The organism is Helicobacter pylori (assembly GCF_014496965.1).
Classification (GTDB): Bacteria; Campylobacterota; Campylobacteria; order Campylobacterales; family Helicobacteraceae; genus Helicobacter; species Helicobacter pylori_CZ.
Map to the genome: position 1 here is coordinate 1 of NZ_JACTCR010000007.1, position 56,627 is coordinate 56,627.

At 39.5% G+C, this 56,627-nt stretch carries 57 protein-coding genes, 1 tRNA gene and 1 pseudogene (1 of these 59 running past the window's edge); 25 read left to right on the forward strand and 34 right to left on the reverse strand.

Annotated features, from left to right (window positions below; all coding sequences use genetic code 11):
- Positions 1-122: 122 nt before the first annotated feature.
- The 6 genes from H7O61_RS03730 to H7O61_RS03755 all read right to left on the reverse strand — a co-directional run bounded on the left by H7O61_RS03730 (position 123) and on the right by H7O61_RS03755 (position 6,033).
- Positions 123-2,519: a TonB-dependent receptor family protein gene (locus tag H7O61_RS03730; RefSeq protein WP_187875228.1), complete on the reverse strand. Its 2,397-nt coding sequence runs from the start codon at positions 2,517-2,519 to the stop codon at positions 123-125.
- 194 nt (positions 2,520-2,713) lie between these two features.
- Positions 2,714-3,073 (reverse strand): holo-ACP synthase, encoded by a 360-nt coding sequence (acpS, locus tag H7O61_RS03735; RefSeq protein ID WP_187875185.1) that lies wholly within the window; start codon positions 3,071-3,073, stop codon positions 2,714-2,716.
- 6 nt (positions 3,074-3,079) lie between these two features.
- Positions 3,080-3,631: a flagellar basal body-associated protein FliL gene (gene fliL / locus H7O61_RS03740; protein WP_000797032.1), complete on the reverse strand. Its 552-nt coding sequence runs from the start codon at positions 3,629-3,631 to the stop codon at positions 3,080-3,082.
- 8 nt (positions 3,632-3,639) lie between these two features.
- The gene (rsmD, locus tag H7O61_RS03745; protein ID WP_187875186.1) at positions 3,640-4,242 is read right to left on the reverse strand and encodes a 16S rRNA (guanine(966)-N(2))-methyltransferase RsmD; all 603 of its coding nucleotides are present in this window, start codon (positions 4,240-4,242) and stop codon (positions 3,640-3,642) included.
- A complete protein-coding gene (locus tag H7O61_RS03750; RefSeq protein ID WP_187875187.1) occupies positions 4,221-4,547 on the reverse strand; it encodes a dihydroneopterin aldolase in 327 nt (108 codons plus the stop codon). Before H7O61_RS03750 ends, rsmD begins: the two co-directional genes overlap by 22 nt.
- A 460-nt stretch (positions 4,548-5,007) precedes the next feature.
- Complete coding sequence (locus H7O61_RS03755; protein ID WP_187875229.1) at positions 5,008-6,033, reverse strand: class I SAM-dependent methyltransferase; 1,026 nt, start codon at positions 6,031-6,033, stop codon at positions 5,008-5,010.
- A 108-nt stretch (positions 6,034-6,141) separates the two neighbouring features.
- Between H7O61_RS03755 and H7O61_RS03760 the strand changes: the two genes are divergently transcribed.
- The 7 genes from H7O61_RS03760 (at position 6,142) to egtV (ending at position 11,963) form a co-directional block, all read left to right on the forward strand.
- A complete protein-coding gene (locus H7O61_RS03760) occupies positions 6,142-6,759 on the forward strand; it encodes an MBL fold metallo-hydrolase (protein ID WP_000404685.1) in 618 nt (205 codons plus the stop codon).
- Complete coding sequence (locus H7O61_RS03765; RefSeq protein ID WP_187875188.1) at positions 6,760-7,512, forward strand: HesA/MoeB/ThiF family protein; 753 nt, start codon at positions 6,760-6,762, stop codon at positions 7,510-7,512.
- A 30-nt stretch (positions 7,513-7,542) separates the two neighbouring features.
- Positions 7,543-8,316, forward strand: a complete 774-nt coding sequence (motA, locus tag H7O61_RS03770) for a flagellar motor stator protein MotA (protein WP_000366185.1) — start codon at positions 7,543-7,545, stop codon at positions 8,314-8,316.
- Positions 8,317-8,318: 2 nt separating this feature from the next.
- Positions 8,319-9,092 carry a flagellar motor protein MotB gene (motB, locus tag H7O61_RS03775; protein WP_079339018.1) on the forward strand — a complete coding sequence of 258 codons (774 nt, stop codon included), beginning with the start codon at positions 8,319-8,321 and terminating at the stop codon, positions 9,090-9,092.
- 5 nt (positions 9,093-9,097) lie between these two features.
- Positions 9,098-9,535, forward strand: a complete 438-nt coding sequence (locus H7O61_RS03780; RefSeq protein ID WP_000802458.1) for a hypothetical protein — start codon at positions 9,098-9,100, stop codon at positions 9,533-9,535.
- A gap of 113 nt (positions 9,536-9,648) precedes the next feature.
- On the forward strand, positions 9,649-11,319 hold the full coding sequence (gene egtU, locus H7O61_RS03785; RefSeq protein WP_187875189.1) for an ergothioneine transport permease/ergothioneine binding protein EgtU: 1,671 nt from the start codon (positions 9,649-9,651) through the stop codon (positions 11,317-11,319).
- A gap of 2 nt (positions 11,320-11,321) precedes the next feature.
- Complete coding sequence (gene egtV / locus H7O61_RS03790) at positions 11,322-11,963, forward strand: ergothioneine transport ATP-binding protein EgtV (protein ID WP_187875190.1); 642 nt, start codon at positions 11,322-11,324, stop codon at positions 11,961-11,963.
- Between the two features lie 11 nt (positions 11,964-11,974).
- Here the strand turns inward: egtV and H7O61_RS03795 are convergent, their stop codons facing one another.
- Complete coding sequence (locus H7O61_RS03795) at positions 11,975-12,154, reverse strand: hypothetical protein (protein ID WP_000468793.1); 180 nt, start codon at positions 12,152-12,154, stop codon at positions 11,975-11,977.
- On the opposite strand from H7O61_RS03795, the gene H7O61_RS03800 reads away from it, so the two are divergent.
- The 7 genes from H7O61_RS03800 (at position 12,146) to H7O61_RS03830 (ending at position 18,542) form a co-directional block, all read left to right on the forward strand.
- Positions 12,146-12,607 (forward strand): hypothetical protein, encoded by a 462-nt coding sequence (locus H7O61_RS03800; RefSeq protein WP_000437164.1) that lies wholly within the window; start codon positions 12,146-12,148, stop codon positions 12,605-12,607. The genes H7O61_RS03795 and H7O61_RS03800 overlap by 9 nt on opposite strands.
- Positions 12,608-14,392 (forward strand): excinuclease ABC subunit UvrC, encoded by a 1,785-nt coding sequence (gene uvrC / locus H7O61_RS03805; protein WP_187875191.1) that lies wholly within the window; start codon positions 12,608-12,610, stop codon positions 14,390-14,392.
- A gap of 10 nt (positions 14,393-14,402) precedes the next feature.
- Positions 14,403-15,668, forward strand: coding sequence for a homoserine dehydrogenase (locus tag H7O61_RS03810; RefSeq protein WP_187875192.1), 1,266 nt, complete (start codon positions 14,403-14,405; stop codon positions 15,666-15,668).
- Positions 15,669-16,013, forward strand: coding sequence for a YraN family protein (locus H7O61_RS03815; RefSeq protein WP_001211718.1), 345 nt, complete (start codon positions 15,669-15,671; stop codon positions 16,011-16,013). It begins immediately after the preceding gene.
- A gap of 88 nt (positions 16,014-16,101) precedes the next feature.
- Positions 16,102-16,422 carry a thioredoxin gene (gene trxA, locus H7O61_RS03820; RefSeq protein ID WP_000020206.1) on the forward strand — a complete coding sequence of 107 codons (321 nt, stop codon included), beginning with the start codon at positions 16,102-16,104 and terminating at the stop codon, positions 16,420-16,422.
- A 5-nt stretch (positions 16,423-16,427) separates the two neighbouring features.
- Positions 16,428-17,363: a thioredoxin-disulfide reductase gene (gene trxB / locus H7O61_RS03825; RefSeq protein ID WP_000564424.1), complete on the forward strand. Its 936-nt coding sequence runs from the start codon at positions 16,428-16,430 to the stop codon at positions 17,361-17,363.
- Between the two features lie 357 nt (positions 17,364-17,720).
- Positions 17,721-18,542: a glycosyltransferase family 25 protein gene (locus H7O61_RS03830; protein WP_187875193.1), complete on the forward strand. Its 822-nt coding sequence runs from the start codon at positions 17,721-17,723 to the stop codon at positions 18,540-18,542.
- Positions 18,543-18,762: 220 nt separating this feature from the next.
- Here the strand turns inward: H7O61_RS03830 and H7O61_RS03835 are convergent, their stop codons facing one another.
- From H7O61_RS03835 to H7O61_RS03865, 7 genes are all read right to left on the reverse strand, one after another.
- Positions 18,763-19,011, reverse strand: a complete 249-nt coding sequence (locus H7O61_RS03835) for an RNA-binding protein (protein ID WP_000790557.1) — start codon at positions 19,009-19,011, stop codon at positions 18,763-18,765.
- Positions 19,012-19,333: 322 nt separating this feature from the next.
- Positions 19,334-20,014, reverse strand: coding sequence for a F0F1 ATP synthase subunit A (locus H7O61_RS03840; protein WP_000401209.1), 681 nt, complete (start codon positions 20,012-20,014; stop codon positions 19,334-19,336).
- Positions 20,015-20,135: 121 nt separating this feature from the next.
- Positions 20,136-21,581, reverse strand: coding sequence for an IMP dehydrogenase (guaB, locus tag H7O61_RS03845; RefSeq protein ID WP_187875194.1), 1,446 nt, complete (start codon positions 21,579-21,581; stop codon positions 20,136-20,138).
- 9 nt (positions 21,582-21,590) lie between these two features.
- Positions 21,591-22,952 carry an Asp-tRNA(Asn)/Glu-tRNA(Gln) amidotransferase subunit GatA gene (gene gatA, locus H7O61_RS03850; protein WP_187875195.1) on the reverse strand — a complete coding sequence of 454 codons (1,362 nt, stop codon included), beginning with the start codon at positions 22,950-22,952 and terminating at the stop codon, positions 21,591-21,593.
- 59 nt (positions 22,953-23,011) lie between these two features.
- Positions 23,012-23,602: a dephospho-CoA kinase gene (gene coaE / locus H7O61_RS03855; protein WP_187875196.1), complete on the reverse strand. Its 591-nt coding sequence runs from the start codon at positions 23,600-23,602 to the stop codon at positions 23,012-23,014.
- A 1-nt stretch (position 23,603) separates the two neighbouring features.
- The gene (locus H7O61_RS03860; protein ID WP_079354312.1) at positions 23,604-24,392 is read right to left on the reverse strand and encodes a spermidine synthase; all 789 of its coding nucleotides are present in this window, start codon (positions 24,390-24,392) and stop codon (positions 23,604-23,606) included.
- Between the two features lie 87 nt (positions 24,393-24,479).
- Positions 24,480-25,352, reverse strand: coding sequence for a hypothetical protein (locus tag H7O61_RS03865; RefSeq protein ID WP_187875197.1), 873 nt, complete (start codon positions 25,350-25,352; stop codon positions 24,480-24,482).
- A 76-nt stretch (positions 25,353-25,428) separates the two neighbouring features.
- Between H7O61_RS03865 and der the strand changes: the two genes are divergently transcribed.
- The 9 genes from der (at position 25,429) to H7O61_RS03910 (ending at position 33,964) form a co-directional block, all read left to right on the forward strand.
- Positions 25,429-26,817, forward strand: coding sequence for a ribosome biogenesis GTPase Der (der, locus tag H7O61_RS03870; protein ID WP_187875198.1), 1,389 nt, complete (start codon positions 25,429-25,431; stop codon positions 26,815-26,817).
- A gap of 140 nt (positions 26,818-26,957) precedes the next feature.
- Positions 26,958-27,242, forward strand: a complete 285-nt coding sequence (locus H7O61_RS03875) for an HU family DNA-binding protein (protein WP_001029098.1) — start codon at positions 26,958-26,960, stop codon at positions 27,240-27,242.
- Positions 27,243-27,298: 56 nt separating this feature from the next.
- Positions 27,299-27,375 (forward strand) — tRNA-Arg (locus tag H7O61_RS03880).
- 570 nt (positions 27,376-27,945) lie between these two features.
- The gene (locus H7O61_RS03885) at positions 27,946-28,551 is read left to right on the forward strand and encodes an LPP20 family lipoprotein (protein ID WP_001236611.1); all 606 of its coding nucleotides are present in this window, start codon (positions 27,946-27,948) and stop codon (positions 28,549-28,551) included.
- A 19-nt stretch (positions 28,552-28,570) separates the two neighbouring features.
- Entirely contained in the window at positions 28,571-29,188 is a 618-nt protein-coding gene (locus tag H7O61_RS03890) for an HP0838 family lipoprotein (RefSeq protein ID WP_001268509.1), read from the forward strand.
- Positions 29,185-30,948, forward strand: coding sequence for an OmpP1/FadL family transporter (locus H7O61_RS03895; RefSeq protein WP_187875199.1), 1,764 nt, complete (start codon positions 29,185-29,187; stop codon positions 30,946-30,948). The genes H7O61_RS03890 and H7O61_RS03895 overlap by 4 nt, the downstream gene beginning before the upstream one ends.
- 21 nt (positions 30,949-30,969) lie before the next feature.
- The gene (gene pseB / locus H7O61_RS03900) at positions 30,970-31,953 is read left to right on the forward strand and encodes a UDP-N-acetylglucosamine 4,6-dehydratase (inverting) (RefSeq protein WP_187875230.1); all 984 of its coding nucleotides are present in this window, start codon (positions 30,970-30,972) and stop codon (positions 31,951-31,953) included.
- Entirely contained in the window at positions 31,950-33,227 is a 1,278-nt protein-coding gene (gene coaBC / locus H7O61_RS03905; RefSeq protein WP_187875200.1) for a bifunctional phosphopantothenoylcysteine decarboxylase/phosphopantothenate--cysteine ligase CoaBC, read from the forward strand. Before pseB ends, coaBC begins: the two co-directional genes overlap by 4 nt.
- Positions 33,227-33,964 carry a hypothetical protein gene (locus H7O61_RS03910; RefSeq protein ID WP_187875201.1) on the forward strand — a complete coding sequence of 246 codons (738 nt, stop codon included), beginning with the start codon at positions 33,227-33,229 and terminating at the stop codon, positions 33,962-33,964. Before coaBC ends, H7O61_RS03910 begins: the two co-directional genes overlap by 1 nt.
- Before the next feature lie 108 nt (positions 33,965-34,072).
- Here the strand turns inward: H7O61_RS03910 and thiE are convergent, their stop codons facing one another.
- From thiE to H7O61_RS03940, 6 genes and pseudogenes are all read right to left on the reverse strand, one after another.
- The gene (gene thiE, locus H7O61_RS03915) at positions 34,073-34,726 is read right to left on the reverse strand and encodes a thiamine phosphate synthase (RefSeq protein WP_187875202.1); all 654 of its coding nucleotides are present in this window, start codon (positions 34,724-34,726) and stop codon (positions 34,073-34,075) included.
- Positions 34,719-35,528: a bifunctional hydroxymethylpyrimidine kinase/phosphomethylpyrimidine kinase gene (thiD, locus tag H7O61_RS03920; RefSeq protein ID WP_001937319.1), complete on the reverse strand. Its 810-nt coding sequence runs from the start codon at positions 35,526-35,528 to the stop codon at positions 34,719-34,721. The genes thiE and thiD overlap by 8 nt, the downstream gene beginning before the upstream one ends.
- On the reverse strand, positions 35,525-36,304 hold the full coding sequence (gene thiM / locus H7O61_RS03925; protein WP_187875203.1) for a hydroxyethylthiazole kinase: 780 nt from the start codon (positions 36,302-36,304) through the stop codon (positions 35,525-35,527). Before thiM ends, thiD begins: the two co-directional genes overlap by 4 nt.
- Positions 36,305-36,399: 95 nt before the next feature.
- Entirely contained in the window at positions 36,400-39,402 is a 3,003-nt protein-coding gene (locus H7O61_RS03930) for an HsdR family type I site-specific deoxyribonuclease (protein WP_187875204.1), read from the reverse strand.
- A gap of 155 nt (positions 39,403-39,557) precedes the next feature.
- A complete protein-coding gene (locus H7O61_RS03935) occupies positions 39,558-40,787 on the reverse strand; it encodes a restriction endonuclease subunit S (protein ID WP_187875205.1) in 1,230 nt (409 codons plus the stop codon).
- A 10-nt stretch (positions 40,788-40,797) separates the two neighbouring features.
- Positions 40,798-42,385, reverse strand: a pseudogene (locus tag H7O61_RS03940) (type I restriction-modification system subunit M).
- Between the two features lie 175 nt (positions 42,386-42,560).
- On the opposite strand from H7O61_RS03940, the gene H7O61_RS03945 reads away from it, so the two are divergent.
- Entirely contained in the window at positions 42,561-43,247 is a 687-nt protein-coding gene (locus H7O61_RS03945) for a phosphatase PAP2 family protein (protein WP_079343000.1), read from the forward strand.
- A gap of 22 nt (positions 43,248-43,269) precedes the next feature.
- Here the strand turns inward: H7O61_RS03945 and H7O61_RS03950 are convergent, their stop codons facing one another.
- Positions 43,270-44,226 (reverse strand): COG2958 family protein, encoded by a 957-nt coding sequence (locus H7O61_RS03950; protein ID WP_187875206.1) that lies wholly within the window; start codon positions 44,224-44,226, stop codon positions 43,270-43,272.
- Complete coding sequence (locus H7O61_RS03955; protein WP_187875207.1) at positions 44,223-45,824, reverse strand: ABC-F family ATP-binding cassette domain-containing protein; 1,602 nt, start codon at positions 45,822-45,824, stop codon at positions 44,223-44,225. Before H7O61_RS03955 ends, H7O61_RS03950 begins: the two co-directional genes overlap by 4 nt.
- A 202-nt stretch (positions 45,825-46,026) precedes the next feature.
- On the opposite strand from H7O61_RS03955, the gene H7O61_RS03960 reads away from it, so the two are divergent.
- Positions 46,027-47,004 (forward strand): GMP reductase, encoded by a 978-nt coding sequence (locus H7O61_RS03960; protein WP_187875208.1) that lies wholly within the window; start codon positions 46,027-46,029, stop codon positions 47,002-47,004.
- Between the two features lie 23 nt (positions 47,005-47,027).
- On the opposite strand, the gene gmhA is transcribed toward H7O61_RS03960, so the two are convergent.
- The 12 genes in view from gmhA to mua are tightly spaced (at most 40 nt apart) and all read right to left on the reverse strand, a layout consistent with a single transcriptional unit that may run on beyond the window.
- Entirely contained in the window at positions 47,028-47,606 is a 579-nt protein-coding gene (gene gmhA, locus H7O61_RS03965; protein WP_187875209.1) for a D-sedoheptulose 7-phosphate isomerase, read from the reverse strand.
- A complete protein-coding gene (gene rfaE1 / locus H7O61_RS03970) occupies positions 47,599-48,990 on the reverse strand; it encodes a D-glycero-beta-D-manno-heptose-7-phosphate kinase (RefSeq protein ID WP_187875210.1) in 1,392 nt (463 codons plus the stop codon). Before rfaE1 ends, gmhA begins: the two co-directional genes overlap by 8 nt.
- Complete coding sequence (gene rfaD, locus H7O61_RS03975; RefSeq protein WP_187875211.1) at positions 48,987-49,979, reverse strand: ADP-glyceromanno-heptose 6-epimerase; 993 nt, start codon at positions 49,977-49,979, stop codon at positions 48,987-48,989. The genes rfaE1 and rfaD overlap by 4 nt, the downstream gene beginning before the upstream one ends.
- Positions 49,980-49,988: 9 nt before the next feature.
- A complete protein-coding gene (gene gmhB / locus H7O61_RS03980) occupies positions 49,989-50,513 on the reverse strand; it encodes a D-glycero-beta-D-manno-heptose 1,7-bisphosphate 7-phosphatase (protein ID WP_187875212.1) in 525 nt (174 codons plus the stop codon).
- Entirely contained in the window at positions 50,500-51,255 is a 756-nt protein-coding gene (locus H7O61_RS03985; RefSeq protein ID WP_187875213.1) for a sulfite exporter TauE/SafE family protein, read from the reverse strand. The genes gmhB and H7O61_RS03985 overlap by 14 nt, the downstream gene beginning before the upstream one ends.
- Positions 51,246-51,917 (reverse strand): type III pantothenate kinase, encoded by a 672-nt coding sequence (locus H7O61_RS03990; protein WP_079339916.1) that lies wholly within the window; start codon positions 51,915-51,917, stop codon positions 51,246-51,248. The genes H7O61_RS03985 and H7O61_RS03990 overlap by 10 nt, the downstream gene beginning before the upstream one ends.
- 4 nt (positions 51,918-51,921) lie before the next feature.
- Positions 51,922-53,547, reverse strand: coding sequence for a plasminogen-binding protein PgbB (gene pgbB, locus H7O61_RS03995; RefSeq protein ID WP_187875214.1), 1,626 nt, complete (start codon positions 53,545-53,547; stop codon positions 51,922-51,924).
- A gap of 4 nt (positions 53,548-53,551) precedes the next feature.
- Entirely contained in the window at positions 53,552-54,208 is a 657-nt protein-coding gene (locus H7O61_RS04000; RefSeq protein WP_000023029.1) for a hypothetical protein, read from the reverse strand.
- Entirely contained in the window at positions 54,205-54,642 is a 438-nt protein-coding gene (gene dut / locus H7O61_RS04005; RefSeq protein ID WP_079294918.1) for a dUTP diphosphatase, read from the reverse strand. Before dut ends, H7O61_RS04000 begins: the two co-directional genes overlap by 4 nt.
- Complete coding sequence (gene greA / locus H7O61_RS04010) at positions 54,632-55,126, reverse strand: transcription elongation factor GreA (protein ID WP_001031337.1); 495 nt, start codon at positions 55,124-55,126, stop codon at positions 54,632-54,634. Before greA ends, dut begins: the two co-directional genes overlap by 11 nt.
- Before the next feature lie 40 nt (positions 55,127-55,166).
- On the reverse strand, positions 55,167-56,249 hold the full coding sequence (gene lpxB / locus H7O61_RS04015; protein ID WP_187875215.1) for a lipid-A-disaccharide synthase: 1,083 nt from the start codon (positions 56,247-56,249) through the stop codon (positions 55,167-55,169).
- Positions 56,249-56,627: the 3' portion of a nickel-binding protein Mua gene (gene mua, locus H7O61_RS04020; RefSeq protein WP_001154738.1), read on the reverse strand. 83 nt of this gene lie beyond the right edge of the window; the window shows 379 of its 462 coding nt (coding positions 84-462); its start codon lies beyond the right edge, outside the window; its stop codon occupies positions 56,249-56,251. Before mua ends, lpxB begins: the two co-directional genes overlap by 1 nt.

The following is a 56,627-nucleotide window of genomic DNA, read 5'->3' on the forward strand; positions in this document are numbered from 1 at the left end:
ACTATCAAGGCGTATATAGAAAATCAAGGTTAGTTTCACTTAAGGTTTTTATATAGTTCCTAGCGGAACTAAAGCATTCATCCCAAACACTAAAGATATTTGGGATTTCTGCTTGGGTGGTTTTAAAAATTATAGCTCACATACGCTGTGATGCTTCTAGGAGGCGCGGCTTCTTTCCCGTTAGGGCTAGTGCCTATCCCGCTAAACCAATATTTCATGTTAAAAATGTTATTGATCTGCAAGCTCGCATTGACGCTTTGATTTTTGCGTTCCCATAAAACGCTAGAAATTTGCAAATTCCACACCCAATACCACGGCGTCATGCCCGCTGTTTTGGTAGTGATAGCCCCGTTTTTAATCGTGGGCGCGTATTCTGTGAAAGGCACGGTGTTTAACACATCGCTATAAGCGCGGCTATAAAAGAAAGAACTCAACCCAATCGTGGTTTTGGCGTAAGTGTAACTCGCGTCTAAAATGAATTGGTGTGGGCTTACAAAAGGGAGCTTTTTGCCAAAAATATCTTTTTTAGGCCCTTTAGGATTAGCAGGGTTAGTGACCATCGTGTGGCTGGTGATATTGGCATCTATGAAAGTGTAAGCCGCATGGAAATTAAGCCCTCTAATTGGCGTGTAATACAATTCCAGCTCCACGCCTTGCGACCTCGCATTGACCGGCTCTCTGTTGTCCCCGTAGCGCCCGGTAAAATAGTTATTCGCAAAAATCACAAAATAATTCGCGTTAAAACTCACTTGGTTGTTGAAATAATACCTTGAGCCGCCTTCCATGACATTAAAGATTTGAAAATAATCCGTGCTTGTGCCTGTAAAATTACCAATATTGCTGAATTGGGGCGGGATATAACTTCTTTGATAGTTGAAATAAAACAACCAATCCTTAATGGGTTTATAGCCGACATTGACTGCCGGATTCCACTGGTTATAATGTTCTTTCGTGGTTTTTGGGGTTTGACCCGCTTTAAAAGGAGGAGCGTCTTTTTTTTCATAATTTAAAAAAGTGTATCTCAAGCCTGGCGTGATCGTTAGCATGCCGTTATTGAAATTGATTTCATCGCTGACATACACGGCGGTATAATTGTTGAAATTATTGAGTGAAGTTCCTGCATCAAACCCACTGCTATTATTAGGCACGCTAGGGTTTTTCCTGGTGGTGGATCGGCGGTATAAATCTTCGGTTAAAAACCGCATTCCCATGTTAAAAGTTTGTTTGACTTTACCGGTATTGACGATAAGATTGAGTTTTGGCTCAAAGGCATTCACCACGAAGCGGCGGATCTGATCAAAAAATTGCCAGCAAGGGCTATTCGTATCGCTATAAGAATACAAACCGCAATTAGGGTTAGTCGCGCTGATTTCCCCCTTGCCTTTAAAGGGTAAAATCTTGTTTTGACTGCTCATATACACGCTTTGGTATTGGTTAGAAAACCCAAAATCCCTGCTCATGTCATGCGTGAAATAAGTGAATTTAAAATCGCCCCCCACTTTCCTATCCGGATCGCCAAAATAATTTTGATACACGATCCCAAAGCGTTTGGCTCGCCCTCCATCTTGATTGTCAGGGCGCTCGTTGATGAAGCGGTTATAGGCATAATCTTGCGCGCTCAAAGTGCCTGGATGGTAAGAGTTGTATTGATAATACTGGTAATAGGCTTTAAAAGTATTGGTCGCATTGATCTTATAAATCGCATCCAACAAGTAGTTTTGCACCTTTGTAGGGCTGTTTTGCCTGAAACCTTGCCCATTAATCCAATTGCCTTGAGCGCTAATGCCTATATACTTACCCAACATCCCGGCCGTTCTCCCATAAGTGTTAAACAGCATTTGGTTTCCTAAAGTTTGGGCTAAAGGCTTGCCTTTTTCTTCAGGATCGACAAAATTCCCATTAGAGGATCGCCCCCAAAAAGTGATCCTTTCAGCCGCTTGATTTTCCCACTCTTTTGGGATTTCTTTAGTGATGACATTCACCACGCCTCCAAAAGTGTTAGGGCCGTATTGGACGCTCGTTCCCCCCTTAATCACATCAATCCTATCCACTGACTGGAAAGTTACAGGGAAAATCGCCAATTCAATATTAGAATACGGCGCGCCATAAATGGGGATACCATTGACTAAAATCATGTTGGTGTTGCTATGCCCGTTACCGCCTCCACCAAAACCGCGCACCGAAATTTTAGGCAACACGCCTGTGCCTGTAGCGTCTCTGATTTGAATCCCTGGCACATTTTGCAAAGCGTTTTCAATATTCAAATTACCCGTTTTTTTGAGTTCTTTGTTGGAAATCACCGTGCGAGAGCTTGTGGAATTACGCACCTCTTCGCTTTGCCATGAAAGCGGGGCGCTAGAACTGAATTTTTGCTCGGTGGTTGTAACTTTTTTTAAAAAATGGTGCTTATCTTTCGCGCTCATAAAAGAATTAAAAGTCCAAAAAGTCAAAACGACCGACGCTAAAAAATACGGGGTTTTTACCCTCAAATAACCATTCATTATGATAACCTTTCTTATTTAATTCAAACCGATGCATATTATAAAAATAATTATTATAGTTAACTTAAATTTTGAAGTTTGATTCTATTGATTTACAATTTGTTATCAAAACGATTTGAAAAAAGTTTTTAGTGTTTTTATTTTTTTTTGCAAATAGCCGCTAAGCGTTTTTTTTAAAAACAGGATGTTATGGGGGTTTTAGGGTGCGTTATTTATAAATTTGACGGAGAAACCATCACAACCGCTATCGCAAAACCAGCGTCATGGCTGATGCTCGCGCTCAAGCTTTGGATGTTAAAATAATCCATTTTTTCTTTAGAAAGGGTGATTAAGGGGGCGTTTTTAGGGCTTTTAGAAATACGCATATCTAAAAAGCTCAATTCCTTGCCAATGCCTACTTGAAGGGCTTTAGAGCAAGCCTCTTTAAGCGCGAAAAACCCGGCGATACTGCTGGATTTATCCTTGCATAAAACAATCTCGCTTGGCGATAAAAAACGCTCTAAAAACTTCATTTCAAAGCGTTTCACGCACTTTTCTACCCTAGTAATAGAGACAATATCTATGCCAATCATTTAAAATTATTGGATGATAAAATCAGTGAAAAAGACATTTTTAATAAAACCATCAATCAAAAACGAATTCAAATGGCTCTTAATCTCGTCTTTAAGCTTGTTTTTGCCTTTGTTAGTAACCACTTCTTCCACGCTTTTAGACGATAGAATTTCTATAATCGTGTCTTTAATTGCTGTGTCTTTAACCTTGACTTCATTCAAAAGCTTTTCATTACTCAATTCTAGCGAAATGGAAGCCTTAAGGTAGCGTCTGCCATTTTGAGAGACTAAATTCACCGCAAAAGGCGCATCAATCGCATACAAAGGCCCAAGCACCAGGTATTGCTGGATATTAGAGCCTTCTTTAGCCTCTTGATTTTTGTTCGCCATAGGATTAGCTTGAACTTCTTGGGTGTTTTTAGAAGCGTTTTCTTTAGATTCTTCCTTATTCCCCATAAGCAGCATGATAATCACCCCCACCAATAAAAGCATCACTAACACGCTTCCAATAATGACAAATAAAAGGGCTTTGCTTTTTTTTTGGGGTTGTTGCGCGGTATTTTCTTGTTCTTCTGCCATGCCTATTCCTATTGAAAATAAGTTAAAGTGGTTTTCCCAAATTTTTTCTGTTTGATTATAGCTAAAGTTGCAAGACTTTTAGGCATTTCATGCAGGCTTTCATGCTCAAAAACCACTAAAAGATTTTTTGAATGAGAGCGGTTTAATAACCTTTCTAAAGCGTGAAAACACTTTTCATAAATCCCTAAAAACCCGCTTGTTTCAAAAGGAGGATCCAAATAGATAATATTCAAAACGCCATTTTTTAAACACAGCGTGGGCAAAAGCTTGAAAGCGTCATCTAAAAAGGTTTGAATTTCCATTTCCTTTTTCAAGCGGTTTTTAAAAAGGGAAATATTTTCTAAAAGCGTGGCATAAGCGCTTTTGTTTTGCTCAAAAAACACCGCGCTTTTAGCTCCCCTACTCAAAGCCTCTAAACCCATAGAAGCACTGCCTGAAAACACTTCTATAAAATGCGCTCCTTTAATTTCTGCTTGCAGGGTGTTAAAAAACGACTCTCTTACGATCGCTTTCGTGGGGCGCGTGCTAGAAATTTTAGGCAAATTCAAGCCCAATCCCTTACAAGCCCCCCCAATAATCTTAAATTTTTTTACTGGCTGATGATTTGGCATAATTTGTGGGTGTATTCTTCTAGCAATTGCTGGATCTTTTGCTCTTTAGAAAATCGGATTTCTTCGCAAGGTTTTTCGCTCGTCTTTAAAGCGTGATAAAAATTTTTTATATCTTCTTTCACGCTCTGTTTAGTGAAAGGCTTTCTTAAGCGCTCTTCTATAAAGCATAGAGGCTTATTAATCTCTAGCGTTTCATCATCGCTTAAAACAAAGTCGCAAACTTCCACAGAAGAGAGGCAATCGCTCAAATAAAATTCCAAACTCCTTTGAATCAACAAAGACTTGCAAGAAAGAAAAATTTTCAAAAAACCCCTTTTATCCCATCAATAGATTTAAATTGTTTTAAATTATAGCAATTCTTTCTTTTTAATACCAATCTTAAATAAATACGATCAAAAATTGTTTCATTTTAAAAAAGAAAAAAATAATGTTAAAAATAAAGTTCAAATAACATCGTTTTTTTTTTTTGGTATAATGCTCGGCGAAGGTAAGAGCAAAAGGCAAAAATATTCCTTCCTTCTTTACTATAACTTAGCATTTTAATAAACTTTTTCATTTAAAATGCCTTGACGCTCTTACCTTGATTGAGAAAATAAGTCAGTCTCTCTCAGCTTTTCACACAAACTAAACTTGAGAGCGTAGTGTTTCATAGTAAATGCTTAGTATTTAACATTCTAAAAATCCAAGATACCAATCACCCCTTTAAAAATACGCAAGCTCTTTGTTATTAAATTGTAAAAATACTTTTGATCATTTTTTTATATTTTATTTTTTCACGAACTCTAACGCCTTGAAACGCTCCCCCAAACCCCCAGGGCTAATTAGGGGCTTGATTTTAGCCGCTTCTTTCAAATACCTTTCATAACCCACGCTCTTTGAAAATATTTCCAACAATCCCATAAGCCCCATATCCAGCAAAGCGTTAGCCTGCGATTTAAAAAATGAAAATTTTGCGTGGTGTTTTTCAAACAAAAAGCGCACCAAAGAAAAATTGACATCATAGGTCAGATCGCTTTGCTGATACAAAGAAGCCAGATGGTTTAAAATATCCTTAAAATCCAGCGCTTGGTGGTTTTTAAAAGCCCTTAAATGCATGTCTTTTCGCTCCATTTCATCGCCATAATCAAAGCTCAAAAACACCCAAGAAGAAGCCTCATTCAATTTCTCTAACAAATCCTTAATAAAAGCCTCTAAAAACAACGGCGCGCACCCTTGTTTTAAATTCAAATTTTTAAGAAGTTCTTTAGTGGGTTCATCAATACCGCCCCAAACGCCCTGATGATCATGGGTGATAAAAAGCATTTGATTGTCTTTAACAATCTCGCAAGCGAACGCGTCAAACAATTCATTAGAGACAACAAACGCGCTTTCATGCCCCTTGAAATCTAGATCTTTCAGATCGCAGATCATCAAATCCAATTGCGTGGCTTGTTTGAAAATAGTTCGTTGGAGTTTTTGCAATTCCTTTAAAGGCTCACAGCTGACAAACTCGCATTTTTCCATTACGCCCACGCTCAAAGCGTTTAAAAAACTGGCTATATCGCTCAAAAAATGCCCATGATGAGAGCCAATTTCTACAATTTTTAAAGGCAAAAATAATTTTTCTTCTTCTAAAAGCTTGATGATATAAAACGCAACAGCGCCTCCAAAAAACTTACTCAAAGACACCGAAGTGTAAAAATCCCCTTTTGGACCGATTAGCGCTTTTCGGTAATACCCTTTTTCGCCATAAAGCCACTCTTGCATGTAATTCCCAAACGAACGCACGATTTTCCTTTCATTCAAACTCATCTCAACCAACAATAATAGAAGCGCTATTCTAGTCAAAATCGCCTTATTTTTGCGCTATGATATTCAATCATAATGACTTTTTAGGCTAGTTTGAAGGGAGTTTAGAGTGTGGAAATTTTAAGGCGAGAATGCGGGGCGGTGGAAGAAAACGCCTATATTGTGAAGCTTTCTAGTGGGATAGATTTTATTATTGATCCCGGATTTTCTAGCAGCGAATGGGTGTTAGAAAACGCTAAAAACCCTAAGGCGATTTTAATCACGCATGGGCATTATGATCATGTATGGGATAGTGCTCAATTGTCAAAAGCCCTTAAAGACACCCCCATTTACGCCCCAAAAGACGATGTTTTTATGCTAGAAAATGATATTTTCCATTTGGGCATGCCGGTTTTTAGCCCCAATTTTAGCGTGCCTTGCAATAAGGGTTGCACCACTTTAGAGATAGCAAACACTACCATTAAATACTGGCATTTTCCCGGACACACGCCCGGTTGCTCTATCATAGAAATTGAAGGGGTGATTTTTAGCGGGGATTTTATTTTTTATCGCAGCATTGGCCGTTATGATTTCCCTTATTCTAATGAAAAAGACATGAAAGAGTCCTTGTTAAGGTTTCAAAATTTAGATTTCCCAAAAGACATAGAAATTTATCCAGGGCATGGGGATAAGACAAGTTTTTTTGCCGAAAGAGAGCATTCTAAAATTTGGGTTTCAAGGATGGCTTAATTGTTAAGCCGGCTAGAAAAAGAGCGTTATTTGCGCCATATCATGCTAGAAGATGTGGGCGAAGAAGGCCAATTGAAGCTTTTAAAATCTAGCGTTTTAGTCATTGGAGCCGGAGGGCTTGGCTCAGCGGTTTTGATGTATTTGTGCGCCGCTGGGATAGGAAAAATAGGCATTGTGGATTTTGATTCAGTAGATATGAGTAATTTGCAACGCCAAATCATCCATTCACAGGATTTTTTAAACCAACCTAAAGCCTCTAGCGCGAAAGCGCGCTTAAAACAACTCAATGCTAGCATTGAAATAGAGGCTTTTGAAGAACGCTTTAAGGCTCATAACGCTCTTTCTCTCATAGAGCCTTACGATTTTATCATAGACGCTACAGACAATTTCAACGCTAAATTTTTGATCAATGACGCTTGCGTGTTGGCCCAAAAACCCTATTCGCATGCCGGGGTTTTAAAATACAGGGGGCAAAGCATGAGCGTTTTGCCTAATAGCGCATGCTTAGCGTGTGTTTTTGATAAGCCCCCTAAAAAAGGATTAAATCCTACTTCAGGACTTTTTGGGGTCTTACCTGGGGTTTTAGGGTGTATCCAAGCGAGCGAATGCCTTAAATATTTTTTAGGGTTTGAAACTTTACTTATAAATACTTTACTTATAGCCGATATTAAAACGATGGATTTTAAAAAAATTCAAGCACCCAAAAACCCTGATTGTAGGGTTTGTGGCACGCATAAAATCACGCATTTATAAGATTATGAAATTTAGATTAAGGGGTAAGTTTTGGATTTATCAACCATACTAGGCTTGGTATTGGCGGTCGCTTCTATTTCGTTAGGCGATATTTTAGAAGATGGTAACCCGTTGCACATTATCCATTTGAGTTCAGTCATTATCATCGTGCCTACTTCGCTTTTTGCCGCCATGACAGGCACGCATGCTCGTTACGTGAAAGCCGCTTACAAAGAGATAAAAATTGTTTTTTTAAACCCTAAAATCAATTTGAACGAAACCATTAAAAATTTAGTGGAATTAGCCACTCTGGCTAGAAAAGATGGGGTGTTGAGTTTGGAGGGGCGAGTGGCGCAAATTGAAGACGATTTCACCCGTAACGGCTTGTCTATGATCATAGATGGCAAGGATTTAAAATCCGTTAAGGAAAGCTTAGAAATCAGCATTGAAGAAATGGAAGAGTATTACCACGGCGCCGCTCATTATTGGGAGACGGCCGGTGAGACCGCTCCTACTATGGGGTTAGTGGGGGCGGTTATGGGGCTTATGCTAGCCTTGCAAAAACTAGACAACCCGGCTGAAATGGCAGCAGGGATCGCTGGGGCATTTACGGCTACTGTTACAGGGATTATGTGTTCTTATGCGATTTTTGGCCCTTTTGGGCATAAGCTCAAGGCTAAGTCTAAAGACATTATCAAAGAAAAAACCGTTCTTTTAGAGGGGATTTTAGGCATCGCTAATGGGGAGAATCCAAGGGATTTAGAAAACAAACTCTTAAACTACATCGCTCCCGGTGAGCCTAAAAAATCTCAATTTGAGGGCTAAAGATGGCTAAGAAAAACAAACCCACCGAATGCCCCGCCGGTGAAAAATGGGCGGTTCCTTATGCGGACTTTTTGTCGTTGTTGCTCGCGCTTTTTATCGCTCTTTATGCCATTTCAGCGGTCAATAAATCCAAAGTGGAAGCCCTAAAAACCGAATTTATTAAGATTTTTAATTACGCCCCAAAGCCAGAGGCGATGCAGCCGGTTTTAGTGATCCCCCCTGATTCAGGGAAAGAAGAAGAGCAAATGGCGAGCGAAAGCTCCAAACCGGCTTCGCAAAATACCGAAACAAAAGCCACTATCGCTCGCAAAGGCGAAGGCAGTGTTTTAGAGCAAATTGATCAAGGCTCTGTTTTAAAGCTCCCCTCTAGTTTGCTGTTTGAAAACGCTACATCAGATGCTATCAATCAAGACATGATGCTTTATCTTGAACGGATCGCTAAAATCATTCAAAAACTCCCTAAAAGGGTGCATATTAATGTGAGAGGTTTTACAGACGACACGCCTTTAATTAAAACCCGTTTTAAAAGCCATTATGAATTAGCCGCCAATCGTGCTTATAGGGTGATGAAAGTCCTCATACAATACGGCGTAAATCCTAACCAATTGTCTTTTTCTTCTTACGGATCCACAAACCCTATCGCGCCTAATGACTCCCTAGAAAACAGAATGAAAAACAATCGTGTGGAAATCTTTTTTTCAACCGATGCGAACGATTTGAGTAAGATCCATTCTATTTTAGATGAAGAATTCAATCCCCACAAACAGCAAGAATGAATCGCATGAAACCAATTTTTTTGTTAATCTTTTTGTTGTTAGCGAGCCTTATTGCTAGAGAGAAGGACGCTTCTTCAAACCTTTTTGATTTGATTGATAAAGGGATCAACAGGGAACAAGAATTGAAAGAGCAGGAGCAAAAAACGCGCTTGAAACTGGCTCAAAGCCCTTTAGTGGCGTTAGAGATTGTCCCCCAAGAAACGCCCTATTTAGAATGGCAAGGGGCTAGGGAGTCGTATTATTTGAAAGTGAGCGCTGTAGTGGAGAGCGTGGTTATTTTAAAGATTGACATCAATCAAGGGCGTTCTTGCTCGCTCTACCCCACGCCTAAAAGCGTTTCTTTAGTGAGGAATCAAAGCGTAGCTTATGAAATTTTATGCGAAAACCAGCCGCTATGGATAGAAGTTAGCACCAATTTAGGCAAACGCACCTTTCAGTTTTAATTTGATTGGTTTTTGGCTTTGTTTTAAAAAAGTTTACGCTTATTGTTGATGGTAAAAATTTGATTTAAACCCAATTAAGAAAAACCTTTTTATATCAAATAAGTTTGGTTATAATGCTAGGCATGGGCGTTTTTAAACAATTGATCAAAGAATTGTATGAATTGTATGAATGGTTGATCCATTCTATAGATATGGTTATCCAGCATTTGGTTGCTATGGCGTTAAAAATAAGCGTGGTAAAATATTTGATAAAAGAATTTCATGATCGCTTCATTTATTTTATAGATTTGATCGCGCAGCATTTTATCATCGTTGCGCTTTCTAGTCTTCTCGTGTTGGTGTTTGGGGTTTTGATTGGGGTTTTTGTGTTTTATAACTCAAAGGCTAGGGCGTTTTTGCTCCCTGTGGTGAATTTCCTCTACACCATCCCATCGCTGGCGTTATTCGCGTTATTCATTCCTGTGATTGGGGTGGGGTTAAAAAACGCGCTTTTGGTGTTGGTCTTATACGGCTTGTTACCCATTGTCCATAGCACTTATAACGCTTTAAAAGAGGTGAGAGAAGAGGTGATTAAGGCCGCTATTGGGCTAGGGTGTAACCCCAAAGAGTTGTTTTTTAGGGTGTACTTCTTGCTCGCTATCCCCCAAATTTTAGTGGGTTTAAGGATTGCGGTGGTGATGTTAGTGGCGATGGCTGGGATCGGAGCGCTCATTGGGGCTGGGGGCTTAGGGCAGGCGATTTTTAGAGGGCTAAACACGCAAAACACCACGCTTTTAGTGGCGGGTAGTTTGATCATAGCTCTTTTTAGTGTTTTAGCGGATAAATTTGTGAGCGTCTTTCAGCATGAAAACGCTTTGCAACGCCTATTTTCTCAAAACGCCACCCAAAAACAAAAAAGAAGAGTTTATATTAATTTAGCGGTGTTTCTTTTTTTATTGCTAGCGAGCGCTTTATGGCTCATTCCTAGAAGTGCCATAGAAGAAAAGCCCTTAGTCGTGGCCACAAAACCTAGCAGTGAGCAGTATATTTTGGGCGAGATTTTAAGCCTTTTGTTAGAAAAACACCATATCCCTATCAAGCGGGCGTTTGGCATTGGTGGGGGGACGATGAATATCCATCCGGCATTGATTAGGGGCGATTTTGATTTGTATGTGGAATACACCGGCACCGCTTGGGTGAACACGCTCAAAAACCCTTTGACTCAAAAAGTGGATTTTGAAACGATTAAAAAGCGTTATGAGAAGGAGTTTAATCTTTTGTGGGTGGGGCTTTTGGGCTTTAATAACACCTATTCTTTAGCGATTTCTAAAGAAGACGCTCAAAAATACACGATTGAAACTTTCAGCGATTTAGCCTTTCATAGCCCGAATTTTGATTTTGGAGCAGAGTTTGACTTTTTTGAAAGAGAGGACGCTTTTAAGGGCTTAGTGAAAGCTTATCGCTTTCATTTTAGAAGTTTGCATGAAATGGATATTAATTTGCGTTATAAGAGTTTTGAATCCCATAAAATCAACGCTTTAGATGTCTTCACCACAGACGCTCAAATCAAAGAGTTGGATTTAAAGGTGCTTAAGGACGATAAAGGGTTTTTCCCTAATTATCAAGCCGGTATTGTTATAAGAAAAGAAATGATAAAAAAGTATCCAGAAGCCTTAAAAATCTTAGAAAAATTGGATTCAAAAATTAGCGATGAAAAAATGCAGGATTTAAACTATCAGGTGGAAGTGTTGAAAAAAAGCCCTAAAATCGTAGCTAAAGATTTTTTAGAAAGCATAGGGTTATAAGCATGAAAGAAATCGTTACAATAGAGAATGTGTCTTTTAACTACCACAATCGCGCTATTTTTAAGGATTTTAATTTAAGCATTGAAAAAGGGGATTTTTTATGCGTTTTAGGGGAGAGCGGGAGCGGTAAAAGCACGCTTTTAGGCTTGATTTTAGGGCTTTTAAAACCTAATCTTGGGAGCGTTAAAATCTTTAATGAGACCCTTTCAAACAACGCTTTTTTACGCCAAAAAATAGGCTATATCGCTCAAGGCAATTCCTTATTTTCTCATTTAAACGCTCTGCAAAACATGACCTTTTGCCTTAATTTACAAGGCATAAACAAACAAGCCGCTCAAAAAGAAGCCAAAGCCTTAGCGTTAAAAATGGGGTTAGAGGAGAGCCTTATGGATAAATTCCCTAATGAATTGAGTGGGGGGCAAGCCCAAAGAGTGGGCATTATTAGGGGGATTATCCACAAGCCAGAACTCATTTTATTAGATGAGCCTTTTAGCGCTTTAGATAGTTTTAATCGTAAGAATTTGCAAGATCTCATCAAAGAAATACACCAAAATTCTTGTGCTACTTTCATTATGGTAACGCATGATGAGGAAGAGGCGCAAAAGTTAGCCACAAAAACCCTAGAAATCAAAGCCCTTAAATAAGGGCAATGATTTTAAGGCTCGTTTAAAAATTCTGGCGTGGTGTTGTTAGTGGGCGTTTGCATAGAAGAATTAGAGCTGTTTGAAGTTTTTTTAGCGGGTTTTTCATTGAATGGGGGGGCTTTATAGCCACAAGCTTGAATCGTTATTGCCACAAGCGTTAAAAAGCATGTTAAGATCAGTTTATGGAACAAAATATTTTCTCCTTACTCATTCAAAAAAAGTCTTATAAAAAGCTTGAAACTCTTTTGAAACTCAAAAAGCTTAAGGTTTTTATGCCTTTAAGTTTACAAGAAAATTTGCTTTTTATCTTCATAAAAGACTCTAAATTGCTTTTTGCGTTTAAAGATCTTTGGGCTTCTAAGGAATTTAACCAGCGATTCGCTAAAGAAATCAGCCATTTTTTAAACACGCAAGGGCATGCTTATGGGTTTGATGAATTTAGTGCATTAGAAATTTTAGGTTATGTGCCTAAAGATTCCTTAGAAAAAGCCAATTTTTATGCCCCCATTAAAAAACAAGCCCGTTTTTTTCGCCCTAGCGCTTTAGGGTTGTTCCATAACCCCATTAAAGACGCTCGTTTGCATGAATGTTTTGAAAAAGCGCGCGCTTTGATCCACTACCAACGCAGTTTTTTTGAGGAATGAATGGCTGATTTATTGTCCAGTTTGAAAAACCTTTCTAATAGCAGTGGGGTGTATCAATATTTTGATAAAAACCGCCAATTACTCTATATCGGTAAAGCGAAAAACTTAAAAAAGCGCATCAAAAGCTATTTTTCTATCCATAATAATGAAATCACGCCCAATCATCGCGCTAGCTTACGCATCCAAATGATGGTCAAGCAAATCGCTTTTTTAGAAACCATTTTAGTGGAAAACGAGCAAGACGCTTTGATTTTGGAAAATTCTTTGATCAAGCAGCTCAAGCCTAAATACAACATTCTTTTAAGAGACGATAAAACTTACCCTTATATTTACATGGATTTTTCCACTGATTTCCCTATCCCTTTAATCACACGAAAAATCTTAAAACAGCCTGGCGTTAAATATTTTGGCCCTTTTACGAGCGGGGCTAAGGATATTTTAGACAGCTTGTATGAGTTGCTCCCGTTGGTTCAAAAGAAAAATTGCATCAAGGATAAAAAGGCATGCATGTTTTATCAAATAGAGCGTTGTAAAGCCCCATGCGAGAATAAAATCACCAAAGAAGAGTATTTAAAAATCGCTAAAAAATGTTTAGAAATGATTGAAAATAAAGACAGGCTCATCAAAGAGCTTGAATTAAAAATGGAGCGCCTTTCTAGCAATTTGCGTTTTGAAGAAGCCCTAATTTACAGGGATAGGATTGCTAAAATCCAAAAAATCGCCCCTTTCACTTGCATGGATTTAGCCAAACTCTATGATTTGGATATTTTTGCTTTTTATGGCGCAAGCAATAAAGCGGTGTTAGTGAAAATGTTTATGCGTGGGGGTAAAATCATCTCTTCAGCGTTTGAAAAAATCCACTCCCTTAATGGGTTTGACACCGATGAAGCGATGAAACAAGCCATTATCAATCATTACCAATCGCATTTGCCTTTGATGCCTGAACAGATCTTATTGAGCGCTTGCTCTAATGAAACGCTTAAAGAATTGCAAGAGTTTATCTCTCATCAATACTCTAAAAAAATCGCTCTTAGCATTCCTAAAAAAGGCGACAAGCTCGCTTTAATAGAAATCGCTATGAAAAACGCTCAAGAGATTTTTAGCCAAGAAAAAACCTCTAATGAAGATCTGATTTTAGAAGAAGCGCGATCGCTTTTCAATTTAGAGTGCGTGCCGTATAGGGTGGAAATCTTTGACACAAGCCACCATGCCAACAGCCAATGCGTGGGGGGAATGGTCGTGTATGAAAATAATGCATTTCAAAAAAACTCTTATCGGCGCTACCATTTAAAAGGCTCTAACGAATACGATCAAATGAGCGAATTGCTCACCAGAAGGGCTTTAGACTTTGCCAAAGAGCCACCGCCTAATTTGTGGGTGATAGATGGAGGGAGGGCGCAATTAAACATCGCTTTAGAAATTTTAAAAAGCAGCGGGAGTTTTGTAGAAGTGATCGCTATTTCTAAAGAAAAAAGGGATTCTAAAGCTTATCGTTCTAAAGGGGGCGCTAAAGACATTATCCATACGCCTAACAATACTTTTAAATTGCTCCCTAGCGACAAACGCTTGCAGTGGGTGCAAAAATTGCGCGATGAAAGCCACCGGTATGCGATAAACTTCCACAGAACCACTAAACTTAAAAACATGAAACAAATCGCTCTTTTAAAAGAAAAGGGCATAGGAGAAGCCAGCGTGAAAAAATTATTGGATTATTTTGGGAGTTTTGAAGCGATAGAAAAAGCGAGCGAGCAGGAAAAAAACGCTGTTTTAAAAAAACGAATTTAAAGGAAAAGACATGAAAAAAAGATTGAATATAGGGCTTGTGGGTTTAGGGTGTGTGGGGAGCGCGGTCGCTAAAATCTTACAAGAAAATCAAGAAATCATCAAAGACAGAGCCGGCGTGGAAATTAAAATTAAAAAAGCGGTGGTGCGAGACGTGAAAAAACACAAAGGCTATCCTTTTGAAATCAGTAATGATTTAGAAAGCTTGATAGAAGATGAAGAGATTGATATTGTCGTGGAGCTTATGGGTGGGGTGGAAGCGCCTTATCTTTTAGCTAAAAAAACTTTAGCCAAACAAAAAGCCTTCGTTACAGCCAATAAAGCCATGTTAGCGTATCACCGCTATGAATTAGAGCAAACCGCTAAAAACACCCCCATAGGCTTTGAAGCGAGCGTGTGCGGGGGTATCCCCATTATCAAGGCTTTAAAAGACGGCTTGAGCGCTAATCACATCCTTTCTTTTAAAGGGATTTTAAACGGCACGAGCAATTACATTTTAAGCCAGATGTTTAAAAATCAAGCGAGCTTTAAGGACGCCTTAAAAGACGCACAACGTTTAGGCTATGCGGAATTGAACCCTGAATTTGACATTAAAGGCATTGATGCGGCGCACAAATTGTTGATTTTAGCGTCTTTAGCGTATGGCATTGATGCGAAATTAGAAGAAATTTTAATTGAAGGCATTGAAAAAATAGAGCCAGACGACATGGAGTTTGCTAAAGAATTTGGTTATAGCATCAAACTTTTAGGCATCGCTAAAAAACACCCAGATTGTATTGAATTAAGGGTGCATCCAAGCATGATTAAAAATGAATGCATGCTCTCTAAAGTGGATGGGGTGATGAACGCTATCAGCGTTATAGGGGATAAGGTGGGCGAGACTTTGTATTATGGGGCTGGGGCTGGAGGAGAGCCTACCGCAAGCGCGGTCATTAGCGATATTATAGAAATCGCAAGGAAAAAAAGCTCTCTAATGCTAGGCTTTGAAACCCCTCAAAAACTCCCCCTAAAACCCAAAGAAGAAATCCAATGCGCTTATTATGCGCGCTTGTTGGTGAGCGATGAAAAAGGGGTTTTTTCTCAAATTAGCGCGATTTTAGCCCAAAATGATATTTCGCTCAACAATGTCTTACAAAAAGAAATCCCGCATTCCAACAAGGCTAAAATCTTATTTTCCACGCACACCACCAACGAAAAATCTATGCTGAACGCCCTTAAAGAGCTTGAAAATTTACAAAGCGTGTTGGATACCCCTAAAATGATCCGTTTGGAAAATTGAATGCGCTTTTTGAATAACAAACATAGAGAAAAGGGCTTAAAGGCTGAAGAAGAAGCTTGCGGATTTTTAAAAACGCTGGGTTTTGAAATGGTGGAGAGGAATTTTTTTTCACAATTTGGCGAAATTGATATTATCGCTTTGAAAAAAGGAGTTTTGCATTTCATTGAAGTCAAAAGCGGGGAAAATTTTGATCCCATTTATGCGATCACGCCGAGTAAATTAAAAAAGATGATCAAAACGATCCGCTGTTATTTGTCCCAAAAAGATCCCAATAGCGATTTTTGCATTGACGCTCTTATTGTGAAAAATGGTAAATTTGAGCTTTTAGAAAATATCACTTTTTAGATTTTTATCCAAAATCAATGCGTTTTCATTAACATTCTTAAGCTAATATAATTCTCGTTAATCAAAATCATATATTTAGGAGTAACCAATGAGTCACTATATTGAATTAACTGAAGAAAATTTTGAAAGCACCATTAAAAAAGGGGTTGCGTTAGTGGATTTTTGGGCGCCATGGTGTGGTCCTTGCAAGATGCTATCCCCTGTGATTGATGAATTAGCTAGCGAATATCAAGGTAAGGCTAAGATTTGTAAAGTCAATACCGATGAGCAAGAAGAATTGAGTGCGAAATTTGGGATTAGAAGCATTCCTACGCTTTTATTCACAAAAGATGGCGAAGTCGTCCATCAGTTGGTGGGTGTGCAAACTAAAGTTGCTTTAAAAGAGCAATTGAACAAACTTCTAGGCTAGTAGCCATGATAGATTGCGCGATTATTGGAGGTGGTCCTGCAGGTTTGAGTGCGGGGCTTTATGCCACTAGGGGCGGTGTTAAAAACGCCGTTTTATTTGAAAAAGGAATGCCTGGGGGGCAAATCACTGGCAGTAGTGAGATTGAAAATTATCCGGGCGTTAAGGAAGTGGTGAGCGGATTGGATTTCATGCAACCATGGCAAGAGCAGTGCTTCCGCTTTGGTTTAAAGCATGAAATGACCGCTGTTCAAAGGGTTTCTAAAAAAGACTCTCATTTTGTTATTTTGGCAGAAGATGGCAAGACTTTTGAAGCTAAAAGCGTGATTATCGCTACTGGTGGTAGCCCTAAACGCACAGGCATCAAGGGTGAGTCAGAGTATTGGGGTAAAGGCGTTAGCACTTGCGCGACATGCGATGGCTTCTTTTACAAAAATAAAGAAGTAGCGGTGCTTGGTGGAGGCGATACCGCCGTAGAAGAGGCGATTTATCTAGCCAACATCTGCAAAAAAGTCTATCTCATCCACAGAAGAGATGGTTTTAGGTGCGCGCCTATCACTTTAGAGCATGCCAAAAACAATGATAAGATTGAGTTTTTAACCCCTTATGTGGTGGAAGAAATCAAGGGCGATGCTTCTGGCGTGTCTTCTTTAAGCATTAAAAACACAGCCACTAATGAAACAAGAGAATTAATCGTGCCGGGGTTTTTTATTTTTGTGGGTTATGATGTGAATAACGCTGTGTTGAAACAAGAAGATAACTCCATGCTATGCGAATGCGATGAATACGGCTCTATTGTCGTGGATTTTTCCATGAAGACGGATGTTCAAGGCTTGTTTGCGGCAGGAGATATTCGCATTTTTGCCCCTAAGCAAGTGGTTTGTGCTGCAAGCGATGGTGCTACGGCGGCTTTAAGCGTGATTTCTTATTTAGAACACCATTAAATCAGGCTTATAGCCCTAGATTTTAGGGTTATGAGTTCTCGCTTCAAACATTCATTGGATTTTCAAAGCTTGTAAGGTATTTTAGTTTTTTGTTTAGTTGCAATGCGATTTCGTTCTCTTGCTTTGTTTTAATTAAATATTGATCACAAAATTTAAAAACGCTCAAAACATTTTTTACAATCAATATAATAAAAGAACTTGTTTAATCAAAAAAGCGCTCCTTAGGGGGTTGTGGGGATTTAGTTGGGGGTTGTAGGGGGGAGAACTATTTTAATACCCCCTATTCTCTTAAGAGTTTTATTGTAAAACAGAGCCTAAAAACGATATACTCTATTAAAAATTATGGGAGTATAAGCTTTGCGTGTTTTTGTCATTTCTTTAAATCAAAAAGTGTGCGATAAATTTGGTTTGGTTTTTAGAGACACCACGACTTTACTCAATAGCATCAACGCCACCCACCACCAAGCGCAAATTTTTGATGCGATTTATTCCAAGACTTTTGAAGGCGGGTTGCACCCCCTAGTTAAAAAGCATTTACACCCTTATTTCATCACGCAAAACATCAAAGGCATGGGGATTACAACCAATCCTATCAGTGAGGTTTCTAAGTTTTATTACGCTCTAAAATACCATGCGAAGTTTATGAGCTTGGGGGAGCTTGGGTGCTATGCGAGCCATTATTCCTTGTGGGAAAAATGCATAGAACTCAATGAAACGATCTGTATTTTAGAAGATGATATAACCTTAAAAGAGGATTTTAAAGAGGGCTTGGATTTTTTAGAAAAACACATCCAAGAACTAGGCTATGCGCGTTTGATGCATTTATTATATGACCCCAATGTTAAAAGTGAGCCGTTGAGCCATAAAAGCCACGAGATACAAGAGCGTGTGGGGATCATTAAAGCTTATAGTCATGGGGTGGGGACTCAAGGCTATGTGATCACGCCCAAGATTGCCAAAGTTTTTAAAAAATGCAGCCGAAAATGGGTTGTTCCTGTGGATACGATAATGGACGCTACTTTTATCCATGGCGTGAAAAATCTGGTGTTACAACCTTTTGTGATCGCTGATGATGAGCAGATCTCTACGATAGCGCGAAAAGAAGAACCCTATAGCCCTAAAATCGCCTTAATGAGAGAACTCCATTTTAAATATTTGAAATATTGGCAGTTTGTATAATTAATAATAAAAAATACTAAAGAGCGTTTTAAAGCTTTAGTTGTCCCTATTTGATTAGAACAAAAATAAAATTTAATCGCTTTTAAAAATGGATTGAAATTTTAAGTGGATTTTAAAAGGGTTTTAACCCCTTTTAGATTCTATAAGCAATCTAAATAAGACGCATTAAGAGAATGAAACGCATTAGAAAATTATTTTCTAATTTTCTAATGCTTTAAGATTAAGACTTTTTAGGATTGGCTTCGGTTACCCTAATCGTTCTGCCCATAAAATCCGTATTATCCAATTTAGCAATCGCTTCGCTAACGCCCTCTTCTTGCATTTCTACAAAGCCAAAACCTTTAGGTTTCTTCGTTTCTCTGTCATAAATCAGTTTGACATTAAAAACTTTACCAAATTGACTGAAAAGCTCCTTGACTTGCTCACTGGTAGCACTATAAACCAAATTCCCTACATAAATGTTTTTCAAGATAAAATTCTCCGGTAAAAAAATGACAACATACCCATAAGAATATGAAAAAGTTATAAAAAAGTAACACTTCTAAAACCCAAACACATCCAAAACAGAAGTATGGTGGATTTTATCTAATGATTGCTTAAAAAATTATAAAAGCTATTAAAATTGGGTATTGATAATAAAATAGAACTTACACACGCAAGCGGTAATTTTAAAAAGCGTTATCAAAGGATAAGGGGAACATGGTTTCAAAACCACCCCCTATCCTTTTAAGCTTTACCATAAAACAAAGTTTTAAAAAAACAATATTAAAGCCAAACAAGAATGTTATTGCTTAATGCCCTTCATCGGTTAAAACAGCCCCTGCCAGATACACATAAGTGAGAATCATAAAAACAAAAGCTTGTAAAATCCCCATAAAAAACAACACCATAAAAGGCGCTACAGGAACCGCCCAAGGCACTAATAAAAGCATGATGAGCAAGAACATGTCATCGCCCTTGATATTCCCAAACAAACGAAACGATAAAGACACGATCCTAGAAAAATGCGAGATGATCTCAATAGGGAACATGAAGGGGGCGAGCCATTTCACAGGGCCTGCAAAATGGGCGAAATACTTAAAAAAGCCCTGCACTCTAATGCCTTCAAAATGGTAATAAAAAAACACAATCAGCGCTAAAACCAGCGTAAAACTCCAGCTAGCCGTAGGGGATTCAAAACCAGGAATGATGCCTATCATGTTAGAAAAAAAGACATACAAAGCGATCGTGCCTGCTAGGGGGAAGTATTTGCGGGCTAATTCTTCGCCTATAATATCCTTAGCCACGCTCAAAATCGCGCTAATGATGCTCTCATACACATTCTGCAAACCCATAGGTACCATCTGCATTTTGCGCGACGCGCCAAGCGAAATGAAAAACATCAAAACCGCTGTCAAAACGACAAAAAACCCGGTGATAAAATCATGATTGGAGCTAAAAAAATTAGCAATAGTAAATACTCTGTGTTCCATGAAAAAGTTTCTCTAAGCCTTATTGAAAATTTCCTTAATTGTAGCAATTAAGTTTTAAAAACTCATTAAACCAAGCTTTTTAACGAGTTTTTTAACGATTTGTCTTGTTTTCTTTTAAAATTCACCCATAATAATTAGGGGCTTCTTTAGTAATATCCACGCCATGCACATGGCTTTCTTTTAACCCCGCGCTAGTGATTTCTACAAATTCAGCGTTTTGATACAATTCTAAAATATTTTTCGCCCCCTGATACCCCATAGAAGAGCGCACGCCCCCTACTAATTGGAAAATCATATCCGAAACCTTACCACGATAAGGCACACGCCCCTCAATGCCTTCTGGAACTAATTTTTCACTCGCCACGCCCTCTTGAAAATACCGATCAGAACTCCCTTTTGTCATGGCCCCAATGCTCCCCATGCCCCTGTAGCTTTTATATTGCCTCCCTTGATAGATCATAAAATCCCCCGGCGATTCTTCTGTGCCAGCGAGTAAAGAGCCTATCATCACGCTTGATGACCCCAAAGCCAGAGCCTTAGCCACATCGCCTGAATAGCGGATCCCTCCATCTGCAATCACAGGAATATCAAATTTAGACGCCACTTCTACGCAATTATCAATCGCGCTCACTTGAGGCATTCCCACTCCAGCCACAATCCTAGTGGTGCAAATGCTTCCTGGCCCAATACCCACTTTAACAGCGTCCGCTCCTGCGCTAATCAAATCGCTTGTGGCTTCTTTAGTTACCACATTCCCCACAATCACATCCACAACTAAGCTTTTTTTAATCTCTTCTAAAGTGTGTAAAATGTTCGCTGAATGCCCATGCGCGCTGTCTAGCACCAACGCATCCACCCCAGCTTTAACTAACATTTCAGCCCTATCCAACTGCCCCACTCCAATAGCCGCCCCCACTCTCAACCTCCCAAAATCATCTTTATTGGCCTCAGGGTATTCAATGCGTTTTTGAATGTCTTTAATCGTGATCAAGCCTTTTAAAACATTATCTTTATCCACAATGGGCAATTTTTCAATCTTATGCTTGTGCATCAAATCCCTAGCCTCTTCCAAACTAATGCCCACATGAGCGGTAACTAAAGGCATTTTAGTCATCACATCGCCCACTTTTTTACTCAAATCGGTTTCAAAGCGCACATCTCTGTTGGTTAAAATCCCAATCAACAACCCCCTATCATCTACCACAGGCACGCCTGAAATCTTGTAATTATCCGTTATGACTTTAGCGTCCGCTAGCGTCCTGTGCGCATGGATAAAAATAGGATCATTAATCACCCCGCTCTCACTTTTTTTAACCTTAGTGATTTCTTTAACTTGCGTTTGAATATCCATGTTTTTATGCACGATGCCAATACCTCCAAGGCGTGCCATAGCGATAGCGGTTTTATGCTCTGTAACCGTATCCATAGCCGCGCTGATAAAGGGGATATTCAAACTAATGTTTTTGGTCAGGCGAGACTTTAAGCTCACATCTTTAGGTAAAACGCTGGATTTTCTAGGCACCATCAACACATCTTCAAAAGTCAAAGCCCTTTGTAAAATTCTCATTTTCTATCCTTAATCTAATTTTAAATCTAATTCTTGCTCTAAAGCGTAAGAAACATCTAAAAGGCTTTGCTCATCAAAAGCCTTAGCCATGAATTGCATCCCTATGGGCAAACCTAAAGGATCTTTAGCGACCGGTAAAGAAAGGGCCGGCAAACCGCTCAAATTCGCCCCAATCGTGTAAATATCGCTCAAATACATTTCTAAAGGGCTTGCATGGTAATTGAATAAATGAGCACTCGTAGGGGCTACAGGGGTGAAAATCAAATCCACTTCTTCAAAAATCTTGTTGTATTGCTCTTTGATTATCAAACGCATTTGTTGGGCTTTCAAATAATAAGCGTCATAATACCCACTGCTTAAGACAAAATTCCCTAACATGATGCGCCGTTTCACCTCATCGCCAAAACCTTCACTGCGGCTTTTGAGATACAATTCTTTCAAATCTTTAATATTTTGAGCCCTCCTCCCGTAACGCACCCCATCAAATCTGGCCAGATTCGAACTCGCTTCAGCCATGCTGATAATATAATAAATAGAGATTTGATAATGCGAATCCAACATCTTTTTTTCCACAATCTCATGCCCCATTTCTTTCAAGGCTTTAAGGGTGTTTTCATAAGCGAGTTGCACTTCATTGCTCGCGTCTTTAATGTGATCCCTTAAGATAGCGATTTTAAAGCGTTTGTCTCTGTTAAGGTTTTTAAAGGTTTGCGTGGGTTTGAGATTCGCGCTCGTGGAGTCCTTATTATCATACCCGCTAATAGCGTCAAATAAAATAGAAGCGTCTTCTACATTTTGCGTGATTGGCCCGATTTGATCAAAACTAGAGCAATAAGCGATCAAGCCATAACGACTCACCCTCCCATAAGTGGGTTTTAACCCCACGCACCCGCAATAGCTCGCCGGCTGCCTGATAGACCCGCCCGTATCGCTCCCTAAAGCCGCCACCGCTAAGCCGCCCGCCACAGCTGCTGCACTTCCCCCGCTACTCCCCCCAGGCACTCTGTTTTTGTCTCGTGGGTTTTTAGTGATCCCATAGCAACTAGACTCCGTGGTGCTTCCCATCGCAAACTCGTCCATGTTAGAAAGCCCAAACCCTGCCATGCTGTTTTGGTGCAAGTTTTCCATCACGCTCGCATGATAAGGAGCGATATAGCCTTTTAAAATCTTACTAGAACAAGTGATTTCCCACCCCTTAACGCTGATATTGTCTTTAATGAGAATCGGCACCCCTTTAGCGCTAGCGCCATTAAGGCTAGGGGCTTTAATGTAAGCGTTCAAATCTGAAGCTCTAACCTTAGCGTCAATTTCGTTTTTAAGGGTTTCTAATTCATCTTGGGATAAAGAAAGGGCTTGTTTTAAAGTGATCATGTTTTTAGCCTTATTAAAAAATTTAATGGTAGTTTAACATGCTTAGATATAAAACGAGCTTATAAGAGCGTTTTTAAAAAGCGTTCAACTTGCTTATTCAAATCTTTCAAACTGGAGCTGTTGTCTATAACATAATCGCTCATGGCGCGTTTTTGCTCTATATCCATTTGACAAGCTAATCGCTGCAAGATTTCAGCTTCTTTGAGTGTGTCTCGCTCTAAAAGGCGCTCAATTTGTAAGGCCCTGGGTGCATAGATTAACACCACTTTACTCACAGGATAGCGTTTTTTACCCCCCACTTCAAAAAACAAAGGGATGTCTAAAAAATACGCTTGATGGTTTTTTTCTAATTCATAGGCTTTTTTAAGCATGCGTTCACGGATTAAGGGGTGTAAAAAATCCTCTAGCCATTTTAACTCATTAGCCTTTTGAAACACGATCGCGCCAAGCTTTTTGCGATTCAAAATATCCTTTTCTAAAATCTCTGATCCAAAATGTTGGGCGATTTTAAACCGGTGTTCTTGCAATAATTGGTGGGCGATCTTATCCGCATCTAAAATCTCATAGCCTTGCGATTCCAATATTTTAATGGTGGTGCTTTTACCGGTGCCTATCCCCCCTGTGAGAGCGATAGCGCTTTTTAAGATCATTTTAAGATTTGATATTGTCTTTAAAGACTTCTTGTAAATTTTTAGGCAAAGCGAATGCAGCCCTATGAATGTCTTCGTTATAGTATCTCACGCTTTTTAGCGCTTCTATTTTTGGCGTCATTAAATCTTTTAAGGGGTGGGTTTTAAAAGAAGCGTAAATATAACCCTTGTTGCTCAAAATCCTTAAAGGCGCTACAAAAGGCATGGCAACAGAAAAAACTCCGCCCATGTTTTTAAGGGCGTTTTGCATGCTCACATGTTCTAATAATGGGTGTTTGGCTACCGAAATAAACACCCCATCTTCTTTAAGCATTCTTTTTAAACCATCTATTTTATGAATATCCGGCTCTTGCAAGCAAAGGATCAAATCGTATTTTTTAATGTCTAAATCTAATAGTTGTTTAGCGTGCGTGAAATTCTTATTATTTTTCACTTCATGGAAATGGGGGAAAAAACTGATGAAGCTGTCTAAAATCTTTTCATCCGCTTGCACAAAATCTATATGCGTGTCGTATTTAAAAAGCTGGTGGGCTAATTCCAAATCAAACCCATCCACAATCAAAACCTCTTTAAGCTCTTTCTTGGTGCAACCCCCCATATGAGCGAGCAACTCGCTTTCAATATGCAAAAAATTCTTGAACAGCAATTGGCGGTTAAGCATCGCAATTTCACCAAAATCCTTAGATTTAAAAATCTCTAAGATATTATGCTCGCTTCTAACATCTAATAATTTCGCTTCTATGGTGTATTCTTTACGCAAATACGGCGTGATTTCTTGGGTGATCCACATAAACATTCCTTACTTTTTAAATAATATCCATGCCTTTGAAACGCTAACATGCTACCCAAAAAAATCTAAATTGTCGTAATAAACGCCCTAACTTTGGCATTCTAAAAAAAGTTCCGTATCGCTCTTAAAGCGCTCTTTTTTAAAGTCCAAATCAATACTGATGGCTTTATGCTGGCTGTCTAGTTTATCGGTTGAATGCTTTTTTAACACCATTTGACACTTTGAAATCTCAATGGTATTTAAAGCCTTATCCCCTATCGTATAAAGATCATCGCTCTTTTTTTCTAATAAAAAGGATTCATAAAAAGGCCTTAAACTCAAATCGCTGTCATTGGTGGTATAAGCATACGAAGAAATCTTGCCCTTAAATTGCGCGATTTGCGTTTTAGTGTCATTAAAAGTGAAAGTTTGGATCTGGCGATCTTTATTGTTTTGATCTTTTAAAAAACGCTTCAAGGCTTTGGATTTGATTTCTACCAACCATTGATCCCCTTCTTTACTCATGATAATATCCCCATCCTTTAGGGGGTAGAAATTTTGTTGGGAATATTCAATGAGTTTTGGATTTTTTGTTTTTCTTTTCGGTTTGTAAAGGAACGGGCTTTTTTCATTATTAGCGTTGTTGTTGGGATCGTTTTGGTATAGGGGCGGGTTTTTTTCATTATTATCGCTTGGCTCATTCAATAAAATCACAGAAGTTTCAGGGTTAAAAGAATCGTTTTCATCTTTAGTCAATTGGGCGAAAGAATCTCTTTCTTCTGTAGGCTGATACACCATGTTTTGTAAAAAAATCGTTTCGCTAAAGACTTCATAATCCGAATCCACATAGCTAGGGCGTTTAGAGCCGTCATTTTCTTGCTCTTGGGCTTTTTTTTGCAATTGGATAAACCTCTCTTGCGAGCAAGCTAAAAAGCATATTAAAATCATTATTACCACGCCTATTTTTTTGACTAAAAACAACGCTAGACCCTTATTTAAGCTTTAAATAATTATAATATTGTAATCTAATTTTGATTAAATTGAAGCGATAAAAAAGATGAATACAAGCCATAAAACTTTAAAAACCATTGCGATTTTAGGCCAGCCTAATGTGGGGAAAAGCTCACTATTTAACCGCCTGGCTAGAGAAAGGATCGCTATCACTTCAGATTTTGCAGGCACTACACGAGACATTAACAAACGAAAAATCGCATTGAATGGCCATGAAGTGGAATTGCTAGACACAGGAGGCATGGCTAAAGACGCTCTTTTGTCTAAAGAAATCAAAGCCCTTAATTTAAAAGCCGCTCAAATGAGCGATTTGATTTTATATGTTGTGGATGGCAAGTCTATCCCTAGCGATGAAGATCTTAAGCTTTTTAGAGAGGTTTTTAAAATCAACCCTAACTGCTTTTTAGTGATCAATAAGATTGATAACGACAAAGAAAAAGAGCGAGCTTATGCGTTTTCTTCTTTTGGCATGCCAAAGAGTTTTAATATCTCCGTTTCGCACAATAGGGGCATTAGCACGTTAATTGATGCGGTATTGAACGCATTGAATTTAAACCAAATCATAGAGCAAGATTTGGATGCGGATATTTTAGAAAGCCTAGAAACCCCTAATAACGCTTTAGAAGAAACTAAAGAAGAAGAAATCATTCAAGTAGGCATCATTGGGAGGGTGAATGTGGGCAAAAGCTCGCTTTTAAACGCGCTCACAAAAAAAGAAAGGAGTCTTGTTTCTAGCGTGGCTGGCACCACCATTGACCCCATAGATGAAACCATTCTAATAGGCGATCAAAAAATCTGCTTTGTGGATACCGCTGGCATCAGGCATAGAGGTAAAATCTTAGGCATTGAAAAATACGCCTTAGATCGCACGCAAAAAGCCTTAGAAAAATCCCACATCGCGCTTTTAGTTTTAGACGTGAGCGCTCCTTTTGTGGAATTGGACGAAAAGATCAGCTCCTTAGCGGATAAACACTCTTTAGGCATCATTCTCATTTTAAACAAATGGGACATCCGCTACGCCCCTTATGAAGAAATCATGGCAACTTTAAAAAGGAAATTCCGTTTTTTAGAATACGCCCCCGTGATCACAACCAGCTGCTTAAAAGCGCGCCATATAGATGAAATCAAGCATAAAATCATAGAAGTCTATGAGTGTTTTTCCAAACGCATTCCTACAAGCTTGCTCAATAGCGTGATTTCTCAAGCCACCCAAAAACACCCCTTGCCAAGCGATGGAGGGAAATTAGTGAAAGTGTATTACGCCACGCAATTTGCCACCAAACCCCCTCAAATCTCTCTTATAATGAATCGCCCTAAAGCCTTGCATTTCAGTTACAAACGCTATTTGATCAACACCTTAAGGAAAGAATTTAATTTTTTAGGCACGCCTTTAATCCTTAACGCTAAAGATAAAAAGAGCGTCCAGCAAAACTAATTTTTTATGCATGAAACCCCCTTGAAAAAGCGTTTTTGCTTGATTTATCTTTAGGATTTGATTATAATTACCGCTCAATCAGTCAGGCTAAGCGGTTGAATCGCTTGGTTTTGGCATCCATTAGAAAAGGGGTTATCCACATGAACAAAGCGGAATTTATTGATTTGGTTAAAGAAGCGGGTAAATACAGCAGCAAAAGAGAAGCCGAAGAAGCGATCAGCGCCTTTACTCTAGCGGTAGAAACAGCTTTAAGCAAGGGTGAAAGCGTGGAGTTGATTGGTTTTGGCAAATTTGAAACCGCAGAGCAAAAAGGCAAAGAGGGTAAAGTTCCAGGAAGCGATAAAACTTATAAAACCGAAGACAAACGAGTACCTAAATTCAAACCCGGCAAAATCCTTAAACAAAAAGTTGAAGAAGGCAAGTAAATCTAATCCACTCAGCAAGGGGCTTATCAATAGAGTTTCTTGCTTTCTTATAAAATGTCCTTGTAGCTCAGCTGGATAGAGCGTATGATTCCTAATCGTAAGGTCGTGGGTTCGAATCCCGCCAAGGACACCATTCGCACTATTTCTACTACCATAGGGATTTAAAATAGTCGTTGTTTGTGTTTTTGATGAAAAAGGTTGGTAATTAAAAGAACTTAAAAACTCTTTTTGAATCATTTTAAAAATTTAACCTTATCCTTAAAAAGCACTCAAAAAAATATTTTATTTTTCATCTTATTTAAAAAATATTCAAAGCATTTTTTACAATTAAAAAGATCTTGCAAAAAGCAAGCGATAACCTCTTAAAAAAGCGCTCTTTAAGGGGGTTTTAGTTGTGGGTTGTAGGGGAGGATTTTTCAAAATGCCCCCTATCCTATTAAGAAAATGGGTTTAAAAATCAAACTTAAAAAATGAGTTTTATCATAAAATAAAATCTCAAAATGATAAAAACAAGCCATTAAATCCCCCTTTTTTAAAAAATTGAGTTATCCCTATTAAAAATTGAGAAAACCAAAAAATCATAATCCCCTAGATTTTAAATTAAAAACTCACTAACCTTAAGCTTAGTAAAAATATCCGCATGACAAATCCATTCAAAAATGATATAATACCCCTTAATGAATTCATTTTAAGGAAAATGCCCATGCGTTTGCACACTGCCTTTTTTGGTATTAATTCGTTGCTTGTCGCCACTCTTTTGATAAGCGGTTGCAGTCTCTTTAAAAAGCGTAACACTAACGCTCAGCTAATCCCCCCTTCAGCTAACGGGTTGCAAGCCCCCATTTATCCCCCAACCAATTTCACCCCCAGAAAGAGCATTCAGCCTCTCCCAAGCCCTCGCCTTGAGAATAACGATCAGCCCATCATTAGCTCTAATCCCACTAACGCTATCCCTAACACCCCTATCCTCACGCCCAATAATGTCATTGAGTTGAACGCGGTAGGCATGGGTGTGGCTCCAGAATCCACCATTTCGCCCTCTCAAGCCCTAGCTTTGGCTAAGCGAGCGGCTATTGTTGATGGCTACCGCCAATTAGGTGAAAAAATGTATGGCATCAGGGTGAACGCTCAAGACACCGTCAAAGACATGGTTTTACAAAATTCCGTGATTAAAACGAGGGTGAATGCCCTCATTCGTAACGCTGAAATCACTGAGACTATCTATAAAGACGGCTTGTGCCAGGTGAGCATGGAGCTTAAATTAGACGGCAGGATTTGGTATCGTATTTTGAGCGGAGCGAGAGGATAAACCCTCTCACTCTATAATCATGCGGTATTTTAAAAACGCTTTTTTATTATTTTTCATGACGCTTTTTTTTGTCTCTTGCTCTAAGCACCCTTTTTCTAAGCAAACCCCCAAAACTAGGGAGCAAATCAGACAAGAAGAAGCCAATAAAAAAAGAGAAGAGACTTTGAATGCCTTGCGCCAATTCAGACTCATTTACATTAACACGCCAGTTTTTCGCTTTTATGATTACGGCACGATCAAAACCGATAAAGACCACAATACTGAAGTAACCCTTTATAAGCTCAGCCAAAAAGTGGGCGATATTTACATGACTAAACGGAGCATTTGTTTTAGCCAAAAATGTTCGGCCAAATGGATTGCTGCAAGGGATTTGTTTGGCAAGGTGAGCTATGGGGATTTGTTTGATGATATTGTTTTAGGGAGGGATATTTTTAAAGGCTTAGGGAAACGCCACTTAACCCCTGAATACGTGATCCAAAGGTTTCAAAAAAGCGGGGAAATTATCCTTTATGAAAGAAAAAATGGCCTGATTTCTTTCCAAAACTTGACTCAAAAAATTGCTATTAGGATTGAACCCTATGAGCCTTCTTTGCAAGATTTAGAAGACAATGAAAACGCTGATAGCGAGCTTCAATGAAAAACTTTTCCCCACTCTATTGTCTTAAAAAGCTCAAAAAACGCCATTTAATCGCTTTGAGCCTGCCCTTGCTTTCTTATGCCAATGGCTTTAAAATCCAAGAGCAAAGCTTGAATGGCACGGCTTTAGGCTCGGCGTATGTCGCTGGGGCTAGGGGTGCTGACGCTTCTTTTTACAACCCGGCTAACATGGGCTTTACTAACGATTGGGGCGAAAACAGAAGCGAATTTGAAATGACCACCACCGTGATTAACATTCCAGCCTTTAGCTTTAAAGTCCCTACGACCAATCAAGGCCTGTATTCGGTAACGAGTTTAGAAATTGATAAAAGCCAACAAAATATTTTAGGCATCATCAACACTATAGGGCTTGGCAATATCCTTAAAGCGCTTGGCAATACGGCCGCTACCAACGGCCTGCAACAAGCTATCAATCGTGTTCAAGGGCTTATGAACTTAACCAATCAAAAAGTCGTAACCCTCGCTTCAAAGCCTGACACTCAAATCGTGAATGGCTGGACAGGCACGACTAATTTTGTTTTACCCAAGTTTTTTTATAAAACGCACACGCATAACGGCTTCACTTTTGGGGGGAGTTTCACCGCTCCTAGCGGGTTGGGTATGAAATGGAATGGTAAGGGGGGGGAATTCTTGCATGACGTGTTTATCATGATGGTAGAGCTTGCCCCTAGCATGAGTTATACTATTAATAAACGCTTTTCTGTGGGTGTAGGCTTAAGGGGGCTTTATGCGACCGGGAGCTTTAACAACACCGTTTATGTGCCTTTAGAAGGCGCTTCGGTTTTGAGCGCGGAGCAAATTTTAAATTTACCTAACAATGTTTTTGCCGATCAAGTGCCAAGTAATATGATGACTTTATTAGGCAATATTGGCTACCAGCCAGCGCTCAATTGCCAAAAAGCCGGTGGGGACATGAGCGATCAAAGCTGTCAAGAGTTTTACAACGGCTTGAAAAAAATCATGGGTTATAGCGGTTTAATCAAAGCGAGCGCGAATCTTTATGGCACGACTCAAGTCGTGCAAAAATCTAACGGGCAAGGCGTATCAGGTGGGTATAGAGTGGGTTCGAGTTTGCGCATCTTTGATCATGGCATGTTTTCTGTGGTGTATAATTCTTCAGTTACCTTTAACATGAAAGGCGGTTTGGTGGCTATCACAGAGCTTGGCCCTTCTTTAGGGAGCGTTTTGACTAAAGGCAGCTTGAATATCAATGTTTCACTCCCCCAAACTTTAAGCTTAGCCTACGCCCATCAATTTTTTAAAGACCATTTGAGAATAGAGGGGGTGTTTGAGCGCACCTTTTGGAGTCAAGGGAATAAATTTTTAGTCACCCCTGATTTTGCGAACGCCACTTACAAGGGCTTAAGCGGGACGGTGGCTTCACTAGACTCTGAAACGCTTAAAAAAATGGTAGGCCTAGCGAATTTTAAAAGCGTGATGAACATGGGGGCTGGCTGGAGGGACACCAACACCTTTAGATTAGGGGTAACTTACATGGGTAAAAGCTTGCGTCTAATGGGCGCTATTGATTATGATCAAGCCCCAAGCCCCCAAGATGCGATAGGCATTCCGGACTCTAATGGCTATACCATAGCTTTTGGGACTAAATACAATTTTAGGGGCTTTGATTTGGGCATAGCGGGGAGTTTCACTTTTAAGAGCAACCGCTCTAGTTTGTATCAATCCCCAACCATTGGGCAATTGAGAATCTTTAGCGCTTCCTTAGGCTATCGCTGGTAAAACATGCCAAATCATCAAAACATGCTAGATAACCAAACGATTTTAATCACCGGAGGCACTGGGAGTTTTGGAAAGCGCTTTGTTCGTAAGGTTTTAGACACCACTAACGCTAAAAAAATCATTGTTTATAGCCGAGATGAATTAAAGCAAAGCGAAATGGCCATGGAATTCAATGATCCTAGGATGCGTTTTTTTATCGGCGATGTGAGGGATTTAGAGCGCTTGAATTACGCTTTAGAGGGCGTGGATATTTGTATCCATGCGGCCGCGCTCAAGCATGTGCCTATCGCTGAATACAACCCCCTAGAATGCATTAAAACCAATATCATGGGAGCGAGCAATGTGATTAACGCATGCTTAAAAAATGAAGTGAGCCAGGTCATCGCTCTGAGCACCGATAAAGCCGCTAACCCCATTAACCTCTACGGCGCGACGAAATTGTGCAGCGATAAGCTCTTTGTGAGCGCGAATAATTTTAAAGGCTCTTCTCAAACGCAATTTGGCGTGGTGCGTTATGGTAATGTGGTGGGGAGTCGTGGGAGCGTGGTGCCGTTTTTTAAAAAATTAGTTCAAAACAAAGCGAGTGAAATCCCCATTACCGATATTCGCATGACACGATTTTGGATCACCTTAGATGAGGGGGTTTCTTTTGTGCTTAAAAGCTTGAAAAGAATGCATGGGGGGGAAATTTTTGTGCCTAAAATCCCTAGCATGAAAATGACCGATCTCGCCAAAGCCCTAGCCCCCAATACTCCTACTAAAATCATAGGGATTCGTCCGGGCGAAAAACTCCATGAAGTGATGATCCCTAAAGATGAAAGCCATTTAGCCCTAGAATTTGAAGACTTTTTTATCATTCAGCCCACTATAAGCTTCCAAACGCCTAAAGATTACACGCTCACCAAACTCCACGAAAAAGGCCAAAAAGTCGCCCCTGATTTTGAATACAGCAGCCACACTAACAACCAATGGCTAAAGCCTGATGATTTGTTAAAATTATTATGAATTTTTTAGAAGATTTGTTTTACCCCTTAAGATTGTTAGAAAACAAGCGCGTTTTATTGCTCGTGAGCGGATCTATTGCGGCGTATAAATCCCTAGAATTAGTGCGCTTGTTGTTTAAAAGCGGGGCTAGTATCCAAGTGGTGATGAGCAAGGCTGCGAAAAAATTTGTTACGCCCTTAAGTTTTGAAGCTTTGAGCCACCATAAAGTCTTGCATGATCGTAATGAAAAATGGTATTACAACCACCAAAACAAATTGCACCACAACCACATCGCATGCGCTGCTAGCGCTGATTTACTCATCTTTGCCCCTTTAAGCGCTAACAGCTTGTCTAAAATCGCTCACGCTTTAGCGGATAATACCATCAGCACGACTTTTTTAGCTTGCGCTTCCCCTAAAATCCTAGCCCCTAGCATGAACACTAACATGCTCAATTCCTCTATCATTCAAAGTAATTTAAAACGCTTGAAAGATTCCAATCACATCATTTTAGACACCCAAAACGCGCTTTTAGCATGCGACACTAAAGGCGATGGGGCGATGGCTGAGCCTTTAGAAATCCTTTTTAAAGCCACCCAAACGCTCTTAAAAGACGCTTATTTTGAAAACAGAGAAGTCATAGTCATGGGCGGCGCGAGTGTGGAAAAGATTGACAGCGTTAGAATTATTAGCAATCTTTCTAGCGGGATTCAAGCGAGCGCTTTGGCTTTAGCGTTATATTTTAAGGGAGCGAAAGTGACTTTGATTGCATCCAACTTCCCCACTCCTTTGCCTAAAGAAATCGCAAGCGTTTTAGTTAGCGACACCGCTTCTTATGAAAACGCCTTGAATAACGCCGCTAAAAACTTGCAAAAGCATGCCTTAAAACCCCTACTCTTCAATTTAGCCGCCATTAGCGATTATGTGCCTAAAACTTCTTTTAACCATAAGCTTAAAAAAAGCGAACTGGGTCAAACCCTAAACGTTGAATGCGTTCAAAATAAGGATTTACTAGCTTCTATCAATCCTAATCAATTCGTTAAAATCGGTTTTAAAGCCGAAGATAATCAACAAAACGCTATCAAAAACGCGCAAAATCTTTTAAAACCTTCTCAAGATAGCGGCAAGGATTGTTCCATGGTCGCTTTGAATCTCATTAAAGATTTGCGCCCTTTTGGCTCATTAGAGAATGAATTGTGGCTTTTTAGCCATAAAAAAACCCAAAAAATCCCTTCTATGAACAAATTAGAAGCGAGCTTTAAAATCCTTGATTTTATCAAAGACAACGCCCTTTAATGCTAGAAGCCCTAAACGCCCTAAACCAGCTTAACGCCCTTCATTCCAAAAACGCCGCGCACCATTTTAACGCTACTTTACCCATTCTTTTAAAGGTTTTAGAAAAACAAGATAAAGATCTTTTTCTTTTGCAAGTGGGTAATAAAATTATCCCCACCAAAAGCGAACAGGAATTGAAAATCAATCAGCCTTATTTTGCGACCATGCAAAAAAATCAGCTGGGCGATATTGTGCTTAAAAATTTAGTGCCTGCCCCAAAAATCTTAGACGCATTGGACGATTTGCCCGCCCTTGAAATGAAGAAATTAAAAGAAATATTGAGCGCTAAAGACAATACCCCTTTAAAAGAATACAAAGAGTTTTTGAGCGAAAAATTAATCCATGCTAAAAATTCGCAAGAGTTTTTGAATACAGCCAACATGCTTTTAAGCTTGCAATCGCAGGTTTTAAGCTTTGTAATTGAAAACGAACGCAAAAAAGCCTTTTTGCAGATGAAAGCCAAAAAACAAAGCGTTGATTTTTACGCTCTGTATCCTAACTTGGGCGAAATTGGCGGCGTTATTTATTTGAAGGAAAAAGAAAAACAACTTTTTTTAAAAACCACCCTCCAAAGGACTCAAGAGGTTTTAAAAGAGGCTCAAAACACCCTTTTAGGCTTCTCTTGCGTGGAAATTTCGTGCGAAAAAACCCCCATGCTTTTTGCCTTTGAAGAGCACTTATTGGACACGCTGGGGTAAGTTTTTAGCGTTTTAAAAACGCCTTTATGATGGATTTAAGCGCTTTTTTATCCAACAAAAGAGCGATACCCTCTTTTTACATTAATCCATGCGGAATTTTAGAATTCCTCACGCATTTTTTAAAAGTTTTCCAACCGCTAAGGCTTTATCTTTAGCTTGCGTGATCGCGCTGATGACTGCGATACCCCCATATTCCCACAATTTTGAAGCGTTATCTGTCGTGATGCCCCCAATCGCTATCAGGGGTTTTTTTACCCCGCTATCGTGTATTTTTTTTAAAAGATTGACGCCTACAACTTCTTTAGCGTCTTTTTTAGATGGCGTGGGGAAAATAGGGCCTACCCCTAAATAGGCTACGCCGTCTAAATGGCGCGCTTTTAGGGCTTGCTCTAAAGTGTTAACGCTCAAACCGATAAAAAGGCACTTTTGGCATAAAGTTACTACCTCTTCTATAGCCATGTCTTCTTGCCCCACATGCACGCCATCAGCCTTTAATTCCAGCGCGAGTCGCACCTCATCATTAATAATAAAAGGCGCGCCGTATTTTTTGCATAATTTTTGACACTCTAGGGCTAATCGTTTGATTTCAACAGGATCTTGTAAGGCTAAATCGCCTTTTTGGCGGAATTGAAACGCTGTGATTTTAGATTGTAAAGCTAATTCTAAAGTGTCTAAAAGCGCGTTTATCCTATCGCCTTTTATATGGTAGAAATCTTGCGAACCAGCCACAAACATGAGTTTCAAACAATCCGCATCAAACATGCTTTTTGATGCTCCACAAATTCAAAGGCCCATGCCCATGCCCAATGTTTAAGGGGTTTTGAATGATGATAGTTAAAAGCTCTTTAGCCTTTGTGATAGCGTTTTTTAAATCCAGCCCTTGAGCGAGTAAGCCCACAATCAAGCTAGACAGAGTGCAGCCCGTGCCATGCGTGTTTTTGGTGTTGAATCGCTTGGCGTTTAGAATAAATTCAGCGTCTTCTAAAAACACCCAATCGTTGCTAAATTCCCCTTGAAAATGCTCTGTATGCCCCCCTTTAATCACAGCGTTTTTAACGCCTAAATCCCTTAAAACACCCATCGCTTTTGAAGCGCTTTTATCGTCTCGCGCTTGAACGCCTGTGAGCGCATAAACTTCAGGGAGGTTAGGGGTTAATAAATTGGTTTTGGGTAAAAGGCGTTTTTTTAAGCTTAAAATCGCCTCTTCTTCTAAAAGCAAAGCCCCATTCTTTGCCACCATCACCGGATCTAAAACGCACAACCCAAAATCACAAGTTTCTAAAGCGTCCGCCACGCATTCAATGATTTGAGCGTTGCACAACGCCCCCATTTTGAACGCTTTGATAGAAAAATCATCTCTAATGGCTAGGATTTGCGCTTTCACGCTCTCTACGCTCAATGGATACACCCCATGCACGCCCTGTGTGTTTTGGGCGGTGATGCAAGTGATCACGCTTGTCCCAAACACGCCCAAAGTTTGAAACGCTTTCAAATCGGCCTGTATCCCAGCGCCCCCACCGCTATCGCTACCAGCAATGCTTAAAACTTGCGGATAAACTTTCACAATACTTCCTTAATAAGGCTATTTTCTAACTCTATGGGCAAGCTTAGAGCGTCTAAAAAATAAAACAAGAACGAACCATTAGAGCCGTTATTTTCTGACACTTTTTTTTGCGCACTGAAAGCGGCTTGTTTATAGAAAGCGCAAAGTTGCGCCATAGAATCTAAGGGGTCTTTTTTCAAACTCAAAAAGCTCGCGCATGCTGCTGCATGCAAACACCCAGCCCCAGTAATTGCGGCCAAATATTCGCTCCCCCCAGTAATACTCAAAACTTTTTCCCCATCGCTCACGTAATCTGTTTTGCCCGTCATTACGGCTATCACAGAATACTTTTGAGCCGCTCGTTTGACCATTTCTATAGGCGTGGCGGAATGCTTGGAATCTAACCCCTTACTTTCGCAAGAAATACCCACTAAAGAGCCTAATTCGGCGGCATTGCCCCTAAGCGCGCTAATCCCTTCGCTTTCTAAAAGCTCTAAACTTGTGTCATAGCGCAGAGCGCTCGCTGAACACCCCACAGGATCTAACACGATGGGTTTATCCAAAGCCTTGTAACGTTTGATCGCCTCTTTAGCGCATAAAATGGTGCGTTCATTGAGGGTGCCAATATTAATAGCGAGCGCGTCAGAAATTTTTGCTAAATCGGGCATTTCAGCGATCGCATCGCTCATTAAAGGCGATGCCCCTAAAGCTAACAAACCATTAGCCACAAATTGCGCCACCACATAATTGGTGATATTATGCACTAAGGGGCGTTTTTGGCGTAATTCTTTTAACATTTTGATGAACCTCCTTAAATTTTTTTTATTTTATACAAAAAATCCCTTGAGCGGCGCTGTTTTTGAAATTTAATGCAAAAGCGTTCAACAATGAACTATTTTTCATTAACCTCATCTTTTTTAACCCCATTTTTCTTAAATATAGCGCTAGTGAGATCACAAAAGCGGTGGAAAAAGCGAGAAAGGCTTGCAGCGACTTTTTCTTTCACCTCTTGATAGCGCGAATTTTTGTCAAACCTGGAGACTTTTTCTTCAATGATTTTAGGAAATTCCGTCCCGCTGAAATTGATTTCACCCCCACTAAAGGCATGCTGCATGAACGAATAGGCTTTTTCTTCATTCAAGCGGTTTTCTTCTATGATTTTTTGGAATTCCTCTTCTCTTTTTTGGTGGATATAATCTTGAAAATGCGCATGGACTTCTTGGTCTTTGTTGTATTTGTCAATGAAATCCATGATCAAATCTTTTTTATTCCTTAATTCTATGCTGGAGTTGATGATTGGCTCTATTTTGGTTTTAACGCCTTGGATTTCCACCCCATGCTCTTTAGCGAATTTTTCAATCAAGTTTAAAATATAGTCAATATTGACTTCCACCTGCTTAATGAGTTCAGTTTCAAAAATCAAATCGTCGTTAATCTCTTCTTTATCCCTCCCTTTTTCTGGCCTCATTTCATCGTAAAAATCAAGGTATTTGCTTTGATAGTCTTGAAAATCCCTGGGATTGATGTAATCGTCTTTGTTGAAATTTTCAAAGCTGTTTAAAATATTTTCTAATTTCAAAATCTTGCCAAAAAGCTTAATGAAATCCTTTTTCTGGCTTTCTGAAATGATTGGCTCTTTTAAAGGGAATTCGGCTAAAAGCCTTCCAATCAAACCCTCATAGCCCTCGTATTCTTTATTGTTATCCGTGTAGCCTTTCAAATAATCTTCATATTTTCTTAATAGCGCAATAGACCTAGCGTCCTTATTGCCAAAAAGCATGAGCGCATCATTCAAATCCTGCTCTAAATCCCTAAAACACACGATATTCCCATGCGTTTTAACGCTATCTAAAATGCGGTTTGCGCGTGAAAAAGCCTGAATTAGCCCATGGTATTTGAGGTTTTTATCCACCCAAAGGGTGTTGAGCCTTGCAGCGTCAAACCCGGTCAAAAACATATTAACTACCATTAAAAGATCGATTTCACGATCTTTGACTTTTTGAGAAAGATCCTTGTAATAGCTTTGGAATTTTTGATCCGAAGTGTCAAAAGAAGTTTTAAACATCCCGTTATAATCCGCAATCGCGCCCTCTAAAAAATCCCTTGAGCTTTTGTCTAACCCGCTAGCGCTTTCATTGTTTTCATCTTCTAGCGCTTCAATTTCTTCATTAGCGCTATAACTGAAAATGGTAGCGATTTTAAGGTCGTGTTTTTCTTCTTTAAAGGCTTGGTAGTATTTTTTCAGCGCTTCTATGCTAGAGCATGCCAGAATGGAATTGAATTTTTTATTTTTAGTGGCTTGATTAAAACGCTCTAAAATGCATTTAGTAATTTCTTTGATCCTCCTACTATCTAAAAGCACACTTTTTTCATCAACCGCTCTCACCTCTTTATCCTTAATGCCCTCTTTAGCTTTAATGGTGTTGTGGTATTCCACCCTAAAGGGCAAAACATTTTTATCCCTAATCGCATCAATAATAGTGTATTGGTGGAGGCATTTCCCAAATTTTTGCTCTGTCGTGCCTAACGGGTTGTTTTTATCGCAATTAGCTGCAAAAATGGGCGTGCCAGTAAAGCCAAAAAGGTGGTATTTTTTAAACGCTTTAGTGATAGTTTGATGCATTGAGCCTAACTGACTCCTGTGGCATTCATCAAAAATCATCACCACTTCTTCATTAAAAATCGCATGCCCTTTAAGGTGGGATTTAACGAATTTGTCTAATTTTTGGATCGTGGTGATAATGATTTTAGCGCTAGGGTTTTCAAGCTGTTGTTTTAGAATCTTGGTGCTTGTGTTGGAATTAGCGCAATCTTTTTGGAATTTATCGTATTCTTTCATGGTTTGATAGTCTAAATCCTTCCTGTCCACCACAAACAAAACCTTTGAAATGTGTTCTAATTCTTTGGCCAAAGTCGCGCTTTTAAAGCTCGTTAAGGTTTTACCGCTCCCTGTCGTGTGCCAGATATAGCCTGCGCTTTGGCTTTTCTTATAAGTTTTACTCTCATGCGTGGCTTTGATTTTTTCCAAAATCCTTTCGGCCGCCACGATTTGATAAGGCCGCATCACCAATAAAACCTCATCGCTTGTGAAAACGCAATAGCGCGTTAAAATATTCAAAAGGCTGCGCTTCGCAAAAAACGACTTGGCAAAATCCATTAAATCCTCAATATTACGATTCTTGCTGTCCGCCCAATAATTCGTGAATTCAAAAGTATCGGCTTTATTGTTTTTTTCCAACTGGGCTATTCTGGTGGTGTTTGAATAGTATTTAGAGCTCGTGCCGTTACTGATGACAAAAATCTGCACGAACTCAAAAAGCCCGTCTTCAGCGCTAAAACTATCCCTTTTATAGCGCTTGATCTGATTGAACGCCTCCCTGATCGCCACGCCTCTTTTTTTCAATTCCACATGCACTAAAGGCAAGCCATTCACAAGGATGCTCACATCATAGCAGTTCTCATACTTCCCCCCTTTATTGCTGTATTGGTGGATCACTTGCAAGGCGTTTCTGTGGATATTTTTCTTATCAATGATTTTAACGTTTTTGGTTTTCCCGTTCTCAAGGGTTAAATTAAAAATCGGATCTTCTTGGATCTTTTTTGTTTTAGCCTTATAATCTTCGTTTTTATTAGCGATGAATTGAGAATAAAGAGCGTCCCATTCTTGCTCCGTGAAACAATGATTATTAAGCTTTTCTAACTGCTCTTTTAAATTGTCTTTCAATTCCTTTTCGTTGTGGATTTGTTTAAATTCATAGCCTTGTTTTTCTAAAAGCGCGATAAACGCCCTTTCTAGCTCTGCTTCGCTCTCATAAGCGCTTTTCCTTTCATTACTGCTATGAAATTCCGCTACTACCGTGCTTTCATTGCTTTCTGCGATGGTTTCGTAATTCATGTTATTCCTTTTAAAAAATATTTCAAATTCATTTTATAAGAAAAATATTTCAAATTCATTTTATAAGGGGATAGGGGGGTATTTTGCGATAATACCCCCCTTAACCCCCTTAAGATCCCCCTAACCCCCCAAGACCGCTTTTTTTCAAGAGGCTATCACTTGCTTACGCAAGCTCTTTGTTCTTTATTGGGGGTTAGTGGTTTGAAAGTCAGTAGTTTTTCTCTGTAATATTCGTATTGCTTTTTTCTCGCTTCTATTTCAGCTGGGATACCGGCTAATAAATCGGTGGTTAGGGCCAAAAATTCATCCAAAATCTTAACGATCTCTTGTTGGATTTCTAGGGGTGGGATGGGGATTGTTATTTTTGAATAGCGAGAAATCCACTGCCTTGTATGTTCCCCACTGATATTATAGGGAATAGTTTGCATATAAAAAAAGATAAATCTGATGTTAATTGTAGGATTTTTTGGGAGTAAGATTTTCATAGCGCTTGATTTTACTTTGAAAGGGAAATCAACCCATTGGGTCGCTGTTGTGAAATCGTCAAAGATGATAACCGGAGCGTTTTTACTCGCTTGATAAATATTGTCTTTTTCGTTTGTATAACCTAAAATAAAGGTTTTTCCTGCGGTTAAAACGGGGGTAGGATAACTTTTATCAAATTCTTTACTCGTTACGCAATATTTATTGGGTTGATCATACTCTAGCACCTCCCCCAACTTCCTAAACTCCACCCCCTTAGGCGCTAAGGTTTGGAGTAAGGTTTTTAAGCGTTTGGGGTAGGTTTTTGCGCTAATTTTGGCGTCTTTGTGGTTTTGTTTGGTGTCCTTAAAGTCTAAAAGCATGTTTTGGTAATATTGGTATTGCTTTTTTCGCGCTTTTAATTCTGTGTTTAATTCTGTGTTTAATTCTGTGAAAGCGTCCAAGATCTTAACGATCTCTTGTTGGATTTCTAGGGGCGGAATGGGGATTGTTATTTGCATAATATTATTACTAGAAATGCTATAAGGTATAGCGCTTCTATTTGAAATAGAATATAAATAATTTTGCATGTTTGTTAATACATAATAAAGGTATCTATTGATTAGGGTTTCTTTTGGAATGACAGAAAAACAAACATCATTTGCCCAAAACTTTTGATTTTGCCAATTGACAAATCCGGCAGTTCCATATTGAGCTATAGTGATTGTATTTTCCTCTCTGTTATATTCATTTAAATATCCCATAAATCCTATTCCACCAGATACAACGGGATATTTTCCTTTATCTAATATTTCTTTTTTTGTAACCCTTTTACCCCTAATTATTTCACACACCTCCCCCAATTTCCTAAACTCCACCCCCTTAGGCGCTAGAGTTTGGAGCAATCGCTCTATTTTGTTCATTTTGCCCCCTTTAAGCTTCTAGCTCTTTGATGATGGATTCAAGGCTGTTTCTTAAAGCGCTCTGTTTTTTTACGATTTGAGAAATTTCACCATTAAGCGCTTTAATGTCAATGATTTCTTTCGTGTCTTCTTGCTCCACGTAGCGGTTCACCGAAAGGTTGTAATCGTTTTCTTGGATTTTCTCAATATTGGCTAGGGCCGAAAAATGCTTGATCGCTTTCCTTTCGGTATAGGTTTGCAAAATCTTTTCTCGGTTGTGCTCTTTGAGTTTGTTTTTCTTGCCCTCTTTGAGGAATTCCTTACTCGCATCAATAAAAAAGCGTGGTGTCGTCTTTTTTGTTTTTCTTAAGCACTAAAATGCAAGTAGCGATACTCGTTCCAAAAAAGAGGTTGTCTGGTAAAGCGATCACGCAGTCAATGAAATTTTCTTTCACTAAATACTCTCTGATTTTCTTTTCGGCACCGCCTCTATAAAGCACCCCGGGAAATTCCACGATCGCAGCCGTGCCGCTATTGGATAAATAAGAAAGCATGTGCATGGTGAAGGCGAGATCGGCGGCGTTTTTGGGCGCTAGCGCACCGGCTTTGCTAAAACGCTCATCGTTGATTAAAAGGGGGTTGTTATCGCCTATCCATTTAGTGGAATAGGGAGGGTTGGAAACGATCGCATCAAAAGGCTCATCGTCTTCATGCTTGGGGTCTAAAAGCGTGTCCCCGTGTGCGATGTGGAATTTAGAATAGTTGATGTCATGCAAAAACATGTTGATGCGGCAAAGGTTGTAAGTGGTCAAATTGATTTCTTGCCCAAAATACCCTTTTGAGACGTTTTTATCGCCTAACACTTTAGAAAATTGCAAGAGTAACGATCCGCTCCCACAGCATGGGTCATAAACTTTATTAATACTCTCTTGGTTGTGCAGGGTGATTTTAGCGAGCAGTTCGCTCACTTCTTGGGGGGTGAAAAATTCCCCTCCGCTTTTGCCGGCATTGCTTGCATACATGGTCATTAAATATTCATAAGCGTCGCCAAAAACATCAATCCCGCTTTTTTGGTAATCGCCTAATTGCATGCCCCCTATGGCTTGAAGGATTTTATTCAATTTTTCAACCCTAGTTTTATGAGAGCTCCCTAATTTATTGCTATTGACATCTAAATCCGCAAACAAGCCTTTGACATTTTCTTCTGATTTAAACCCTAGGCTGGATTTTTCTATTTCGTTAAAAATATTTTGTAAGGTTACATTGAGATCTTCGTTACTAGGCGCGTTTTTTAGCGCGTTACAAAATAAAGCGCTTGGCGGGATGAAAAAGCCTTTTTCTTCAATAAGCCCTTCTCTTGCGCGCTCGGCTTCTTCGTCGCTTAATGAAGCGTAATCAAAACTCGGATCGCGCTTTCGCTCTTCTTTATTGATGTAATGAGTCATGTTTTCTGAAATGTAGCGGTAAAAAAGAATGCCTAAAACGTATTGCTTGAAATCCCAGCCATCCACTGAGCCTCTCAATTCATTCGCCACTTTCCAAATGGTGTTGTGCAATTCGTTACGCTCTAATGAAGCATGGTTATTAAATTTCGTGTTCGCTTTGTTTGTGTTTTCCATGAGATAAGCCCCTTTTTTGTGTTTTTTTGATTGGCGGTTTTGTTTGGCGTTTTTAGCCTTTAAAGGTTTCATTATAGCAAAGAATATTATTTTTTTATCCCTTGCGTTTGCTCTGTATTTGTGGGGCAAATAAGCTATAATCCCATTTTTAAAATTCATTTTTAAAGGGGTTTGAATGGTATTTGACAGAACGGTTAGCGTGAGAGAAAAAAAAGCGGCTAAGGCGCTTGGGATTATTGGGGTGATCTTTTTTATTTTGTTTGGCATTGTGATAAGCGGGGTGGCTTTTCAAAAAGAGTGGGTGCAACAATTGGATTTGTTTTTTATAGATTTGATCCGTAACCCAGCCCCCATTCAAGGGAGCGCGTGGCTTTCTTTCGTGTTTTTTAGCACATGGTTTGCGCAAAGCAAGCTCACCACTCCTATAGCCTTACTCATTGGCTTGTGGTTTGGGTTTCAAAAACGCATCGCTTTGGGGGTGTGGTTTTTCTTTAGCATCTTATTAGGTGAATTCACCTTAAAACTCCTTAAGCTTTTAGTGGCGCGCCCACGGCCTGTAACCAATGGCGAATTGGTTTTTGCGCATGGCTTTAGTTTCCCCAGCGGGCATGCTTTAGCTTCAGCGCTTTTTTACGGCTCTTTGGCGTTGTTGTTATGCTATTCTAACGCAAACAATCGCACTAAAACTATTGGCGCTGTTATTTTACTTTTTTGGATTGTTTTAATGTCGTATGATAGGGTTTATTTGGGCGTGCATTACCCTAGCGACGTTTTAGGAGGGTTTTTATTAGGGATTGCTTGGTCGTGTTGCTCTTTAGCGCTCTATTTAGGGTTTTTGAAACGCCCTTACAAAGCCGCTTAAAGCGTTTTTAAAATCTCGTTTTTTAAAAAGAAAGCGATGGGTTAGGGTATAGCTCCTCTTTCTTTTTAACCTCATCAAATTCATCTTTATAGCGTTGTGGGTGGTTTGGGTCATAATCCACAACGCTCTTTAAAAAACCGCTGAATTTTTCATTTTTCGCACTAAGCTCTGAAGCCACGGTGTAATCAATCTTTTCTTTGTATTTAGCGTTCAATAAAATAGCGCTTTTATCCTCATCCGTTCTTAAATCAATCACGCCAATCCCAAAACTCGCATGCAAACGCTTCAACAAATCCATGAGTTGGGGATTATGCGTATCAATATGATGGCCCACTAAATACCCCTCATTAGCCCACGAGCTGTTAGAAATCGCTTGAAAATAACACTCCCTGCAATTATGCACGCTGATTTCTTTTTTCAATTCAAAGCTCACCAATTTAACGGGCAAAGTATCAAATTTCTTAGAAAAAGCGATTAAATTTTCATTAGACCATTCAGCGTGTAAAAACCTAACCCCCACCATGTCCGGATAAAGCCACCTGTCCATGCCTTTTGGCGATTTCACACTCTCTTCATGAAAAATGGTTTTCGTGTAGCATTTCAAATTTTCATTATGAATAGCCATGTAAGTTAAAAAGGGGTGCAAATCCCTTTCATGCATGATTTTATTATGCACGATTTTAGCGCTTGGAGCGCTTATTTTTTCCATATTCAAAAACGGCTCTTTAGCCGCGCTTTTTAAAGCGATTAAAACCGGCTTTTCTTGCGTTTTCAAAAAAGGCAGCTCTTCGCCATTTTTTAAAGCTGTATAAATAAGGGAGCTAACGCTCTGGTGTGGGGTGTTGCCCCCATAATCAAACATTTTTGTAATCTCGCCTTTTTCAAAAAGCTCTTTGGCTTTATCATACACTTCAGTAGGGCTAATCGGTCCTGTGATCTCTAAAACGCTTTGAACGATTTCAATGTCTTGCGGTTTCATTTTTTGCTCGCTAAATACTCTTCATAACTGCCTTTAAAATCAATGATTGAAGCGCCTTTAGGGCTTGGGACTAATTCAATGATCCTATTAGCATACGCATCAATGAGCTCTCTGTCATGGCTTACGCAAATCACTGCCCCATCAAATTTGAAGAGCGCTTCGCCTAAAGCGATAATCGCTTCTAAATCCAAGTGGTTGGTTGGCTCATCTAAGACTAAAAAATTCCCCCCCTCTAGCATGAGCTTGGATAAAACCATTCGGTGTTTTTCGCCCCCGCTTAAAGCGTTCACGCACTTTTCTTGCTCTTCGCCATTAAACAGCATCCTCCCTAAAGCGTTTCTCACCTCGGCGCTTTCAATCTTTTTATTGAAATTAAAGAGCCATTGATACAAGGTCTCTTCCCCGCTAATTTCTTCGCTCACGTTTTGAGGGAAATAGCCTTTTGAAACGGTCGCTCCCCATTTCACCACGCCCTTATCCGGCTTTAATTCTTCTACTAAAATTTTACAAAGCGTGGATTTACCCACGCCGTTTGGCCCTATGAGGGCGATCTTGTCTTTAGGCATCACTTTCAAGCTCACTTGATTTAAAACGATTTGGTCGTCATAACTTTTAGAGATATTTTCGCATTCTAAAGCTTCATTCCCAATGGTGCGTTTGGGTTTAAAAATAATGCTAGGATCCCTCCTGCTGGATACCGCTAAACTTTGAATGTCTAATTTATCCAGTTGTTTTTGGCGGCTGGTGGCTTGCTTGGCTTTAGAAGCGTTAGCGCTAAAACGAGCGATGAATTTTTCTAGCTCTTCTTTTTCTTTGAGTTTTTTATTGCGTTCGGCTTCTTGCTGTTTAGCGATCAAAGTAGAAGCGATATACCAATCGTCATAATTCCCGCTAAATTCGCGCACGCTGTGGAAATCCAAATCCAAAATATGCGTGCATACCGCATTTAAAAAATGCCTGTCATGGCTAATGACTACCATCGTGCCTTCATGGCGTTTGAGGTTGTTTTCTAACCATTCAATGGCGTTTAAATCCAGGTTGTTCGTAGGCTCATCTAAAAGCAAAATATCCGGTTTAGGGAACAAGACTTGAGCGAGAAGGATTTTAAATTTATCGCTGCTTGGCAAGGTTTTCATCAAATCGTTGTGTTTAGAGCTAGGAATGCCTAAATCTTCTAGGATTTTTTCAATCGCCACTTCGCATTCATACATGGGATCTTCTTCTACGCAAATGGTTTCCAACTCCCCTAATCTGGCATTCACTTTATCATCGCTCAAATCGCCCTCTGTGTATAAGCGCTCTTTTTCTTTGATAGCGTCATACAAACGCTTATTGCCTATCAAAACCGCATCTTTAAGGCTCAAATCTTCAAAAGCGTATTGATCCTGCCCTAAAACCCCCATTTTCATGCCGCTTGTGATGATGACTTCCCCACTGCTGCAATCAATGCTCTTGCTTAAAATCTTTAAAAAAGTGGATTTTCCTGCGCCATTAGCCCCAATCAGCCCGTAGCGCTTGTTTTTATCCAGCTTGATATTCACGTTTTCAAACAATTTTTTAGTCGCATAGCGTTGCGTTAAGTTGATGGTTTGCAGCATCTTATGATTTCCTTATTTTTGTGATTAGATTATAGAAAGTTTATTGTAGCGTTTTCTTTGCAATATTGTAACCCTTGCTTATTATGGTTATCTGTAAGGTCTTTGACGCCCAAAACTTGATCGAGCCCATATCATTTCCTCTTGATTTTTTATTCAAATTAAGGTAAAAATAATGTTTTTAAAGCAAAAAAGGATCAAGTCATTGAAAGTGTTTGATTACGAAGATGTCCAACTCATTCCTAATAAATGCATCGTGAATAGCCGTTCAGAGTGCGATACGACCGTTATTCTAGGCAAACATGCGTTTAAAATGCCCATAGTCCCAGCCAACATGCAAACGATCATCAACGAATCGATCGCAGAATTCCTAGCAGAAAATGGCTATTTCTACATCATGCACCGCTTTAATGGAGCAAAAAGAATCCCGTTTGTCAAAAAAATGAAGGAACGCCAATTAATTAGTTCAATCAGCGTTGGGGTGAAAAAGGAAGAACGTCTTTTTGTAGAAGAGTTGGCCAAGCGAGGATTAGCACCAGACTATATCACGATCGATATTGCGCATGGCCATTCAAATTCTGTCATTGAAATGATCCAACGCATCAAAACGCGTTTGCCCGAAACTTTTGTGATTGCCGGGAACATAGGCACGCCAGAAGCGGTCCGTGAATTAGAGAACGCCGGTGCTGACGCTACGAAAGTCGGCATCGGGCCTGGGAAGGTGTGTATCACTAAAATCAAAACAGGCTTTGGCACGGGTGGCTGGCAACTAGCGGCTCTTAGGTGGTGCGCTAAAGCGGCAAGAAAGCCGATTATTGCAGATGGCGGCATTCGCGTGCATGGGGATATTGCAAAATCCATACGCTTTGGCGCGACAATGGTGATGATTGGCTCGCTTTTTGCAGGGCATGAAGAATCATCTGGAGAAACAAAAATAGAAAATGGTGTCGCATACAAAGAATATTTCGGTTCGGCATCAGAGTTCCAAAAAGGTGAAAAGAAAAATATAGAAGGTAAGAAAATTTGGATCCAACATAAAGGCTCGTTAAAAGACACGCTGATTGAAATGCATCAAGATTTGCAATCTTCAATCTCCTATGCAGGCGGGAGAGACCTTGAAGCGATCCGAAAAGTGGATTACGTGATTGTGAAAAATTCAATTTTCAATGGGGACACAATCTAAAAAAGATCAATGAAACAATAAAGCTAATTTTTACAAGCGAAATGCCTTTCAATGCAATCGCATAAAATATGGATCATAAGAATGTGCATTTCTTGGATTCGTGGGGTATCACCACTAGGGACGATCAACGCTATATCGCTTAAAGGCTTCATTTTCCCCCCATCACGCCCTACTAGACTAAGCGTTTTCATCCCTAAATCTTTGGCTTTTTCATAAGCTTTTAAGACATTTTTGGAATTACCGCTTGTAGAAATCCCTATTAAAACATCTTCTTTATTCCCTAGCGCTTCCACTTGTCTGGCAAACACTTCTTCATAACCATAATCGTTCGCAATGGCGGTGAGAGCTGAGGTATCCGTGCTTAAACTTATCGCGCTCAAGCCTTTCCTTTCCAGTTTATAGCGCCCGGTCAATTCAGCGGCAAAATGCTGCGCGTCGCTCGCGCTCCCCCCGTTACCGCAAATAAGGATTTTCCCTTGATTTTCTAAAGTTTCTATCAAAAGATGAACGCTTTGGATTAACGCATCTTGCAAACTTTCTAAACTTTTTTCTAACGCTTCCTTATGGGCTAAAAATTCTTTTTGAATCAAATCATCAATCATTATGTGTCCTTTTAATTTTTTCTATGATAGCGCTTGTGGAATAACCTTCTTCAAATTCTATCAAACGGGTTTCTTTAGCAAACTCGCTCCCTATGACTTCTTTATTGAGATAGTCCGCTCCCTTGACTAAAATATCAGGCTTTAGGGCTTGAATTAATTTAATTGGCGTATCTTCTTCAAACACCACAACATAATCCACGCAAGACAAACTCGCTAAAAGAAACGCTCTGTCTTTTTCGCTCACTATGGGGCGTTTATCCCCCTTAAGCCTTTTGATGGAAGCGTCGCTATTTAACCCCACAATGAGAATATCCCCTAAAGCTTTAGCCTTTTGCAAATAACTCGCATGCCCTTTATGGAGGAGATCAAAACAGCCATTGGTGAAAACGATTTTTTGCTGATGGTGTTCTAAAGTTTCTAACAGCTTTTCTAAAGGGAGGATTTTAGGGTGCGTTTGGTTCAAAATCAAAGCGATTTCTTCCAAACTCGCTAACGCGCTCCCCATTTTACCCACCACCACCGCCGCAGCCGCATTGGCAAACTCGCAAGCATCTTTTAGGCTCTTTGATTCTAATAAAGAAAGCGTTAAAGACGCTATCACCGTATCGCCTGCCCCCGTTACATCATAAACTTCTTTAGCGATAGTGGGGCAATTGACTAACTCGCCTTTTTCTAAAAAAGCGATGCCTTGTTCGCTCAAAGTTACTAAAGGCATGGCGATTTGATAAGTTTCTTTTAAAATTTGGAGTGCTTTTGATAAATTCGCATGGCTGTCTAATTTCAAATGGAGCGCTTGCTCTAATTCAGCACGATTAGGCGTGATCAAACTCGCATGGGAATATTTGCTATAATCTTTCCCTTTAGGGTCGCATAAAATGAGCTTGTGGTGTTGGTTGGCCAGAGTGATCATTTTTTGAGTGAGTTCAAAATCCAACACGCCCTTATTGTAATCTGAAAGGATCACGCCGTCTATTTCTTGGATTTTTTCTGCGATAAAATCTAAAAGATTCTTTCTTAAATCAGCGTTTAAGGGGTCTTTGATTTCCTTATCCACGCGCGCGATTTGCTGGTTTTGCGCGATGATGCGCGTTTTAAGCGTGGTGCAACGGGTTTTATCTATCAAAATACCTGAAGCGTCAATCCCTCTTGCTTTTAAAGCGCTAATGAAATGCTTGCCCTCTAAATCATCGCCCACTACCCCACATAAAAAGACTTTAGCTTTTAAAGAGGTAAGGTTATTAGCCACATTAGCCGCTCCGCCTAAATTCTTACTCTCTTTTTTGACTTCTAAAACAGGCACAGGGGCTTCAGGCGAAAGCCGTTCGCTCTTCCCCCACAAATAATAATCAGCGATCAGATCGCCTATGACTAAGATTTTTTTCATGTGTGTTGTTCTTTAAAAATCGCATGGATATGAGGCAAATAATCCTTAATACCGCTTTCTAAATCGTATAAAGGGGTGTAATCTAAATCCAAAATAGTGGGTTCAATGTGCGCTTGGGTGTGCTTTTGGAAAAAAGTATAAGGGTTTTTAATATAGCTCACTTTAAAATCCCCTAAATGCTCTTTTAAAATGCTAACGATTTCATTATAGCTTCTGGCTTGCGAATAACCCACATTATAAACCCCGCTTTTTTGAGCCTTCATCGCTTTCACATTCGCTTGGATCACATCTTCAATATAGACAAAATCCCTTAACTGCTCGCCAAATTCAAAAAGCTTGACTTCCTTAAACGCCATCGCGCTTAAAGCGAGTTGCAAAACCATGGAAGCGGTTTTTTCTTTATAAAATTCCCTAGGCCCATAGACATTGAAATACCTTAAGCCCACTTGAATGCTATCGCTTGAATGAGAGAGAACAAATTCGTCCATGCAAAGCTTGGAAAAGCCATAAACATTTTCAGGGCTTTCGTTTGATCCTACCACATTGGGGGCTTTGGTGTTGCCATAAACGCCCGCTGAAGAAGCATAAATCACTTTAGCTTTTTTTGATCGAGCGATTTCTAAAAGGTTTAAAAAAGCCTGATAATTGGTTTTCATCACTAATTCTTGATTGAGCATGGTCGTATCAGAGACAGCCGCTTGGTGGAACAAATAATCAAAATGCAACTTTTCTAAACGCCTTAAATCTAAGGGGTTGTTAATATCAGCGATGATCACCTCACCCTTAAAACCGATCAAATTCTTAAAATGCCCTAAAGAACTCGGGCGGTTATTACTAGAGAGCGTGTTACTGCGGAATTTATCCAAAATTACCACTTTAGCTTTAGGGTGGTTCTCTTGAAAATAAAAGGCCAAATTACTGCCCACAAAACCAGCCCCACCGGTGATTAAAATCGTTTGATTTTCTAATCCATCATCAATATAACGCATGATTTATCCTTATTTAATCCAATCAATCATCTCTTTAAGATTTTTACATTGTATCCAAGAATGAGGAGTTTTTAAAAAATTTGCGCTCAATAAAAGGTTATTTTTAACTTTAGCGTTCAAGCCGGCTAACATGTCGCTCTCTTTATCGCCTATCATAAAAGATTGCTCCAAGCAAATTTGATGTTCTTTAGCGGCTTGCAAAATCAAAGAGGGCTTTGGCTTTCTGCAAGCGCAATTTTCTTCTGGGGCGTGCCTGCAAAAATAGACGCCATCTAAATTAAAACCTAACTCTTTGAGCAAGCTTTCTTGGAGGTATTCGGTAAGGTTTTCAAAATCTTTAAGGGTGTAATAGCCCCGGTTGATCCCGGATTGGTTGGTGATTAAAAGCAGTTTGTAGCCTAAAGATTTCGCATGGTTTAGTAATTCAAAAATCCCTTTTTGAAACTCAAAATCTTCTTTTTGACTCACATAGCCTTTATCAATATTGATAATGCCGTCTCTGTCCAAAAAAAGGGCTTTGTTAGTGGTGATCATGATGGCTTTCTTGCTGTGGTGTGGCATTGTTTTGATGGTGCATTATATCGCTTTGATGATGCATTGCATGGGGTGTTTGGTGGCTAATGAGCATGATCCCCATATAAAGGACATAAAGCCCAAAAACCCCCATTAAACCTTTAGACAAAAGATTGAAAAATTTCCTGTAAGAAATGGAAATCTTGCTTAAAAAAATCCCCATTAAAAACAACGGCACGCTAGTTCCAAGCCCAAAAGAAAGGCCCAGCATCGCTCCCATAAACGCGCTATGGCTGAGAATCACGCTCGCTAAAAACGAATACACCATCATGCAAGGTAAAAACCCGTTCAACACGCCCAAAAAATACAACCCCAGAACGTTTTGAGATTGCAAGGTTTTTTTCATCAAAAAAGAGATGAAAGGAATGGAAAAGCTTAATTTTTCCGCTTTAGCTCCTAAGAGCGCTAAAAGGATTAAAACAATCCCCATGCTCATCAATAAAACGCCCCTAAAACCCATGCTCACGCTAAGACTATGCCCTAAACCTGCCGTTATAGCCCCTAAAAGCATGTAGGTGCTGATCCTCCCCGCATTATAGAGGGCATGGCAAGCGATCTGGTAGGAAAAGCTTGTAACTTTAGAAAACCTTATTTGACTAAACGCGCTCACAATCCCCCCACACATGCCCACACAATGCCCTAAAGACATGCTCAAAGCGGCTAAAAACATGCCCAAAAAACTCAAATTCTGCATCATTTGCATTCTAGTATCCCTGCTTTTTTAAGAGCGATTTCCATCCCGTCAAAAACCAAGCGCTCCTTGCAAACAGAATGAGGTAAAAACGCGCTCAAATATTTCGCATCGCCCCCACAAAGATAGATTTTTTGATCTTTAGCTAAATGTTGGATGCAAGAGATGACGCTCAAAATCATGCCGTAATTCACAGCGTCTCTAGTGTTTTTGGGTAAAATTTCTAAAGAATCTAAGGCTTTGAAAGGTTGCTCTAAGATTTTAGCGCTTTTTTTATACGCATGGGTGTATTGGGCCAAACCGGGTAAAATACACCCTCCTAAATGCTTGCCCTCTTTGACTAAATCAATCGTAATCGCGCTCCCAGCATCCACTATAACCCCATTAGCCACCGCTAAACACGCCATTTGCCGGTCTATCCCAAGCCCTATATAGTCGGTTTCTAAATGAAAAAATCCTGCAATATTTTTAGCGTTAGGGTAACAATTCAAAAGGGCTTTTTCATTCTCTTCATTCACGCTAATGTAAAAGATTTCCTTTTGAAGACCCAAACGCTTTAAATCTTCTTTAGCGCTTGAAAAGAGCTGGTAGTTTTGTGCGAAATGGATGCGCGTGTTGCCTATATCGCATAAAATCAAATCCTTTAAATCCTTAAAAGATTGCCTAGCTGGCATAGACTCACTTCTTATTCATTTCTAAAGCTTTTCTTCTTTCTTCAAGCTCTTTTTCATCTCTTTCTTGATGTTCTCTCGCTCTTTGTTCAAATTCCCTCGCTCTTTGTTCGGCTTTGGCTTTTTTCTTTTCTTCTTTCAAGCGGCGTTTTTCTTCTTTAGAGCTTGGTTTTGGCGCTTCTTTTTTAGCGGCGTTTTCTTTTAAGACAGGAGCGTTTTTGTTTTCATTGTTTTTTGTTTCGCCTTGTTGGGTGGCGTTATTTTGATCCTTAATAGGCTCAGGCCTTCTGGTTTTAACTTCTTCTTCTTCAAACCCGCTATTTCTTGGCTTAACTTTGTTTTCTTCTAAAGGCTGTTTGTTTTCTTTAGCTTTATGCCTTTCTTGCAAATAAATAGGAGCGTTCCCTTTTTCGCCTTTTTGAGATGTTTTGAATCCAGCAGCATGGGGGTAAAGTTTTGGCTTAAAATCATTATAATCTAAATAATAGCGGTCATAATACACCCGATTTTTGTCATAAAACACCCCTTTATCCAAACGATTAGATGAAAAAAACTTAAAACTACCGATAGTTGGCGTTTTATAGACATTATACGAATCAAAATCATTCAAATCCACCTCTATCACATACCCACGCTTTTCTAAAGAATACAATTTATTGTTATTCAATACAATCGTATTGAGCGAAGCAAAGGGCAGTTTCACGCTGTTTAATTCCCTTAAACTCTTATCCATTTGCAAAATCTGCCCATCTAGCGTGAGCACGTATAAAGTCCCCTTATCATAAAGCAAGTCTATAATGTCCCCATCATAGTTGAACTCTTGACCGCTCACCACTGATAAAATCCGTTTTCCCGTAGAAGCGATCATGTTATTGCCATCTACGATAAGGTAAGTGATGTTGTTGAAAAACTTATCGCTGCTGATAACAATGTTTCTAATAGGCGTGGGGTTTCCATGCACATAATCCACGACTAACAAGCGCCCATCTAGCATAGGGAAAACCACGACCGTATCCATAAAAATAGGCATCGCCATTAAAGAATTGATCGTGGTGCTTGGGGAACCTTTTTCGCTAAAAAGCAATTTTTGAGAAGTGATGTCGTATAAATTCGCTGAATTGTCCGCTAACACCACCGCTAAAAGATTCCCTTTAACGCTCGCGCTCAAGGCAAAAGTTTCCAAAGGAATGACGATAGATTGTTGGCTGGCGTTAGGGTTATTGCTAATCAATTCCACTTGATGACAGACTTTATCTTGGACTTCCGCTTCAACGCCCTTTAATTTCAATTCCGTTTCTTCAGTTTTAGCCACCTTTCTTTTGCTTGTTTTTTTATCAATCTTGTTCAAACAATCTTGCGCAAGGATGAAAAACCCTTGACTCTCATTTAAAAAACTGCTTTCATAATTGAAATTCTTACCGATTCTTAGCTGCGTTAAACCTTTATCGCCTATAACCGCTCCATTTTTCAAAATGGCTCCATAACGATTGGATGAAACGATACTTTCTTGCAAATGGTTAGGGAAATACGCTTCGCCTTTAACTTGGTGTTTAGCGGGTTTGAAGTATTTTTTCATGTTACAGCCGCTAAAGACAATTAGGGCTATGAGTGAGATTAAAAATGGTTTATTCATCAAATCAATGCGTTCCTTGAATAGTTTCTTTCTTTAGATTAGTTGGTTTGGAAGGGTTTTGCTGAATTTCTTCTGATATTCCATAATGTTTTAAAACAGAAATTATAGCATAGAGTGAAGAACTTAGAGGGATAGTGGATAAAATTTGATGCGCTTTTTTGATCGCGTCTTTAGAATTTTCTCCATACAACAAATTCACTTCTTGTAAAGCGCTCATTTCTTTAAGAATGGGGCTTTTTTCAAGCAAGTTTTTATCTTGAGAGAGCGATGCGTAAGAATATTTGGCGAAAATTTTAACGATTTCATTAGAAGATTGCGAAAGTTTTTTAAACGCATTCGCATCGTTTCTTTCACTCGCTCTGGCGAATTGATACAAGTCATACAACTCTGGGGCGACTTCTTTCAATCTTTTTTGCAAGGCTATATTATTAGGGCTCTCTAGAACTTCATTATAAATTTGAGTGATCCGCTCTTTAGTTTGCTCGCGTTTATAATCTTGTAATTTTGTATCCCCTAAATAAGCGATAAAAGCCACCACAATAAACAACAACACCCATTTGTAGCGTTTGAAAAATTTTTCTAATCTAAACGCCCCCTCTAAAAGCTTTTCATCGCTTTTAAATTCGCTTTTAACCTGCTCTAAATTTTCCTTAATACTCATGCCTTGCTCACTCCCGTGCTGCCAAACCCCCCACTCCCCCTTGAAGTTTCATCTAATTGTTCGCATTCTATAAATTCGGCTTTATAAGCTTTTTGAACCACCCCTTGAGCGATCCTATCCCCTACCTGGACTTTAAAATCTTTATCGCTCAAATTCGCTAAAATCACCTTAATTTCGCCCCTATAATCATTATCCACCGTGCCAGGGGAATTTAACACCATCACCTGATGATTCAAAGCCAAGCCGCTACGGGTGCGCACCTGCAATTCATACCCCACTTCTAAAGACAAACAAATCCCAATCCTTACCAACCCCACGCTATGAGGTTTGATCACTACTTCTTCTACAGCGTGCAAATCAAAGCCTGAAGAGCCTTCGGTTTGGTATTTAGGGATAAGGGCGTTTGGGTGGATTTTTTGGATTTTAATTTTCATCAAAACAAATCTCTTTATAGTAAATGTCTAAAATTTCAAAATCGCTCTCGCCGTTGGGTAATTGAATGCTCACCGCATCGCCCTTGCTCTTGCCTATCAAACTCTTAGCGATCGGCGAACCAAAAGAGATTAACCCTTTAGCCGGATCGCTCTCCACGCTCCCTACTATCGTGTAAGAAAACTCTTTATCGTTATCCAAATTAAGGATTTTAATCGTGCTGCCAAAACTCACTTTATTATGGGCTAAAGCACTCGGATCAATCACTTGAGCGTTAGCGACAATTTCGCTTAAATCCACGATCCTCGCTTCAATGAAGCGTTGTTTTTCTTTAGCGGCATGGTATTCAGCGTTTTCTTTCAAATCCCCATGCCCTCTAGCAATATCAATTTCTTTCACGATATTAGGCCGTTCCACCTCTTTTAATTGCTTCAATTCCGCGCAAATTTTATTGTATCCATGCATGCTCATAGGTTCTTTATTCATTTAATCTCCTAAGCTTATTCAGTAGAGATTATAGTAAAAATTAAGTTAAATTCAGCAAAAAAGCCATTTCATTAGCGATTTTTCTCGCGCTCCCACTGGCTAAATATTCCCTTAATCTCAAACTTTCTTTAAAATAGCGCTCTCTGTCCATTTCTTTATACGCTTTTAACAAACCCTCTACGCTCAAAAAATGCTGGATCAATTCCGGGTGTAATTGGCTCTCCCCAAGCCCTGGAGTTTCATCATTTAAGGCGTTATAAAAAATATTAGCGAGTCCTATATAATGCAAATTGACCAACATTCTAGCGATCAAAAAATCCATCGTTTTAGCCCTATACGCTAACACAAAAGGCGTGCCAATCAAAGCGGCCTCTAAAGTCGCTGTGCCGCTGCAAATGAACGCAAATTCCGCTTCAAATAAACTCTTATGCGCATCATAAGAAATTTCAAATAATTGAATGTCTTCTCCATAAAGAGCCTTTAAATCCAACCCCTTAAAGAAACTCGGCACCACTAACACACGCCTTTTAAACCCTTCGTTTTGTTCTAAAATTTGAGTCGCTTTGACAAACAAAGGGAACATTTTAGCGATTTCGCTTTTTCGGCTTCCTGGCATAAACACCAGAGTTTCGCCCTTAATATCTTTTTTATAATATTTAATTTCATCTAGTAAAGGGTGTCCCACATATTGGGCTTTTTTTTGGTAATAGCCCACTTCAAAAGGCAAAATCGCTCCCAAAAAATCGCAGTATTTTTCAAGGCTTTTAGCGCGCCATTTTTTCCATGCCCAAACTTGCGGTAAAATATAATACATGATTTTTTTATGCGGATCTTGTTTTTTGATTTTTTTGGCTAGGGGGATATTGAAAGAAGAAGAATCCATTAAAAGCACCATATCCGCTTGTTTGGCTAATTGGACCATTTCTTTATGGGCTTTGAGTAAAAACCCCAAACGGCCTATCACATCTCTAAAACCCATGACAGAAAATTCCCTAGGGCTATAGAGCGCGTTTTTCCCTTCAAACACGCCAATGAAACGATAATCTTTAGGCAAATTGTGGCGTAATTCCTCTAAATGCACATTAGAGCTCGCTTCTAAAGCGCTCACTAAAATCGTGGGCATTATTTGTCTTTCAAAAGGTTTTGGACTTGATAGAGCTTGATTTCTTTATGCAAATCCCTCAATTCAATTTTGAGCAACGAATTTTCAAAATCTTTTTTAGAAAGATGGTTTTTTAAAAGCCTGTTTTCGCGCAAAACGCTGCGGTATTGCAAATAAATCCCTTCATCAAACACACGCTTGCTTGGTTTTGCCATGATAACCTGATTATCACTAGTGAAAACCTCCACCTCTTCAAGGGCTTTAGGGAAAATCCATTCTTCTCCTGTATTTTGTGTTTCTTTGTTTAAGCGGGAGTTTTCTTTTTCTGATTTTTTTTGACAGATTTCTTGCTTCAAACCTTTTAAAGCACTCTTTTTCTTACGCAAGATTTCTTGGACT

What these genes read in the sequence shown, in the direction of transcription:
- H7O61_RS03990 (WP_079339916.1), bottom strand. Translation starts at nt 51,917, where the DNA reads ATGCCAGCTAGGCAATCTTTTAAGGATTTAAAGGATTTGATTTTATGC.
- rfaD (WP_187875211.1), bottom strand. Translation starts at nt 49,979, where the DNA reads ATGCGTTATATTGATGATGGATTAGAAAATCAAACGATTTTAATCACC.
- gmhB (WP_187875212.1), bottom strand. Translation starts at nt 50,513, where the DNA reads ATGATCACCACTAACAAAGCCCTTTTTTTGGACAGAGACGGCATTATC.
- H7O61_RS03935 (WP_187875205.1), bottom strand. Translation starts at nt 40,787, where the DNA reads ATGAACAAAATAGAGCGATTGCTCCAAACTCTAGCGCCTAAGGGGGTG.
- H7O61_RS03875 (WP_001029098.1), top strand. Translation starts at nt 26,958, where the DNA reads ATGAACAAAGCGGAATTTATTGATTTGGTTAAAGAAGCGGGTAAATAC.
- H7O61_RS03955 (WP_187875207.1), bottom strand. Translation starts at nt 45,824, where the DNA reads ATGCTGCAAACCATCAACTTAACGCAACGCTATGCGACTAAAAAATTG.
- H7O61_RS03810 (WP_187875192.1), top strand. Translation starts at nt 14,403, where the DNA reads ATGAAAAAAAGATTGAATATAGGGCTTGTGGGTTTAGGGTGTGTGGGG.
- H7O61_RS03815 (WP_001211718.1), top strand. Translation starts at nt 15,669, where the DNA reads ATGCGCTTTTTGAATAACAAACATAGAGAAAAGGGCTTAAAGGCTGAA.
- coaBC (WP_187875200.1), top strand. Translation starts at nt 31,950, where the DNA reads ATGAATTTTTTAGAAGATTTGTTTTACCCCTTAAGATTGTTAGAAAAC.
- H7O61_RS03780 (WP_000802458.1), top strand. Translation starts at nt 9,098, where the DNA reads ATGAAACCAATTTTTTTGTTAATCTTTTTGTTGTTAGCGAGCCTTATT.
- H7O61_RS03985 (WP_187875213.1), bottom strand. Translation starts at nt 51,255, where the DNA reads ATGCAAATGATGCAGAATTTGAGTTTTTTGGGCATGTTTTTAGCCGCT.
- guaB (WP_187875194.1), bottom strand. Translation starts at nt 21,581, where the DNA reads ATGAGAATTTTACAAAGGGCTTTGACTTTTGAAGATGTGTTGATGGTG.
- trxB (WP_000564424.1), top strand. Translation starts at nt 16,428, where the DNA reads ATGATAGATTGCGCGATTATTGGAGGTGGTCCTGCAGGTTTGAGTGCG.
- thiE (WP_187875202.1), bottom strand. Translation starts at nt 34,726, where the DNA reads ATGTTTGATGCGGATTGTTTGAAACTCATGTTTGTGGCTGGTTCGCAA.
- rfaE1 (WP_187875210.1), bottom strand. Translation starts at nt 48,990, where the DNA reads ATGAAAAAAATCTTAGTCATAGGCGATCTGATCGCTGATTATTATTTG.
- lpxB (WP_187875215.1), bottom strand. Translation starts at nt 56,249, where the DNA reads ATGCCCACGATTTTAGTGAGCGCTTTAGAAGCGAGCTCTAATGTGCAT.
- trxA (WP_000020206.1), top strand. Translation starts at nt 16,102, where the DNA reads ATGAGTCACTATATTGAATTAACTGAAGAAAATTTTGAAAGCACCATT.
- H7O61_RS04000 (WP_000023029.1), bottom strand. Translation starts at nt 54,208, where the DNA reads ATGAGTATTAAGGAAAATTTAGAGCAGGTTAAAAGCGAATTTAAAAGC.
- rsmD (WP_187875186.1), bottom strand. Translation starts at nt 4,242, where the DNA reads ATGCCAAATCATCAGCCAGTAAAAAAATTTAAGATTATTGGGGGGGCT.
- gmhA (WP_187875209.1), bottom strand. Translation starts at nt 47,606, where the DNA reads ATGATTGATGATTTGATTCAAAAAGAATTTTTAGCCCATAAGGAAGCG.
- H7O61_RS03950 (WP_187875206.1), bottom strand. Translation starts at nt 44,226, where the DNA reads ATGAAACCGCAAGACATTGAAATCGTTCAAAGCGTTTTAGAGATCACA.
- H7O61_RS03885 (WP_001236611.1), top strand. Translation starts at nt 27,946, where the DNA reads ATGCGTTTGCACACTGCCTTTTTTGGTATTAATTCGTTGCTTGTCGCC.
- H7O61_RS03800 (WP_000437164.1), top strand. Translation starts at nt 12,146, where the DNA reads ATGGAACAAAATATTTTCTCCTTACTCATTCAAAAAAAGTCTTATAAA.
- H7O61_RS03895 (WP_187875199.1), top strand. Translation starts at nt 29,185, where the DNA reads ATGAAAAACTTTTCCCCACTCTATTGTCTTAAAAAGCTCAAAAAACGC.
- acpS (WP_187875185.1), bottom strand. Translation starts at nt 3,073, where the DNA reads ATGATTGGCATAGATATTGTCTCTATTACTAGGGTAGAAAAGTGCGTG.
- thiM (WP_187875203.1), bottom strand. Translation starts at nt 36,304, where the DNA reads ATGTTAAAAGAATTACGCCAAAAACGCCCCTTAGTGCATAATATCACC.
- pgbB (WP_187875214.1), bottom strand. Translation starts at nt 53,547, where the DNA reads ATGAATAAACCATTTTTAATCTCACTCATAGCCCTAATTGTCTTTAGC.
- H7O61_RS03860 (WP_079354312.1), bottom strand. Translation starts at nt 24,392, where the DNA reads ATGTGGATCACCCAAGAAATCACGCCGTATTTGCGTAAAGAATACACC.
- H7O61_RS03945 (WP_079343000.1), top strand. Translation starts at nt 42,561, where the DNA reads ATGGTATTTGACAGAACGGTTAGCGTGAGAGAAAAAAAAGCGGCTAAG.
- der (WP_187875198.1), top strand. Translation starts at nt 25,429, where the DNA reads ATGAATACAAGCCATAAAACTTTAAAAACCATTGCGATTTTAGGCCAG.
- H7O61_RS03910 (WP_187875201.1), top strand. Translation starts at nt 33,227, where the DNA reads ATGCTAGAAGCCCTAAACGCCCTAAACCAGCTTAACGCCCTTCATTCC.
- H7O61_RS03930 (WP_187875204.1), bottom strand. Translation starts at nt 39,402, where the DNA reads ATGAATTACGAAACCATCGCAGAAAGCAATGAAAGCACGGTAGTAGCG.
- H7O61_RS03840 (WP_000401209.1), bottom strand. Translation starts at nt 20,014, where the DNA reads ATGGAACACAGAGTATTTACTATTGCTAATTTTTTTAGCTCCAATCAT.
- dut (WP_079294918.1), bottom strand. Translation starts at nt 54,642, where the DNA reads ATGAAAATTAAAATCCAAAAAATCCACCCAAACGCCCTTATCCCTAAA.
- greA (WP_001031337.1), bottom strand. Translation starts at nt 55,126, where the DNA reads ATGAATAAAGAACCTATGAGCATGCATGGATACAATAAAATTTGCGCG.
- fliL (WP_000797032.1), bottom strand. Translation starts at nt 3,631, where the DNA reads ATGGCAGAAGAACAAGAAAATACCGCGCAACAACCCCAAAAAAAAAGC.
- motB (WP_079339018.1), top strand. Translation starts at nt 8,319, where the DNA reads ATGGCTAAGAAAAACAAACCCACCGAATGCCCCGCCGGTGAAAAATGG.
- egtU (WP_187875189.1), top strand. Translation starts at nt 9,649, where the DNA reads ATGCTAGGCATGGGCGTTTTTAAACAATTGATCAAAGAATTGTATGAA.
- egtV (WP_187875190.1), top strand. Translation starts at nt 11,322, where the DNA reads ATGAAAGAAATCGTTACAATAGAGAATGTGTCTTTTAACTACCACAAT.
- pseB (WP_187875230.1), top strand. Translation starts at nt 30,970, where the DNA reads ATGCTAGATAACCAAACGATTTTAATCACCGGAGGCACTGGGAGTTTT.
- H7O61_RS03890 (WP_001268509.1), top strand. Translation starts at nt 28,571, where the DNA reads ATGCGGTATTTTAAAAACGCTTTTTTATTATTTTTCATGACGCTTTTT.
- uvrC (WP_187875191.1), top strand. Translation starts at nt 12,608, where the DNA reads ATGGCTGATTTATTGTCCAGTTTGAAAAACCTTTCTAATAGCAGTGGG.
- gatA (WP_187875195.1), bottom strand. Translation starts at nt 22,952, where the DNA reads ATGATCACTTTAAAACAAGCCCTTTCTTTATCCCAAGATGAATTAGAA.
- coaE (WP_187875196.1), bottom strand. Translation starts at nt 23,602, where the DNA reads ATGATCTTAAAAAGCGCTATCGCTCTCACAGGGGGGATAGGCACCGGT.
- H7O61_RS03755 (WP_187875229.1), bottom strand. Translation starts at nt 6,033, where the DNA reads ATGAGTTTGAATGAAAGGAAAATCGTGCGTTCGTTTGGGAATTACATG.